Raw genomic sequence first — 54913 nt, 5'->3', positions numbered from 1 at the left:
GGGGCGGTCATGGCGCGGCGCCGCGACGCCATCTAGTCTCAGGCGTGTCCCACACAGCGGAGGACCTGCCATGGGCATCATCGGTACCATTCTGATCGGGCTGATCGTCGGCCTGATCGCACGCTTCATCAAACCCGGCGACGACAGCATGGGCTGGATCATGACCATTCTGGTGGGGGTCGGTGGTTCCCTCGCCGCCACATATGGCGGCCAGGCACTGGGGATCTACCAGGCCGGTCAGGCCGCCGGGTTCATCGGCGCGGTGGTGGGCGCGGTGATCCTGCTGGTGGTGCTGTCATTCCTGAAGAAGGGCTGAGCGCGGTACTTCGTCGCCAGCGCTGGGCACGGTCGGACGCGGGCGCTAGTCTTGGCGCCTGTTGTCCACCCCATATCCCGAGTGCCCCATGCGCCGCTTCGCCTGCCTGCTCCTGCTGTTCTGCTGCACCCTGGCCCGCGCCGAACTTCCTGAAACCGACTGGCTGGAGCTGATGCCTCCCGAGGACCGCAAGGCCCTGGAGGAGATGCCCGACATCAGCCACGACACCCCGGAGGCGGAGGGCAACTTCGGCCAGCAGGGTGGCCTCAAGCAGCAGGACAGGAACCTGCCGGCGGTGATGTATTCGGCGAAGACCGTCGCCGCCCTGGATGGCAAGACGATCCATATCGGCGGCTATCCGGTGCCCCTGGAAACCGATGCCAAGGGCCGCAGCACGCTGTTCTTCCTGGTGCCTTACCCGGGCGCCTGCATCCATGTGCCGCCGCCGCCGCCGAATCAGATCGTGCTGGTGCGTTACCCCAGGGGCATCCCGCTCGACGACATCTACGCCCCGCTCTGGGTGGACGGCACCCTCAGGGTGGAGCAGGTCAGCAACGACCTGGCCGATGCGGCCTACGCCCTGGATGCCGCCAGCGTGCGGCTGGTGGAGGAGGGCGACCTCTGATTCGCCAGTGCCCCGGCTAGAGGGGCGCGCTGGCGATCCGCACCGTCATCCGCTGCTCTTCGCCGGCGCCGAGGCGCAGCACGTCGTCCATCACCCGCGCCGTCTCGATGCAGAGCATCCCTGTCCAGGCGTCCTCGGCGAACTGCGACAGGCGCCTGGCCTTGTCGATCCAGGGGTTCCACACCACGGCGGAGGACGAACCCTCCACGTCCAGCTGGATCCGGCGCTTCCAGGCGCGGTCGAGGATGCTCATGCGCGGCGGCGTTCCCAGGTAGATACGGTCGGTTTCGCCGCTGAAGGTGATAGTTCCCTGCTGCTGGCGCTGCTGCCAGTCGTCCAGGGTCTCGATGTAGCGGCAGCCGTCCAGGCCTTCCACCTCCACCTCGCGAATGTCGCCGACGGCGAAGTAGCTGTGCAGCGCCTGGCTGATGGCCAGCGGGGTGTCGCCGATGTTGTGGCTGGTGAGGCTCAGCTGCAGGGCGTCGTCCAGGCGGATGTCCAGGCGCAGCCTGGCTGCGTGGGGCCAGTCCGCGTGCGGCGGATTGCGGCTGTCGAGGGCGAAGGCCAGGTGGACGGCGGCGCCGTCGGTGTCGATGTTCAGCAGCTCCCAGTCCAGTTCGCGCACCAGGCCGTGGGCCGGGGCGATGGGGCCGCCTTCGTGCATGGCCTGGACCGGCGCCGGGTTGCGTCGCAGGTCGCCGAACCAGGGCCAGCAGACGGGCACGCCGCCGCGCACCGCCTTGCCTTTCTGGTAGGCAGCCTGGTCGCTGAGCCAGATCAGCGGCGGCTCGCCGTCGCGCTGGTAGCCGAGGACCTGGGCCCCTTGCTGGGCCACCTGCAATTCGGCGCTGTCGGTGCGGACTCGCCAACAGGTGAGTTCGTCGAGTTCGATGCGTTCAACCTGGGGACTGGACATCTGGAATTCCTCCGTGGGGCATGGCGTCCATTGGAGCGCGCCAGGGCGGTTTTTCCAAGGGCTGGACGCGAGGCGCCCGTCAGGGACGGGCGCCTGGTGGGCGCATCAGCCGCCGTAGAGTTGCTCCGGCAGCCAGGTGATCAGCTGCGGGAACAGGTAGGCGATCACCAGCATCAGCACCTGGATGAGGATGAAGGGCACCACGCCCCGGTACATGGTGCTGGTGGGCACCGAGGAGGGCGTCACGCCGCGCAGGTAGAACAGCGAGAAGCCGAAGGGCGGGGTGAGGAAGGAGGTCTGCAGGTTGAGGGCGATCATCACCCCGAGCCAGACCGGGTCCAGGCCCATGGCCAGCAGCACCGGGCCGACGATGGGCACCACCACGAAGATGATCTCGATGAAGTCGAGGATGAAGCCCAGCAGGAAGATCACCAGCATCACCACGAAGAAGGCGCCGAGCGCCCCGCCGGGGAGCATCGCGAACATGTCCTCGATCAGCACCTCGCCGCCGAAGCCGCGGAACACCAGGGAGAACAGCGAGGCACCGATGAGGATCAGGAACACCATGGAGGTGATCTCGGTGGTGCCGAAGGCCACGTCGCGCAACTGGGTCAGGTTGAGTTGGCCCTTGGCCAGGGCCAGCAGCATGGCGCCCACGGCGCCCAGCGCGGCGGCCTCGGTGGGGGTGGCGATACCCGCGAGGATGGAGCCGAGCACTGCGGCAATCAGCACCAGCGGCGGGATCAGCGCCTTGGCCAGCTTGCCCCACTCGATGGGACCCAGTTCTTCCTGGGGCAGGGCCGGGAGCTTCTTCGGCTGCAGGATGGCCACGCCCACCAGGTAGAGGATGTACAGGCCCACCAGCACCAGGCCGGGGATCAGCGCGCCGACGAAGAGGTCGCCCACCGAGACGGTCTTCGGCGAGAAGATGCCCATCTTCAGCTGGGCCTGCTGGTAGGCGCTGGACATCACGTCGCCCAGCAGCACCAGGATGATGGAGGGCGGGATGATCTGCCCCAGGGTGCCGGTGGCGGCGAGGGTGCCGGTGGCGATGGCCGGGTCGTAGCCGCGACGCAGCATGGTGGGCAGCGCCAGCAGGCCCATGGTCACCACGGTGGCGCCGACGATGCCGGTGCTGGCGGCCAGCAGGGCGCCCACCACGCAGACGGAAATCGCCAGGCCGCCGCGCAGGGTGCCGAACAGGCGCGACATGGACTCCAGCAGGTCCTCCGCCACGCGACTCTTCTCCAGCATCACGCCCATGAACACGAACAGCGGCACGGCGAGCATGGTCTGGTTGTTCATGATGCCGAAGATGCGGTTCGGCAGGGCGTGGAGGAAGCTGGGGTCGAAGGTGCCGGTGAGCACGCCGATGCCGGCGAAGATCAGCGCCATGCCGCCCAGGGTGAAGGCCACCGGGTAGCCGGCCATCAGCGCCAGGCAGATGCTGATGAAGAGGAGGATCGCCATGACCTCAGCCATGCTTCACCTCCTCGGTTTCCTCGACGATCCGCCCGCTGGCCAGGTAGCCGCACTTGATCATGATCGACAGGCCCTGCAGCAGCAGCCCCACCACCAGCACCAGGATGATGGTCTTCTGCAGGTACACCAGCGGCAGGCCGCCGGACTCGCTGGAGCGCTCCAGGGTCGACCAGGCGGCGGTGACGTAGTCCCAGCTGTTCCAGCCAAGGAAGAGGCACACCGGGATAAGGAAGAGCAGGGTGCCCAGCAGGTCCACCAGGGCGCGACGGCGACCGGAGAACTTCTGGTAGAAGATGTCGACGCGGACATGGGCGTTGCGGTGCAGGGTCCAGGCGGCGGCGCCCATGAATACCAGGGCGTGGGCGTACATCACCGACTCCTGCAGGGCGATGGCGCCGATGCCGAAGCCGTAGCGCAGTATCACCACGATGGCGGTGCCGAGCACCAGGAAGAGGGTGAGCCAGGCGCAGGCCTGGCCGAATCGGGCGTTGAGCGCATCGATCAGATGCGCGACGCCCAGCAAGGCGGGTGTCTTTGCGGTCATTGCAGGTCCTTGTCGTTATTGGAGGAGGGACGAGACGTTGCCTTTCTAGCAGCTCGGCAAAAGCTTGCACAGGACGCTACAACTTTAGTCCAGCGGACTAGGCTGGAGGCTGCTCTGGCGCTTTTATTCAGGCAATCTGTGGGGCGTCATGCACGACCCGCAACGACCACAACAAGAACAAGGAGATTCCCATGAAACGTCGTGAAATCATCGCCGCTGCAGGGGTGGGGCTTGCAGCCGCGGCCCTGGCCGGTTGCGACAAGAAGGAGCAGGCCGCCGGCGGTCCCCAGGCCGAGGCGCAGACCTTCAGCTGGAAGATGGTCACGTCCTGGCCGAAGAACTTCCCGGGTGTCGGCGTGGGGGCCGAGCGCTTCGCCAAGCTGGTGGAGGAGATGAGCAACGGCCGGCTGAAGATCAAGGTCTACGCTGCCGGTGAACTGGTCCCGGCCCTGGAAGTGTTCGACGCCGTTTCCCGTGGCACCGCCGAGATGGGCCATGGCGCGCCCTACTACTGGAAGGGCAAGGTGCCCGCCGCCCAGTTCTTCTGCGCCTTGCCGTTCGGTCCCAATGCCCAGGAAATGAACGCCTGGCTGCACCGGGGCGGCGGCATCGAGCTCTGGGAAGAGGTGTACAAGCCCTTCGGCGTGCTGCCCATGGCCTGCGGCGCCACGGGCGTGCAGACCGCCGGCTGGTTCAACAAGGAGATCAACAGCGTCGAGGACTTCAATGGCCTGAAGATGCGCACGCCGGGCCTGGGCGGCGAAGTGCTGACGAAGATGGGCGGCACCGTGGTCAACCTGCCGGCGGGCGAGATCTTCACCGCCTTGCAGACCGGCGCCATCGATGCCACCGAGTGGATCGGCCCCTACAACGACCTGGCCCTGGGCCTGCACAAGGCCGCCAAGTACTACTACACGCCGGGCTGGCAGGAGCCCAACGTGACCTTCGAGCTGGACGTCAACCTCAAGGCCTGGGAGACCCTTCCGGCGGACCTCAAGGCCATCGTCCGGGCCGCCGCCCGCGATGTGAACGGCGACATGCTGGATGACTACAACGCGCGCAACATGGAGGCCATGGAGAAGCTCAAGGCCGAGGGCGTCGAGGTCCGTCGCCTGCCGGAGGCGGTGCTGACCCGGCTCAGGGAAGTGGCGTCCGAGGTGGTCGAGGCCAGTGCCGCGGCCGACCCGGCGGCGACCAAGGTCTGGCAACAGCAGAAGGCTTACCTGGAGCGCATGCGCACCTACGCCGAGGAAAACGAGAAGCTGATCTACAGCATCCGCAGCTGATGGCCCGGGCCGGCAGCCCGCGCTGCCGGCCCTGCCCGGAAGGGCCGCTGCCAATGAGCCGCCAGCTTTCCGCCATCACCCCCTTCCTTGGTACATCGGTGCCAGCTTCCTGCTGATCCAAAAGCATTTTTTCTGATTCGCGGCTTTGTCCACGGAGTCGTTTTCGCCCCATTTATCGGCTTTTTCCTGCCCGTGGTCGTGAGTCCAGCGACCCCTGCCGGGGCCTGCGCGATGCGCTCTCTCCTTGAATCGCCACGTTTTTTCGACCCACCGTCGGTGGGGGACGCTCCCCCATTCCTGGGGACACCCGAACGACCATCGATGCGACCCACCTAGACTCTGGATAGCCGCTCGCAAATGGAGCCGAAGCCATGCGCAAGCTATTGATAGTTATTCCCATTTTTATCTGCCTGGCCGCGCTCCTGGGGTTCTGGGTGCGCCCCGAACCCGTGCCGGTGGAACTGGTGGCGGTGGAGCGGGGCGAAGTGGAAACCCTGGTGGCCAATACCCGCGCCGGTACGGTGAAGGCCTGCCGTCGGGCGCATCTTTCGTTCAAGAGCGGCGGTCAGGTCAGCGAGCTGCTGATCCACGCCGGTCAGCGGGTGCAGGCGGGCGATGTGCTGATGCGCCTGCGCCAGGATGACCTCGAGGCGCGGGTGGCGGAGGCCCGGGCGCGGCTGGATGCCCAGCACAACCTGCGGGAGCAGAGCTGTCGCCAGGCCAGCCAGGACCGGCTCGACCAGGGGCGCCTGGAGCGGCTGGCCGAACGCAAGCTGGCCTCCCAGGACCAGCTGGAGCAGAGCGCCACCCGTGCGCGCCTGTCCCAGCTCCTGTGCAGCGGCGGCGAGGCGCGTATCCGCGAGGCCCAGGCCAGTCTCGACCTGCAGCTGGCGCAGCTCGACCAGGCCACCTTGCGGGCGCCCTTCGCCGGCATAGTCGCCGAGATCAACGGTGAGCTGGGCGAGGTGGTGACCCCTTCGCCGCCGGGCATTCCGACACCGCCGGCGGTGGACCTGATCGATGACCAGTGCCTGTTCGTCGAAGCCCCCATCGATGAGGTGGACGCCGGCCAGGTGCGCCCGGGCATGCCGGTGCGCATCAGCCTGGATGCCTTTCCCGGGCGGACCTTCGCAGGACGGGTCAGCCGCATCGCGCCCTTCGTCCGCGAGCTGGAAAAGCAGGCCCGAACCGTGGATGTGGAGGTGAAGTTCGAGCGGGTGCCGCCGGACCTGATGCTCCTCAGCGGCTACAGCGCCGACGTGGAGATCCTCCTCGACCAGCGGCAGACCCTGCGGGTGCCCACCGAAAGCCTGCTGGAGGGCGGCCGGGTGCTGCGCTACGACCCCGGTAGCGGCCATCTGCGCGAGCAGCGGGTGGAGCTGGGCCTGAGCAACTGGCGCTGGAGCGAGGTGCGCGGGGGCCTGGCCGTCGGCGACCGCATCCTGCCCGGCCTGCAGCACGAAAGCCTGGCCGATGGCAGCGTGGTGAGTCCCCGCGGGGCGCCGGAAGGGCGGCCATGATCCAGTTGCATGAGGTCAGCCGCAGTTTCCAGCTGGGCGAACACCGCGTGCTGGGCCTGGACCACCTCGACCTGGAGGTGGCCGATGGCGAATACCTGGCGATCACCGGCGCGTCCGGTTCGGGCAAGTCCACCCTGCTGAACATCCTCGGCCTGCTGGACGCCCCGGACAGCGGCGAGGTCTGGCTGGACGAGCGCGCCACCCGCTTGCTGGACGAGCCCGGGCGCGCCGCGCTGCGCAGCCGCCTGATCGGTTTCGTCTTCCAGTCCTTCCACCTGGTGCCGCGCCTTACCGCCCTGGAGAACATCGAACTGCCGATGCTGCTGGCGGGCATCGACCCGGCGGAGCGGCGGCGTCGCAGCCTGGCGCTGGCCGGCCGCCTCGGGCTGGAGGACCGGCTCGACCACCATCCCGGTGAGCTGTCCGGCGGCCAGCGCCAGCGGGTCGCCATCGCCCGGGCCATGGTGATGCGACCGCGCCTGCTGCTGGCGGACGAGCCCACGGGCAACCTCGACAGCCAGTCCGGCGAGGAGGTGGTGGCGCTGCTGGAGGAGCTGAACGCCGAGGGGCTGACCCTGGTGCTGGTGACCCATGACGACCGTCACGCGGCGCGCGCGGGACGGCGGATCGCGATGCGCGACGGCCGCATCCTCTGCGACCGGCGCCGGAGCGCCAGCTGATGGACGCGCGGGACGCCTGCCGATTCTGGCTTGGCGCCCTGCGTGGCCACGGTTCCCGCAGCGCGATGCTGCTGATGGCGATGGCCATCGGCGTGTTCTTCATCGCCCTGCTGGGTGGGCTGGGGCAGGGCGCCCGGGCCTATGTGCTGGGTGAGTTTTCCCTGCTGGGGCGGGACCTCCTCATCGTCCTGCCCGGACGCAACGAGACCACCGGCGGCCTGCCGCCCATCACCGGCATGGCGCCCCGCTCCCTGACCGAGGCCGACGCCGCCGCGCTGTCCCGCCTGGCGGCGGTGCGACGGGTGGCGCCCTTGCAGGCCGGGCAGGCCCAGGTCAGCCGCGACAACCGCAGTCGCGAGGCCCTGGTGCTGGGAACCACCCACGATTTTTTCGCCATCCGCCAGCTTCGTCTCGCCCAGGGGCGTCCGCTGCCCGAGCTGGAGCCCGGGCAACTGGGCCATGTCGCCGTGATCGGGGGGCGCCTGCGCCAGGCGCTGTTCGGCGAGGCGCCGGCCCTGGGCCGCTGGGTGCGGGCGGGCGACCGGCGCTTCCGGGTGATCGGCGTGCTGGAGGCGCGGGGCGAGTCCCTCGGCATGGACCTGTCCGAGGCGCTGATCGTGCCGGTGGCCAGCGCCGAGGCCCTGTTCAACCGCGAGGGGCTGCAACGGATCTTCGTCGAAGCCCGGGTTCCCGGTTACCTGGACGGCGCCAGGCGGCAAGTGCTGGCCCTGCTCACCGAGCGGCACCAGGGTGAGGAGGACGTGACCCTGCTCAGCCAGGACGCCATGCTCGCCGCCTTCGACGGCATCCTCGACGGACTGACCCTGGCGCTGGCCGGCGTCGCGGCGCTGAGCCTGCTGGTGGCGGGCATCCTGATCATGAACGTCACCTGGGTGGCGGTGCTCCAGCGCAGCGCCGAGATCGGCCTGCTCAAGGCGCTGGGTGCCACTGGCGGGCAGGTGCGCCTGCTGTTTCTCGGCGAGGCGGGCCTGCTGGCGCTGCTGGGGGCCGGCACGGGCCTGGCCCTGGCGGAGCTGCTGCTATGGGGCGGACGCCTGCTCAGCGAGTTGCCCCTGTACGCGCCCTGGTGGGCGCGACTGGGGGCGCCCCTGCTGGCGCTGCTGGCCGCCCTGCTGTTCGCCTGGTTGCCGGCCAGCCAGGCTGCGGCCCAGGCGCCGGTGCAGGCCCTGCGGCCCCAGGGGAGCCTCTGATGCGCTGGCGGGATGGCCTGGCGCTCTGCGGCTCGGCGCTGCTCAGCCAGCCTTTGCGCAGCCTGCTGACGCTGCTCGGCGTGGCCATCGGCATCGCCGCCGTGGGCCTGCTCACCGCCATGGGCGAGGGGCTGCGTGGGCGGGTGCTGGACAGCTTCGCGCAGTTCGGCACGCGGGTGGTCACGGTACGCCCCGGGACCCTGTCCAGTGGCGGCATGGGCGGCGTGCTGGCCAGCGCGCGGCCGCTGTCCATCGCCGATGCCGAGGCACTGGGACGGCTGCCCCGGGCGGAGGCGGTGGTGCCCATCATCCAGGGCAACGGCGATATCCAGGCGGGCGGACGCCAGCGGCGGGTGGACATCCTCGGCACCGGCTCCCAACTGGCCGCCGCCTGGCGGGTACGCATGGATCAGGGGCGCTTCCTGCCGCCCTCGCGGGACGGCCGCACGCCGGCCTACGTGGTGCTCGGGGCGAAGTTGGCGAGCGAGCTGTTCGGCGATTCCAGCCCGGTGGGCCGGCGGGTGCGGGTGGGGGGCGCGAGCTTCCGCGTGGCGGGGGTGATGGAGGCCAAGGGCAATCTGCTGGGGTTCGACCTGGACGATATCGCCTACATCCCGGTGGACCGGGCCGAGCAGTTGTTCAATCGGGAGGGGCTGGTGAAGGTCCATGTACTGTTCGAGGCGGGCGTCCCGGCACCGGCCTTCGCCGAGTCGGTGCGCCGGCTGCTGGTGGAGCGCCACGGCCGGGAGGATTTCCGCATGACGACCCAGGATGACCTCCTGGGCAGCCTGAACCGCATCCTCGCCTCCCTGACCCTGGGCGTCGCCGCCCTCGGCGGTATCTCGCTGCTGGTGGGGGCGGTGGGCATCTTCACCATCATGACCACCACCGTGGAGGAGCGAACCGCCGAGGTCGGCCTGCTGCGCGCCATCGGCGCCGGGCCACGTCAGGTGCTGGGGCTGTTCCTCACCGAAGCGACCCTGCTGTCGGTGTCGGGCGGCGTGCTGGGGCTGGCGCTGGCCCTGGTGCTGGTGGTGTCGTTGCGCGGGTGGATGCCCGGCCTGCCGCTGGAGCCGGACCTGTCCCTGGTGCTGATGGCGCTGGGACTTTCGATGCTGGTGGGCATGGGCGCGGGCCTGGCCCCGGCACGCCGGGCGGCGCGGCTGCACCCGGTGGAGGCGCTGCGCGCGGGGGGATCTTGAGTGAGTGCAGAGAAAGGGGCCGCTCGCCAGGTTTTCACACGACCTGTTGCCGGGCCCCTTCCATTCAACCCCGACGGGGCGGGACCGGGCGGGTGCGGCCGCTGCCGTCGATGGCGACGAAGACGAAGACCGCTTCGGTGACCTTGCGCCATTCGCTGGACAGGGGGTCGTCGCTCCAGACTTCCACCAGCATCTGGATGGAGCTGCGGCCGATCTCCAGGGTCTGGGTATAGAAGGAGAGCTGGGCACCGACGGCCACCGGCACGAGGAAGGCCATGCGATCGATCGCCACGGTGGCGACGCGGCCCGCCGCCACCTTGCTGGCCATGGCGGTGCCGGCCAGGTCCATCTGGGAAACCAGCCAGCCACCGTAGATGTCGCCGAAGCCGTTGGTTTCACGCGGGAGCGCGGTGATCTGCAGGGCGAGGTCGCCTTGCGGGGTGAGGTTTTCTTCTTCTTCGATCTCGATCATGCCGGAACTGCCTGTGTCGTCTGTAAATGGCGCAAATGCCTGGAAGGGCCGCGCCCTTCCTTCCCTGTGCGCCGCCGACTCACTGCATGCCGACCTGCGCTGAACAGCGCGCAGTATATAGGCAGGAGATCGCGCCAGACGACCGTTGTAGCGCGCTCCTGGCGGTTTTATGCCTCAGGCTGTGTACATCTGACGCTTTTTGATATGTTGCCTGGCGATTTTCCCGCCCATGCCGCGGGAGACGCCCCGCACCCCCAGACGAGAATCCCTCCATGTCTTCCGTGCTTGCCTCCGAGACGCCCTCCGCGCGCCCGCTGACCCGCAGCGATTACAAGACCCTGTCGCTCTCCGCCCTCGGCGGCGCCCTGGAGTTCTACGACTTCATCATCTTCGTGTTCTTCGCCGCGGTGGTGGGCAAGCTGTTCTTCCCCGCCGAGATGCCGGAGTGGCTGCGCCAGCTGCAGACCTTCGGCATCTTCGCCGCCGGCTACCTGGCGCGTCCGCTGGGGGGCATCGTCATGGCGCACTTCGGCGACCTGCTGGGGCGCAAGCGCATGTTCACCCTGAGCATCTTCCTGATGGCGGTGCCCACGCTGGTGATGGGCCTGCTGCCCACCTACGAGCAGATCGGCATCTGGGCGCCCCTGCTGCTGCTGATGATGCGGGTGGTACAGGGCGCGGCCATCGGCGGCGAGGTCCCCGGGGCCTGGGTATTCGTTTCCGAGCACGTGCCCGCCCGCCATGTGGGCTATGCCTGCGGCACCCTGACGTCGGGACTGACCGCCGGCATCCTGCTGGGCTCCTTGATGGCGACCCTGATCAACACCGTCTTCAGCGCCGCCGAGGTGCTGGACTGGGCCTGGCGCCTGCCGTTCCTGGTGGGGGGCGTGTTCGGCCTGCTGGCCATGTACCTGCGCCGCTGGCTGCACGAGACCCCGGTCTTCGCCGAGATGCAGCAGCGCAAGGCCCTGGCCGCGGAAGTGCCGCTGAAGACCGTGCTGCGTGAACACCGTGGCGCCGTGGCGCTGTCCATGCTGCTGACCTGGGTGCTGTCCGCCGGCATCGTGGTGGTGATCCTGATGACGCCCACCCTGCTGCAGACCGTGTATGGCTTCGAGGCGGCCACCGCCCTCAAGGCCAACAGCCTGGCCATCGTGTTCCTGTCCATCGGTTGCGTGCTGTCGGGGGTGATCGCCGACCGTATCGGCGCGGGGCGTACCTTCCTGGTGGGCGGTCTGCTGCTGGCCGCCAGCTCCTGGACCTTCTACACCAGCCTCAGGCTCCATCCGGAGTGGCTGTTCCCGCTCTACGCGGTCACCGGCCTGTTCGTCGGCACCATCGGCGCCGTGCCCTATGTGATGGTGAAGGCCTTCCCGCCGGTGGTGCGCTTCTCCGGCCTGTCCTTCTCCTACAACCTGGCCTACGCCATCTTCGGCGGCCTGACGCCCATGGTGGTGTCGCTGCTGATGAAGTGGGACAGCCTGGGACCGGCCTACTACGTCGCCAGCCTGTGCGGCGTGGCGATGCTGATCGGGGCGTTCCTGATCGCCACGAAGCGTTGATCCCATCCGGGCCCGCACTGGCCGGGCCCGGCCTTGTTCCCAGGGCTGGGAAAGGGGCGCCTGAACGCAACCCGCCGTGCCGATGATGGCCATTCATCCAATTGTCACAATCGGTTCATAGAGTGGTCATACGGCCTGCCGATACTGGCCCCCGTTGCATTCAACCCCTCGTCCTGCTTAGGAGCAAGGCATGAAACTGAAGCGTTTGATGGCGGCCCTCACCTTCGTCGCCGCCGGTGTCGCTACCGCCAGCGCGGTGGCTGCCGTCGACCCGGCCCTGCCGGCTTATTCCAAGACCACTGGCGTCTCCGGCAACCTCTCCAGCGTGGGTTCCGATACCCTGGCGAACCTGATGACCCTGTGGGCCGAGGCGTACAAGCGCGAATACCCGAACGTGAACATCCAGATTCAGGCTGCCGGTTCCTCCACCGCGCCGCCGGCCCTGACCGAAGGCACCGCCAACCTGGGCCCGATGAGCCGCAAGATGAAGGACGTCGAGCTGCAGGCCTTCGAGCAGAAGTACGGCTACAAGCCCACCGCCATTCCGGTGGCCATCGACGCCCTGGCGATCTTCGTGCACAAGGACAACCCCATCAAGGGCCTGACCATGCAGCAGGTGGACGCCATCTTCTCCGCCAACCGCCTCTGCGGCGGCAAGAGCGACGTGAAGACCTGGGGTGACCTGGGCGTGACCGGCGACCTGGCCTCCAAGCCGGTCCAGCTGTTCGGCCGCAACTCCGTGTCCGGCACCTACGGCTACTTCAAGGAAGAAGCCCTGTGCAAAGGCGACTTCAAGCCGAACGTGAACGAGCAGCCCGGCTCCGCCTCCGTGGTGCAGTCCATCAGCCAGTCCATCAACGGCATCGGCTACTCCGGCATCGGCTACAAGACGTCCAGCGTGAAGACCGTGGCCCTGGCCAAGAAGGAAGGTGGCGAGTTCGTCGAGGACAGCGAGCAGAACGCGCTGAACGGCAGCTACCCGCTGTCCCGCTTCCTCTACGTTTATGTGAACAAGGCGCCGAACAAGCCCCTGGCTCCCCTGGAGGCCGAGTTCGTCAAGCTGGTCCTGTCCAAGCAAGGCCAGGAAGTAGTGGTCAAGGACGGTTACATCCCGGTTCCGTCCAAGGTCGCGGAAAAGACCCTGAAGGATCTGGGCCTGTAATCCAGGCCGGATAAGGAGGCGGCGGCTCCACGCGCGCCGCCTCGCAAGGACGCAAGGGCGACGGGAGACCCCTGTCGCGGAAGCCCGCCCGAGGTTGCCTCAGGGTGGGCTTCGCCACGTCAACTCGCTGTAATTTTTCTGTCACAGGAAAGCCGTAGGCTGTGCTCCCATCGTAAAAGCCTGCGTACGCCGCCTGTGGCAAGAGCCCGAATCCATGACTGACCTGGCCAACTCCCTGACCGCCTCGAAGAATCCTCCCGAGCGCATCGACTTCAATACGCCCGCGCTGCAGCGCAAGCGCAAGCTGCGGGCCCTGAAGGATCGCCTGACCCACTGGTACGTGCTGGTGGGCGGTCTCGCCGTGCTCGGCGCCATCACCCTGATCTTCTTCTACCTGGCCTATGTGGTACTGCCGCTGTTCAAGGGCGCCGAGCTCACCGCCAGAAAGGTGCAGAGTCCGGCCTGGCTGCAGCAGGACGCCGGCAAGCCGCTGCTGCTGGCCCTGGAAGAGCAGAACATGGTGGGCCTGCGCGTGGCCGCCAGCGGTGACGTGCAGTTCTTCTCCACCCGGGACGGTGGCCTGATCAAGCGCCAGCAACTGCCGTTGCCCGCAGGCGCCAGCGTCGTCTCCTTCGGCCAGGACCAGCCCGGCAGCCCGCTGGTGGTGCTGGGCCTGTCCAACGGCCAGGCGCTGATCTTCAAGCACAGCTACAACGTCACCTACCCGGACAACCAGAAGACCATCACGCCCCAGGTCAGCTTCCCCTACGGCGAGGCGCCCATGGTGCTGGACGCCCAGGGTCGCGCGCTGGAGCACGTCGCCCTCAGCGTCGACGACGAGACCCTGGTGGTGGCCGCCTCCACCGGCAGCCAGTTGCTGGTCCAGCAACTAGTCAGCGAAGAGAACATGCTCACCGGGGAGATCACCCAGGAGCAGACCGGCATCGAGCTGCCGCAGATCGCCGAACCCATCAAGGCCATCTACATCGATCCGCGCCAGCAGTGGCTCTACGTCCTCAACGGTCGCGCCCATGCGGATGTGTTCAGCCTGCGCGAGAAGGCCCTGAACGGCCGCTACAAGCTGCTGGAGGACGGTGAGCGCGAGGTCACCGCCAGCGCCATGCTGCTGGGCGGCATTTCCCTGATGGTGGGCGACTCCAAGGGCGGCATCGCCCAATGGTTCATGGCCCGCGACCCCGACGGCTCCTCGCGCCTCAAGCACATCCGCGCCTTCCAGCTGGAGCAGTCCCCGGTGGTGCAGATCACTGCGGAAGAGCGCCGCAAGGGCTTCCTCGCCCTGGACGCCGCCGGCCACCTGGGCGTGTTCCACAGCACCGCCAACCGCACCCTGCTGGTGGAGAGTGTGACCGATGGCAGCGGCCTGCTGGCCCTGTCGCCCCGCGCCAACCGCGTGCTGGTGGAGGAGGGCGGCCAGTTCATGCCCTTCCGCCTGAGCAACCCGCACCCGGAGATTTCCTTCAGCGCGCTCTGGGGCAAGGTCTGGTACGAGAGCTATGACGAGCCCAAGTACGTCTGGCAGTCCACCGCCGCCAACACCGACTTCGAGCCCAAGCTGAGCCTGGCGCCGCTGACCTTCGGTACCTTGAAGGCCGCGTTCTACGCCATGCTGCTGGCCGCCCCGCTGGCCATCGCCGCCGCCATCTACACCGCCTACTTCATGGCCCCGTCCATGCGCCGCAAGGTGAAGCCGGTGATCGAGCTGATGGAGGCGCTGCCGACGGTGATCCTCGGCTTCTTCGCCGGCCTGTTCCTGGCGCCCTACGTGGAAGGCCACCTGCCGGGCATCTTCAGCCTGCTGCTGCTGACCCCCATCGGCATCCTGCTGGCCGGCTTCATCTGGAGCCGCCTGCCGGAGTCCATCCGTCTGCGGGTGCCGGACGGCTGGGAAGCGGCCATCCTGATTCCCGTGGTGGGCCTCACCGCCTGGTTCGCCCTGGGCATGAGCCCGCTGATGGAAAACTGGTTCTTCGGCGGCGACATGCGCCTGTGGATCAGCAATGACCTGGGCATCACCTACGACCAGCGCAACGCCCTGATCGTCGGCCTGGCCATGGGCTTCGCGGTGATCCCGAACATCTTCTCCATCGCCGAGGACGCCGTGTTCAGCGTGCCGCGCAGCCTCACCTACGGCTCCCTGGCCCTGGGCGCGACGCCCTGGCAGACCATGACCCGTGTCGTCCTGCTGACCGCCAGCCCGGGTATCTTCTCGGCGCTGATGATCGGCCTGGGCCGGGCGGTGGGCGAGACCATGATCGTGCTGATGGCCACCGGCAACACCCCGCTGATGGAGGCGAACATCTTCGAAGGCATGCGCACCCTGGCCGCCAACGTGGCGGTGGAGATGCCGGAGTCCGAGGTCGGTGGTACCCACTACCGGGTGCTGTTCCTTTCCGCCCTGGTGTTGCTGACCTTCACCTTCGTGATGAACACCCTGGCCGAACTGATCCGCCAGCGGCTGCGGAAGAAGTACGCCTCGTTATAAGCACGCCTCCTGGAGGCGCTTCTGATCCCCCTCTCCCTCCGGGAGAGGGTGGTCCGAAGGACCGGGAGAGGGATCCAGGCACAGAGCCGACCTCTCTCCCCAACCCTCTCCCCGGAGGGGCGAGGGAGCGGTTGGTTCGACCCTCCCCGGACGGGCGAGAACGCAGATAACACGAATCCTCCGGCCCCAGGGCGGGAGGAACTGGAAGACTCAAGCGGTGGAGAAATCCGTGAAAAAGGTTTCCCTGAAAGACTGGTTCAAGAGCGGCGCACCGGGCGTCTGGATCAGCGGTGGCGCGGTATCCATCGCGGTCATCATGACCCTCGGCCTGTTGTCGGTGATCGCCGTGCGCGGCCTGGCCCACTTCTGGCCGGCGGACCTGGTGGAGGCGCAGTACGTGGTGCCCGGCCAGGAAGCCCGCCTGGTGGTCGGCGAGGCGGTCCAGGTGGAGGAAGTGCCCCGCGCCCGCCTCAAGGGCGCTGGCCTGCCGGTACCGGAGGAAGGCCCGGAGTTCATGACCCGCGAGCTGCTCAAGGTGGGCAACCGCGATGTCTACGGTGCCGACTTCACCTGGGTGGTGGGTGATTGGCTCAAGGAGCAGAAGTACCCCGTCGAACTGCTGGCGCTGGAGCGCCGCGAGTGGGGCAACTTCTACGGCCGCCTGGTGGCGGTGAAGGAGAGTGGCCAGGTGGTGGCCGAGGGCGAGGCCGCCATGGGCGAGCTGCAGAAACGCCTGGCCCGGGTCAACGCGCTCTACGACCAGCTCTACAAGCTGGAGAAGAAGGACATCGGCTCGATCAACCACGGCCTCGAGCGGCTGCGCCTGAAGACGCGCAAGCTGGAGCTCGCCGACGCCCTGACGCCCGAAGCCCAGGCCGACATCGCCGCCGAGCGCGCCGAGCTGGAAAGCCGCTACAAGGGGCTGGAAGAGCAGTTGCTGGCCCTGCACCAGCAGTTCAACCGCGACAGCGTGGTGGTGCGCGAGGCCGGTGGCCGCGAGCAGGAGATCAGCCTGGGCCAGGTGGTCCACGCCTACCAGCCGAACGCCATGGGCACCTTCGCCAAGCTGGGCTTCTACTTCGCCAAGCTCTGGGAGTTCCTCTCCGACGATCCGCGTGAGGCCAACACCGAGGGCGGCATCTTCCCGGCCATCTTCGGCACCGTGATGATGACCCTGATCATGGCCGTGATCGTCACCCCCTTCGGCGTGATCGCCGCCATCTACCTGCGCGAGTACGCCAGGCAGGGGCCGCTGACCCGGGTGATCCGCATCGCGGTGAACAACCTGGCGGGCGTCCCGGCCATCGTCTACGGCGTGTTCGGCCTGGGCTTCTTCGTCTACGTGCTGGGTGGCTCGCTGGACCGCCTGTTCTTCCCCGAGTCCGCGCCGGCGCCGACCTTCGGCACCCCGGGCCTGCTCTGGGCGTCCCTGACCCTGGCGATCCTCGCCGTGCCGGTGGTGATCGTGGCCACCGAGGAAGGCCTGGCGCGCATCCCCCGCGCCGTGCGCGAGGGCTCCCTGGCCCTGGGCGCCACCAAGGCCGAGACCCTGTGGAAAGTGGTCCTGCCCATGGCCAGCCCGGCGATGATGACCGGCCTGATCCTCGCCGTGGCCCGTGCCGCCGGTGAAGTGGCGCCGCTGATGCTGGTGGGCGTGGTGAAACTGGCCCCGAGCCTGCCGGTGGACGGCAACTACCCCTACCTGCACCTGGACCAGAAGATCATGCACCTGGGCTTCCACATCTACGACGTCGGCTTCCAGAGCCCCAACGTCGAGGCCGCCCGCCCGCTGGTCTACGCCACCGCACTGCTGCTGGTACTGGTGATCGCCCTGCTGAACTTCTCGGCCGTCGCCATCCGTAACCACCTGCGCGAGAAATACAAGGCGCTGGACAGCTGATCGTCCCGCGCCGCCCGAATTGCCTGAGGCTTACAGCTTGTAGCGTGACGCTACGAACGGAGTGAACACATGCAACACGAAACCCACAGCCACGGCGTCAATATCTCCGCCCTGGGCCGCGACAAGCAGAACCTGCGCCTGGCAGAGGAAACCGTTGCCCTCGAAGTGCCCGGCCTGTCCCTGTTCTATGGCGACAAGCAGGCCCTTTACAACGTCAGCATGAACATCCCGAAACAGCGCGTGACCGCCTTCATCGGGCCGTCCGGTTGCGGCAAGTCGACCCTGCTGCGCTGCTTCAACCGCATGAACGACCTGGTGGACGGTTGCCGCGTGGACGGCGAGATCCGCCTGGACGGCCACAACATCTACCGCAAGGGCGAGGACGTGGCCGAGCTGCGCCGCCGCGTGGGCATGGTGTTCCAGAAGCCGAACCCCTTCCCCAAGAGCATCTACGAGAACGTGGTGTACGGCCTGCGCATCCAGGGCATCAACAAGAAGCGCGTGCTGGACGAAGCCGTGGAATGGGCGCTGAAGGGCGCCGCCCTGTGGGATGAAGTGAAGGACCGCCTGCACGAGTCGGCCCTGGGCCTCTCCGGCGGCCAGCAGCAGCGCCTGGTGATCGCCCGCACCATCGCGGTGGAGCCGGAAGTGCTGCTGCTGGACGAACCCTGCTCGGCCCTGGACCCCATCTCCACCCTGAAGGTGGAAGAGCTGATCTACGAGCTGAAGAGCAAGTACACCATCGTCATCGTGACCCACAACATGCAGCAGGCGGCTCGGGTTTCCGACTACACCGCCTTCATGTACATGGGCAAGCTGATCGAGTTCGGCGACACCGACACCCTGTTCACCAACCCGGCCAAGAAGCAGACCGAAGACTACATCACCGGCCGTTACGGCTAGTGGCCATGGTTCAAAGGCCACGGCAACCTGGAAACGTATCCGGCTCATTAAGGGTTAGAAAATGATCGACAAAGACAGCCTCACCCATCACATCTCCCAGCAGTTCAACGCCGAGCTGGAGGAAGTGCGCAGCCACCTCCTGGCGATGGGTGGCCTGGTCGAGAAACAGGTCAATGACGCCGTCACCGCGCTGATCGACGCCGACTCGGGCCTCGCCCAGCAGGTGCGCGAGATCGACGACCAGATCAACCAGATGGAGCGCAACATCGACGAGGAGTGCGTGCGCATCCTCGCCCGTCGCCAGCCGGCGGCCTCCGACCTGCGCCTGATCATCAGCATCTCCAAGTCGGTGATCGACCTGGAGCGCATCGGCGACGAGGCCTCGAAGATCGCCCGCCGCGCCATCCAGCTCTGCGAGGAGGGCGTGGCCCCGCGCGGCTACGTGGAGGTGCGCCACATCGGCGACCAGGTGCGCCGCATGGTGCAGGAGGCCCTCGACGCCTTCGCCCGCTTCGACGCCGACCTGGCCCTGTCGGTGGCCCAGTACGACAAGAACATCGACCGCGAGTACAAGACCGCCCTGCGCGAGCTGGTCACCTACATGATGGAAGACCCCCGCGCCATCAGCCGCGTGCTCAACGTGATCTGGGCCCTGCGTTCCCTGGAGCGCATCGGCGACCACGCGCGGAACATTTCCGAGCTGGTGATCTACCTGGTGCGCGGCACCGATGTCCGTCACATGGGCCTTGCGCGCATGGCCGAGGAAGTGAAGGGCACCAGCGAAGGCTGAACCTGATCCGCGGCATGAACGCCCGACCTCGTGTCGGGCGTTCCTGTTTCTGCCGGGCAATCAGGTTTGGCAATTCGCTATCGCCCGGGGCTATCCTTAGGCCGGTTTTCCAAGGAGCAGCCGATGGGCAAGGTCAACGTACTGGTGGTGGACGACGCGTCTTTCATTCGCGATCTGGTGAAGAAGGGGCTGCGGGACAATTTCCCCGGAATCCAGATCGAGGAAGCCATCAATGGGCGCAAGGCCCAGGTGATGCTGTCCCGCACCGCCATGGACCTGATCCTCTGCGACTGGGAAATGCCCGAGATGTCCGGGCTGGAACTGCTCACCTGGTGCCGCGAACAGGACCACCTGAAGACCACGCCGTTCATCATGGTCACCAGTCGCGGCGACAAGGAGAACGTCATCCAGGCCATCCAGGCCGGCGTCTCCGACTACATCGGCAAGCCCTTCTCCAACGATCAGCTGGTCACCAAGGTGAAGAAGGCCCTGGCCCGTTCGGGCCGCCTGGAAGCGCTGATGAGCAGCGCGCCGGTCCGCCTGCCCAATGCCGGAGGTTTCGCCAACGACTCGCTGGCGGCGCTGACCGGCGGCAAGGCCGAGGTGGTTCGTCCCAGCGCTCCGGCGGCGCCCGCACCCGCCGCCCCGGCGCCGAGGCAGGCGCCCACGCCCTCGGCCAAGTCCGCCGCCCAGGCTCCGGGCGGCCGTGGCCAGGCCCAGTTGCGCCTGCCGGCCGGCGTGCTGGCCTGCGTGATCAAGGGCCTGAGCCTGAAGGACGCGCAGCTGGTGGTGCGTCGCGGCGAGCCGCTGCCCCAGGTGCTGGAGAGCGCGGTGCTCGACCTGGAGCAGGGCGAGGGCGGCGAGGTGGCGCGCCTCAACGGTTACCTGCACGCGGTGGCGGCCCTGGAGCCCAAGCCCGATAGCGAGTGGCTGCAACTGACCTTCCGCTTCGTCGACCGCGACCCGGCCAAGATGGATTACCTCTCCCGCCTGATCGCCCGGGGTACCGCGCAGAAGCATTTCGTCCCCGGCGCCTGACCGTCCAGCCAACCGCGTCACAGCCTGGGCGCCCGGCCTCTCGCCGGGCGCGGGGTGCGCTGCTAGTCTTCGGCCACACGGAGCACAGAAGAACAACGGGCCGACATGCTGGGACGACTCCTTTCTCTGCTGCTGCTGGCCGGCCTGAGCCTGCCGGCGGCGGCGCTGACCATCTACAAGTACACCGACGCCAACGGTGTGGTGACCTACACCGACAAGGCGGTGGCGGGTGCCCAGGTATTCGTCTTCCGCGATCGCATGGTGGAGCGCCTGGACCTCTCGGTGAAGCTGGAGACGAAGAAGCATGCGGCCGGCGAGACCCTGGTGCTGCACAACGAACTCTTCGCACCGGTGGAGGTGGAGCTGAGCCTGCGCGACGCCGAGAACGTTTCCGGTGCGCCCGACCAGCCCTTGCGCTGGGTGATGGCGCCCCGCAGCACCCTGCGCATGGCGACACTGGCGCCTGCGGATGCCAGCCGGCCCATGCGCTACACGCCGAAGCTGCGTTATGCGCTGGGGGACCCGCGCCAGCGGGCGGTCTCCTATCGCTACCCCTTGCCCTGGGTGGGCGGGCCCTTCCGCCTGACCCAGGGGGCCAACGGCCGCTACAGCCACTTCACGCCCAAGGGTCGCTACGCCCTGGATATCGCCATGCCCGAGGGCACGCCCATCGTCGCCGCGCGGCCGGGGGTGGTGGTGAAGACCGAGAACGACCAGAGCGGGCGGGGCAACAATCCGTCCGGCAACTTCGTGCGCATCCTCCACGACGACGGCACCATGGGCGTCTACCTGCACCTGATGCGGGGATCGGTGCAGGTGCGTGAAGGGCAGTACGTGAACGGCGGCGAACGCATCGCCCGCTCGGGCAATACCGGCAACAGCACGGGGCCGCACCTGCATTTCGTCATACAGCGCAACGTCGGCCTGGCGCTGGAGTCCATCCCCTTCGATTTCGCCCAACCTGTGGATTCGCTGCCGAACTTCGCCGTGGGCGGCGAGTAGAGCCTGGGTAGGCGGTGCGCATGGCGCACCCTGCGACCGTGCCCGCAACGAGGCGCGTGCGGTTCGCATGGCATGCAGGGTGCGCTGGGATGCTCAATCGAGCTTCAGCACCTTGGCCAGGACGATCTTCGGTCCTTTCATCTTCTTGACGATGATGCGCAGGCCTTCCGCCTCCAGCGCTTCCTCTTCTTCCGGCACGCGGTTGAGGGTGTCGTAGATCAGGCCGGCCAGGGTGTCGGCTTCGACATGGTCCAGGTCGATGCCCAGCAGGCGCTCCACCTTGAACAGCGGGGTGTCGCCGCGCACCAGCAGCTTGCCCGGCTGGTAGGCGAGGACGCCGCGCTCGGTCTTGCGGTGTTCGTCCTGGATGTCGCCCACCAGCACTTCCAGCACGTCTTCCATGGTGAGAAAGCCCACCACCTTGCCATCGGCTTCCTCCACCAGGGCGAAGTGCGCGCCGCCCTGGCGGAACTGCTCCAGCAGGCGAGGCAGCGGCATGTGCTTGGTGACCCGCTCGAGCGGGTGGGTGAGTTCGGCCAGGTCGAAGCTCTCCGGCAGGCTGTCCAGGGCGGACAGGGCCAGCAGCAGGTCCTTGATGTGCAGGACGCCGATGAACTCGCCCTTCTGCTCGTCGAACACCGGGTAGCGGCTGTACTTGTGGCGGCGGATCACGCTGAGGATGTCCGTCAGCGGGGCGTCGTGGTCGAGGTAGATCAGGTCTTCCCGGGAGTTGGCCCAGTCCACCACTTCCAGCTCGCCCATCTCCACCGCCGAGGCCAGTACGCGCATGTCCTGGTCACTGGGGTCGCGCGCGCGGCTGGAGTGGAGGATCAGCTTGAGCTCGTCGCGGCTGTAGTGGTGCTCGTGGTGCGGGCCCGGCTCGCCTTGCCCGGCGATGCGCAGGATGGTGTTGGCGCTGGCGTTGAGCAGCCAGATGGCCGGGTACATGAGCCAGTAGAAGGCGTACAGCGGCGCGGCGGTCCACAGCGAGAGCAGCTCGGGCTTGCGGATCGCCCAGGACTTGGGCGCCAGTTCGCCGACCACGATGTGCAGGTAGGAAATGATGAAGAAGGCGGTGAAGAAGGCGATGCCGTGGATCAGCTTCTCCGACTCGATGCCCACCGACTCCAGCACCGGTTGCAGCAGGTGGGCGAAGGCCGGTTCGCCGACCCAGCCCAGGCCCAGGGACGCGAGGGTGATGCCCAGCTGGCAGGCGGAGAGGTAGGCGTCCAGCTGGTTGTGCACGGTGCGCAGGATGCGGCCGCGCCAGCCGTGCTTGTCGGCGATGGACTCGACGCGGGTGGAACGCAGCTTGACCATGGCGAACTCGGCGGCCACGAAGAAGCCGTTGAGCAGCACGAGGAAAAGGGCGAAGAGAATCAGGCCGAAATCGGCGAAATAGGTAAGAAAACCGGAACTGGGGGAAGGGTCCATGGGTGTCTTGCTGAGGGAATGACCGGCTAAGGGTGAAGGCTGCACCCCGAGTTTGCAAGTCGGGGCACAGGTCGCATCAAGCGCGCCGGACCACCTGGCTGGTGGGGAAGTGGCAGGTGAAGGTGCTGCCGTGGTTGAGCACCGAACTGATGTCCAGGCGTCCGCGATGGCGGATCAGCACGTGCTTGACGATGGCCAGTCCCAGGCCGGTGCCGCCGGTGTTGCTGTTGCGGCTGGAGTCCACGCGGTAGAAGCGCTCGGTGAGGCGCGGCAGGTGCCGGGTCTCGATGCCGATGCCGCTGTCCTGCACGGCGAGGTGGGCACCGGATTCGTCGCCCCACCAGCGGATGCGGATCTCGCCTTCGTCCGGGGTGTACTTCACCGCGTTGAACACCAGGTTGGAGAAGGCGCTGCGCAGCTCCGCCTCGCTGCCCTTGAGCTTGTAGTTGTGGTCCGCCTCCAGGCTGATGCGGTGGTGGCGGTTGCCGGACAGGGCGATGGCGTCGGCCTTGATCTGCAGCAGCAGCAGGTCCACCGCCACCGGCTGGTTGTCCGAGGGGTAGTCGGTGGCTTCCAGCTTGGCCAGCAGCAGCAGGTCGTTGAGCAGGTTCTGCATGCGCTTGCCCTGCTGGCTCATCTGCTGCAGCGCGCGGGTCCAGCGCGGGTTCACGTCCTCGACATTGTCCAGCAGGGTCTCCAGGTAGCCGGCGATCACCGTCAGCGGCGTGCGCAGTTCGTGGGAGACGTTGGCGACGAAGTCCTTGCGCATCTGTTCCAGCTGGTGGAGCCGGGTGACGTCGCGCACCAGCATCAGGTGCTCGCTGTTGCCGTACTGGGTGATGTGGAACTGCAGGCGCACGCGGTCGTTCACCGGTGAGGGCAGGTCCAGGGGTTCCTGGTAGTTGCCGTTCTCGAAATATTCCTTGAAGCGCGGATGGCGGATCAGGTTGGTCACCGGCTGGCCGCTGTCCTGGGGGGTCTTCAGGCCCAGGAGGGTTTCCGCGGCGCGGTTCCACCAGTCCAGGTTGCCCTCGCTGTCGAGCATCACCACGGCGTCCTTGAGGGCGGCAGTGGATTCCTGCACCCGGTCGATCACCGCCTGCAGGCGACCGCGCACCCGCTGATCGCGGCGCTGGAGGTGGTAGATGCTGTCGAACACCTCGCCCCAGAGGCCGTAGCCATCCGGTGGCGGTTCGTCCGGCTGGTGCTCCTTGAGCCAGGTGTACAGGCGCAGCAATTGCGCCAGGGTCCAGCCCAGGTAGGCGCCGAGGCCGATGACCAGGGCCCAGGCGTATTGGCCGGTGGCCAGGCCCGCCAGCAGGCAGGCACCGATCAGCAGCAGCAGGCGGCGGATGACTACGCCGCGCCAGTCTTGATTCACCTATCGCGTCCTTGTGCTCGTGGCGTTGGGGCCAGGGTCAGCTTTTGGTGGAGAAACGATAGCCGGTGCCGCGCACGGTCTGAACCAGATTTTCGTAGACCTCGCCGAGGGCCTTGCGCAGGCGGCGGATGTGGACGTCCACGGTGCGCTCCTCGACGTAGACGTTGCCGCCCCAGACCTGGTCCAGCAACTGGCCGCGGGTGTAGGCGCGTTCCTGGTGGGTCATGAAGAACTGCAGCAGGCGGTACTCGGTGGGGCCCATCTCGGCGGGCTTGCCGTCGATGGTCACGCGGTGGCTCACCGGGTCCAGCAGCAGGCCGCCGATGGCGATGGGCGCCTCGCTGTCGCTGGGGCCGGCGCGGCGCAGCACGGCCTTGAGGCGGGCGACCAGCTCGCGGGGGGAGAAGGGCTTGGTGATGTAGTCGTCGGCACCCACTTCCAGGCCCTGGATCTTGTTGTCCTCCTCACCCTTGGCGGTGAGCATGATGATCGGGATGTCGCTGGTGAGGTCGTCGCGCTTCAGGCGGCGAGCCAGCTCGATGCCGGAGGTGCCGGGCAGCATCCAGTCGAGCAGGATCAGGTCGGGTTTGCGGTCGACGATGATGGCGTGGGCCTGCTGGGTGTTTTCCGCTTCCAGGCAGTCGTACCCGGCCATCTCCAGCGCGACGGCGATCATCTCGCGGATCGGTGCTTCGTCGTCGACGATCAGGATGTTCTTGCCAACCATGTTCAAGCCTCGAATGGGTCGCGTTTGTGACTGATTGCGCCGCATTAGATAACGGAAATATTGCAGGCATGTGACATGCCTATTCTAGGGCCTGGCGGGGTTTCGTCACGATTCCGGAAGGGGCTCGTCTATGCTGAAGGAGGCCGCCGCCGGCGTGGGGCGGCCTGGAGCCTGGCACAGGATCCTGCCGGTGCGGTGGGTGTTCGTGGCTCCCTTCGTCCTGTGACGCTGAGACCTCAAGTCGTGCTCCAGCTGCCGCCAGGCTGTCGCTTTTCATTACGAGGAGAGGCAAGACCATGAGAACAATGTCCCTGCGGTGGGTGCCCCTGGTCGCCGGGGTCCTGCTGAGCGGGCCCCAGCTGGGCCTGGCCGCTGAGCCCGCGATGGAGAAGGACGGCATGCTGGTGGATCAGAACGGCATGACGCTCTACACCTACGACAAGGATGCCGACGGCAAGTCCGCCTGCAACGGCCAGTGTGCACAGAACTGGCCACCGCTGATGGCCGAGGCCGGGGCCAAGGCCGAAGGCGAGTGGAGCCTGGTTACCCGCGATGATGGCTCCATGCAGTGGGCCTATGACGGCAAGCCGCTGTACACCTTCGTCATGGACAAGAAGGCCGGCGACGTGACCGGTGACGGCAAGATGGGGGTGTGGCACGTCGCCAAGCCCGAAGCCTACTGACCGGCGACAGGAGACCGGCCTCGCCTGGGCTTCCAGGCTGTCCGTTGACTACGCGCTGCGCCCTAGCGCAGCGCGTAGTCGGCAACGATGCCGACCAGGATCGCCAGCCCGGCCCAGTGGTTGTGCAGGAAGGCCTTGAAGCAGGCCTGCGGGTCTCGGGTGCGGGTGCTGTGGTACTCCCAGGCGAAGCAGGCGGCGGCCACCGCCAGGCCCAGGTGGAAGTACAGGCCCAGTTCGAACCGGTTGCCCGCCAGCAGCAGGCAGAGCAGCGCCGAACCCTGGAGGATGGCGATGATCAGGCGGTCGGCGTCACCGAAGAGGATGGCCGTGGACTTCACGCCGATCTTCAGGTCGTCCTCGCGGTCGGTCATGGCGTAGTAGGTGTCGTAGGCCACGGTCCACAGCAGGTTGGCGATGTACAGCAGCCAGACCGCCGCCGACAGTTCGCCGGTCTCGGCGGTGAAGGCCATGGGCATGCCCCAGGAGAAGGCCGCCCCCAGCACCACCTGCGGGTAGTAGGTGTAGCGCTTCATGAAGGGGTAGCAGGCCGCCAGGGCGAGGCCGCCGAAGGACAGCCAGAGGGTGGTGGCGTTGGTGAAGAGCACCAGGACGAAGCTCAGGGCCACCAGCACGGCGAAGAACACCAGCGCCTCGCGGGGCGTCACCCGGCCGCTGGCCAGGGGCCGGGCGCGGGTGCGGCTGACGTGGCCGTCGAAGTTGCGGTCGGCGTAGTCGTTGATCACGCAGCCGGCGGCGCGCATCAGGTTCACGCCGAGGATGAAGATCACCAGGTTGGCCAGGCTGGGACTGCCTTCGCCGGCGATCACCAGGGCCCAGAGGGTGGGCCAGAGCAGCAGGTAGATGCCGATGGGCTTGTCCAGCCGGGTCAGTTGGATGAAGTCCATGGCACGTGGATGCAGTCGGTTCAGTGACTGCAGCAGGGTCAGGTACATCGGTGTCGCTCCGGCTCGCCCGTCGAAGCGGCGGATTATACGGCCTCGACGCCGGCCGCGTGCCACAGCGCCGGGAGGAAGATCTCCGCCACCAGGACGCCCAGCTCGCCCCGTGAGAAGCAGGAGCGACGCCCCCAGAGGCGTTCGGCGCGCACTTCAGCCGGCAGCCAGGCGGCCGGGTAGCGGGTCACCTCGATGGCGCCACGGTCGAAGGCGCGGTCGCTGAACAGCAGCTCGCCCAGGGAGCGGCTGCCCAACTGGTGCAGATCCAGCCCGGAGCCTTCCAGGGCGGCGCGGGCGGCCACGCTGCGGGCGAAGACCCAGATGTCGCCGTGACCGCGGAGGAACACCTCGCGCACCCAGCCCAGGCTCCCGGCGGGAATGCCGAGGGCGTAACACTCGTCAGTGCGCAGGGTCTGCCAGCCTTCCACCAGCGGGGTGACGCTGAAGGCGTTGTCCGAAAGGGCGGTGAGGCGGCGGGTCAGGGAGCCCTGGTCGAACAGCCAGTCGCGGATGCCGGCGGCGGGAGCGGGATGGAGCTGGGCGGCGGTCAGCCAGCGGGGCGGATGGGCGAGGGCGGCGTAGGGCACGGACGGGGGCTTGGGCGGTGGAAGACGGCGCAGATTAGCACGGCCCGGGATCCTCGGCTGCCTCTTGCCCGGAGGCGGGTCAAACCAGTACAAAGCGCCCCTGGAGTGCGCCGAACGCCCATCGGAGGCGCCGGTTCGATAACGCCTGATCGACGAGGTAAGCGATGAAGAAGTGGCAATGCGTGGTATGCGGCCTGGTCTATGACGAGGCCCAGGGCTGGCCGGACGAGGGCATCGCCGCGGGTACTCGTTGGGAAGATGTCCCGGAAGACTGGCTGTGCCCCGACTGCGGCGTGGGCAAGCTGGATTTCGAGATGATCGAGATCAACTGATTCCGCACGCTCGAACGAGCCGGCCGCGTGCCGGCTTTTTCGTCTCCGCGCCAGGGCCTATCCTCTGTCTGGATCAACCTGGCGGCCCTTGGCGCGCGTGGGTGGATTGGAGTAGGTTCAGCTCGGTTTTCCGCGCCGGCGGAGGTGGTCATGCGCAAGTGGCAATGCATCGTGTGCGGTTTCATCTACGACGAAGCCCTTGGGCTCCCCGAGGAAGGCATTCCCCCCGGTACGCGCTGGGAGGACATCCCGCCCGACTGGGTCTGCCCCGACTGCGGCGTGGGCAAGATCGACTTCGAGATGATCGCGGTCGACTGATCCGCGCGGCGGCCAACCCCATTCAAGCGACGGCCCCCGGGCCGTCGCGTCGTTTCATGAGAAGGAGTGAGCAATGAGTGCGCCCGTGGTGATCGTCGGCACCGGCCTGGCCGGCTACAACCTGGCCAAGGAGTTTCGCAAGCTGGACAGCGAGACGCCGCTGCTGCTGATCAGCGCCGACGACGGCCGTTCCTACTCCAAGCCGATGCTTTCCACCGGGTTCGGCAAGAACAAGGATGCCGACGGCCTGGCCATGGCCGAGGCGGGGGCCATGGCCGAGCAGCTCAAGGCGGAAATCCGCACCCACACGCGCGTCACCGGCATCGATCCGGACCAGCGCCGCCTGTGGATCGGCGAGGAGGCCGTGCCCTACCGCGACCTGGTGCTGGCCTGGGGAGCGGACACCATCCGCGTGCCGGTGGAGGGAGACGCCCAGGATGCGATCTTCCCCATCAATGACCTCGAGGACTACGCCCGCTTCCGCGCCGCCGCCGCCGGCAAGCGCAAGGTACTGATCCTCGGCGCCGGCCTGATCGGCTGCGAATTCGCCAATGACCTCAGCCTGGGCGGCCTTGAAGTGGAGCTGGTGGCGCCTTGCGAGCAGGTGATGCCGGGGTTGCTGCATCCGGCGGCAGCTGCGGCCGTGCAGGCCGGGCTGGAAGGGCTCGGCGCGCGTTTCCACCTGGGGCCGGTGCTGGCCCGGCTGGATCGCGGCGAGGATGGCCTGGAGGCGTTGCTGTCCGACGGAACGCGCATCCGCTGCGACCTGGTGGTGTCCGCCGTGGGACTGCGTCCACGTACCGCGCTGGCGGCCGCCGCGGGCCTGGCCGTCAACCGTGGCGTGGTGGTGGACCGCCGGTTGCGCACCTCCCACGCCAATATCCATGCCTTGGGCGATTGCGCCGAAGTCGACGGCCTCAACCTGCTCTACGTGATGCCGCTGATGGCCTGCGCCCGTGCCCTGGCGCAGACCCTGGCGGGCAACCCCACGGCGGTCAGCTACGGCCCCATGCCGGTGACGGTGAAGACCCCGGCCTGCCCGCTGGTGGTGTCGCCGCCTCCCCGTGGTCTCGACGGTGAGTGGGTCGTGGAGGGCGCTGGCAGCGACATCAAGGCGCTTTGCCGGGATGCCGGCGGACGCCTGCTGGGCTATGCCCTGACCGGCGCCGCCGTGCAGGAGAAGCTGGCCCTGAACCGTGAACTGCCGCCGCTTTTGGCATAAATGACAGCCCTTCTGTCGGATTAGGCTTCGGGTTCTTCCGGATTTCCCCTGGCGACTACTGGCGCAGTGCCAAATGGCGTGCCATCCTCCCCGTGGTCTGCCGCAGCGCAGAGCCGTTGCGGCGCCTTGGGCGCTGTTCTGGAAGGACAGCACGGACACAAAAACAACAAACCGTCAAAGAGGCATTTATGCGTAAACCGGAACTCGCCGCCGCCATCGCCGAGAAGGCCGATCTCACCAAGGACCAGGCCAATCGCGTACTCAATGCGGTGCTCGAAGAAATCACCAATGCGCTGAACCGCAAGGACAGCGTGACCCTGGTGGGCTTCGGCACCTTCCTGCAACGCCACCGTGGTGCTCGCACCGGCAAGAACCCCCAGACCGGCCAGCCCGTGAAGATCAAGGCGAGCAATACCGTCGCCTTCAAACCCGGAAAATCCCTGAAAGATGCCGTGAACTGAGCGTCTTCTGCCCGGAGCCGGGGAGGCTCCGGGCAGCTCATCCCCGCGAAGATCCCCGTCCGAAGCCTGGCTGTAGTCCGGCTGGCAAACCGCTACAATGCGCCGCATTTTTCATCTTCCGAGGCTGTGCGCGCATGAAATTCCGCTTTCTTCTCTGGATGCTGGGCCGTCTGATGGCCAAGGCCAGCCGTGAGAACCCCGAGTTCCAGCAGCAGCTGGCGGGCAAGGACCTGGTGTTCCAACTGCATACCCTGGACGGCAGGATCGCTCGTCATTTCATCGTTCGCGACCAGCGCGTCGTGAGCAAGCGGGGTACCACGAGCGCGCCGGCCTTCGCCATCGGCTTCAAGGATGGTGCCTATGGCTTCGCCACCATGAGCGCGAAGAACAAGCAGTTGGCGTTCATGCAGGGCATCCAGAGCAAGGACATCCAGATCCAGGGCAACCCGGCGCTGGTCATCTGGTTCCAGGGCCTGACCAAGCACCTGATGCCGAAGAAGAAGTCGCCGGAGAAAAAGGCCGCCTGAAGGCGAAGTTCCGACGAGTCAAACAGGAAGGGGCGCCGATGGCGCCCCTTTTTCGTTCCCTGTGGTCAGTGCGGCGGATTGAACTGGGAAGCCAGTTCCCGCAGCGCCGCTTCAGCCTGGAGCACCTTGCTCACGGCGTCTTCGGCCTTGTCCCGGGTCAGGCCGAGGGCGTCGAACAGGTCATCGGGGATGGCCGCCTCCGGCCCGGAGCCGATGCCGCGATTGCGCAGCAGGCTCACGGCCAGGCAGACCAGGTTGGGGTAGGCGGCGTTTTCGCCCTGGTAGTCCGGGTCGTGCTGGAAGCGCAGGGCGGTGGAGAGTTCTTCCGGCATGTCCCAGTAGCGCATCAGCCAGCTGCCGATCTGTTCCCGGGTGATGCCCAGCAGGTGCTGCTCGATGTGGCTGTGGGGCAGGTGCGGGTTGACTTCCAGGTGCCGGCAGAGCAGGGAGAAATGCGGCGGGAAGACGTGGGCCAGCACCAGGTAGCCGAAGTTGTGCAGCAGGCCGGCGAGGTAGGTGAGGCCGGTCTCGGGGCGCTGGGCGCGGGGCATGGCGCGGGTCAGGCCCTCGATCACCGCCGCGGTGTAGATCGCCTGTTGCCAATAGGGGGTGGCTTGCTGCGGCTGGTCCTTGGGCAGGCTGAGGGACTTGCCCAGGGCCAGGCCCAGGGCCAGGTTGATCACCAGGTCGAAGCCGAGCACACGGACGATGGCGTCCTCCACCGAGCGGATCTTGCCCGGCGCGGCGTAGTAGGGCGAGGCCGCCCAGCTGACCACCTGGGCGGCGAGGGCCGGGTCGGTTTCCACCACGCCGGTGATGTCTTCCACGGTGGCGTTGGGGTCCACCCGCAGCTTGATGATCTTCTGCGCCGACTCCGCCAGGGGCGGGATCTCGATGGTTTCCTCCAGGCGCTGCTGGATGCGCCGCGCGGTGAAGGCCTGGACCGCCTGGGTGATTTCGGCGCGGTCATCGGCCGGGCGATCCAGGTTGGGACGAATGGCGCTGACGGGCTCGCCGAAGCGGGCGGCGCTGGCCTTGCCCAGCAGGCCTCGGAAGTCGTCGCTGGCCACCTCCAGCAGCACGCCGGGCTGGCCTGACTCCAGCAGCAGCCGCGATTCCTGCAGCAGGCGCTCGTCGTAGAGGCAGGGGGAGCTGGTGAGCGGGGGCAGGCCGGGCAGGGTTCCCAGTTCATGCTTGCCCAGCATGCGCTCCAGGCGTTCCGGTTTTACCGCCACCAGCTTGCGGCCGGTGAGTTCGGCCAGGCGATTGAGGTCCAGCAGCTGGTTACGCGAGAAGAGCACCAGCAGGGCGCCCACGGCGTCCTCCAGCAACACGGCCTGCACCCGTTGCGCGGCGGACAGCCCCGGGTGCTCCAGGCGAACCTGGTAGGCGAGGCCGAGCCTCTCGAGCATCTGGACGATCACGGCTGGCGGTTGTGGCGAGGAATCCGGGGCGAGGGCGACTTCGGTCATGGCAGCATCCAGCTTTGATTTTTTTCTGCCCGGAGTATAACGAGCAGGTCGGAATCAGGCCGGCCGAGGCGACGGCCTGTGTGTGATCTGCATCACACTTGGCCGTACTGCTGGCCGTGACGCAGCCAGCGCTCCAGCAAGGGGCTGACATGCTGGGGCCAGTGGGCCAGCAGGGCCTGGGCGGCATCACGCACCGCCGGCAGGAGGTCGGCGTCGCGCATCAGGTCGGCCACCTTGAACTGCAGCAGGCCGGTCTGGCGGGTGCCGAGCATTTCGCCCGGGCCGCGCAGTTCAAGGTCCTTCTCGGCGATGACGAAGCCATCGCAGGTCTCGCGCATGATGGCCAGGCGCTCCCGGCCCAGCTGGGACAGCGGCGCGTGGTAGAGCAGCACGCAGTGGCTGGCGGCGCTGCCCCGGCCGACCCGGCCACGCAACTGGTGGAGCTGGGCGAGGCCGAGCCGCTCGGGGTTCTCGATGATCATGAGGCTGGCGTTGGGGACGTCCACGCCTACCTCGATCACGGTGGTTGCCACCAGCAGCTGCAGCTGGCCCGCCTTGAACTCGGCCATCACTTCGGCTTTCTCGGCGGCCTTCATGCGACCGTGGATCAGGCCCACGCGCAGTTCGCCGAGGGCGGCGGAAAGCTCTTCGAAGGTGGTTTCGGCCGCCTGGCAGGTGAGCTCCTCGGATTCCTCGATCAGGGTGCAGACCCAGTAGGCCTGGCGCCCTTCCTGGCAGGCGGCGCGGACCCGCTCGATCACTTCGAGGCGGCGGCTGTCGGCCACCAGCACGGTATTCACCGGTGTGCGGCCGGGCGGCAGCTCGTCGAGTATGGAGGTGTCCAGGTCGGCATAGGCGCTCATGGCCAGGGTGCGCGGGATGGGGGTGGCGGTCATGATCAGCTGGTGCGGGCAGAGACGGCCGTCTACACCCTTCTGGCGTAGGGCCAGGCGCTGCTGGACACCGAAACGGTGCTGCTCGTCGATGATCACCAGGGCCAGGCGCTTGAACTTCACTTCATCCTGGAACAACGCGTGGGTGCCCACCACCATGGGCACGCCGCCGGCGATCCGTTCCAGCGCCGCCGCGCGGGCCTTGCCCTTGAGCTTGCCGGCCAGCCAGGCCACTTCGAGGCCGAGGGGCTGCAGCCACTTGCTGAAGTTGAGGTAGTGCTGCTCGGCGAGGATCTCGGTGGGCGCCATCAGCGCCACCTGGTAGCCGGCTTCCAGGGCTTGCAGCGCGGCCAGCGCGGCCACCACGGTCTTGCCGGCGCCGACGTCGCCCTGCACCAGGCGCAGCATGGGTTCGTCCTGGGCCAGGTCGTAGGCGATCTCGGCGCCCACGCGCTGCTGGGCACCGGTGGGCTGGAAGCCGAGGTTGGCGATGAATTGCGCGGGCAGGCGCCTGGCCGGTGGCAGGCGCGGTGCGTGCTGGGCCCGCAGGCTTTCCCGCAGGCGTTGCAGGGACAACTGGTGGGTCAGCAGCTCCTCGAAGGCGAGTCGTTGCTGGGCCCAGTGCTGGCCCTCGGCGAGCTCTTCCAGGTCGGCGTCCGGTGGCGGGCGGTGCAGGTAGCGGATGGCGTCGTCGAGGGAGCCCAGGTGGTAATCCCGGGCCAGTTCCTTTGGCAGCCAGTCCGGCAGGCTCCGCGGGCCGAGCCGGGCCAGGGCGAGCTGGCTGAGGCTGCGCAGGCGCTGCTGGGTGAGGCCTTCGGTGGTGGGGTAGATGGGGGTCAGGGTCTGCTCCACCGGCGGCGACTCTTCGCCGGACAGGGCACGGTACTCGGGGTGGTAGATCTCCAGGCCGGTGGCGCCGGGGCGGATTTCGCCGTAGCAGCGTAGCTGGGTGCCGCGCTTCAGGCCGTCCTTCTGTGCCTGGCTGAAATGGAAGAAGCGCAGCGACAGGGTGCCGCTGCCGTCCTGCAGGCGCACCAGCAGGCTGCGTCGCCGCCCCATAACCACGTCGGCGCCGGCCACCGTGCCCTCCACCACGGCATCCTGGCCCGGACGCAGTTCACCGATGGGGGTGATGCGGGTCCGGTCCTGGTAGCGGTTGGGCAGGTGGAAGAGGATGTCCTGGAGGTTTTCCAGCCCCACCTTGGCGAGCTTTTCCGCCAGGGCGGCGCCCACGCCCTTGAGCTCGGTGACCGGGACTTGGGACAGCTCGGTCATGCCGGTTCGGGTTCGTCCTGGGTCTGCGGCCGGGCCACGGAGCAGAGGCGGATGGAGTCGGCCAACACCTCGATGGCGCGGGGCCGGGGGAAGCTGGCGCGCCAGGCGATGGCGACGGTACGGAAGGGCACCGGTGGCGTCAGCGGGCGGATCTCGATCACGCCGGGGGCGTAGTGGTGGCTGTCCACCGCCGAGAACGGCAGGATCGACACGCCGAGGCCCGAGGCCACCATATGGCGGATGGTTTCCAGGGAGCTGGATTCAACCGTGGTGTGCTTGGCGCTGTCCTCGCCGCCCTTGCGCAGACTCGGGCAGGCTTCCAGCACCTGGTCGCGGAAGCAGTGGCCCTCGCCCAGCAGCAGCAGGCTCTTGTCGTTGAGCATTTCGCTGTCGATGGACTCGCGGGCGGTCCAGGGATGGCCGGTGGGCAGCAGCACGTAGAAGGGTTCGTCGTAGAGCGGCTTGGTCAGCACGTCGGCCTCGGCGAAGGGCAGGGCGATGATGATCGCGTCCAGCTCGCCGGTGCGCAGCTTGTCGCGCAGGACGTGGGTGAAGTTCTCTTCGATGTACAGCGGCATCTGCGGGGCGACCCGGTGCAGCTGCGGGATCAGGTGCGGAAAGAGATAGGGGCCTACGGTGTAGATGGCGCCCACCTTGAGCGGTGCGGCCAGCTGGTTCTTGCCGGCCTGGGCCATCTCGCGGATGCCCTGGGCCTGTTCCAGCACCTTCTGCGCCTGGGTGACGATGCCCTCGCCGACCGGGGTCAGACGGACCGCGCTCTTGCTGCGCTCGAAGATGAGCACGCCGAGCTCGTCTTCCAGCTTCTTCACCCCGACCGAAAGGGTCGGTTGGCTCACGTGGCAGCGCTCGGCGGCGCGGCCGAAATGCTGTTCCTGGGCGAGGGTGACGATGTAGCGCAGTTCGGTGAGGGTCATAGCATTTTTCCATTGAAGTCCGGCAAGCATAGCGGCTGGAGTCAATGGAACCAAGCACCCGGACCGGGCGGTCCGGGTGCTTGGGGTCAGCGGCGGTCGAGGGAGTAGACGAAGGGCGCGACCACTTCCAGGGAGCCGTTGTTGAGCAGTTCCGGCGGCGGTGGCGGCAGGGGTTGGGCGCGGCGGATCATTTCCAGCGTGGCGCGGTCCAGGGAGGCGCTGCCGGACTTGCCGACGAGGGAGTAGGACAGCACCTTGCCGTTGGCGTCGACCACGAAACGCAGGCGGTTGACCCCCTCGAAGCCACGGCGGCGGGCATCCTCGGGGTAACGCTTGTAGCGTGCCAGGTGGCTGAGGAGCTTGCTCTGCCAGGTGGGCCTGGCATCCGACGGCGTACTGGCGGCAGCCTGCTGCCGGGCGGCGGGCTTTTCATTGCTCGGTGCCGTGGCGGGTGCGGCTACGCTCTCCTTCACGCTTTCCGTTTCCTGCGGCTTCACCGGCTTGGGCTCGGGGGGCTTGGGCTTCGGTGGCTGGGGCTTGGGTTTCGGCTTGGGTGCGATGGCGATCTTCGGCTTCGGCGCTTCCGCCAGCTTGGGCAGCGGTTCCGGCTCGGGCTCCACCTGGGGCGGCGGTGGCGGCGCGGGTTTCGGCGCCGGTGCCGGGATCGGTTCCAGCTCCACCATCATGGCGGCCGGCGGCAGCTCCAGCACTTCGGCGTGGGGGCGCCAGTAGAGCGCCCAGAGGCCGAGGCCGATGTGCAGACCGAGCACGACGACCAGGCTGACGCCCCATTGCGACAGCTTGCGTTTGCCCTGGCTCATCGATTGCCGACCGTCTCGAGTCCGACCAGGCCGATCTTCAGGTAGCCGGCGCCACGCAGGGCGTCCATGACTTCCATCAGGCGACCGTACTCCACCACCTTGTCACCGCGGACGAAAATGGTCTTGTCCTTGTCGGCGTTGGTCAGCTTGTCCAGGGTCGCGGCCAGCTGTTCCTCGGTGACCGGGTCGTTGTCCAGGTACAGGCTCTTGTCTTCCTTGATGCTGAGGTAGATCGGCTTGTCCGGCCGGGGCGCGGGCTTGGCGGTGGACGCGGGCAGGTCGACCTTGATATCCACGGTGGCCAGCGGTGCCGCCACCATGAAGATGATCAGCAGCACCAGCATCACGTCGATGAAGGGGGTGACGTTGATCTCGTGGGTTTCCTGGAGGTCGTCGTCGCCTTCTTTCAGATGGATTCCCATGGATATCAGCCCACTTTGACCATGTGCGGGGATTGCGCGCGATCGGCCGGCTGGTGGTCCAGGTCACGGCTGACCAGCAGCAGGACCTGGGCGGACGCATCGGCGACCTGGGCCTTGTAGCCGGCGATGGAGCGGGCGAAGACGTTGTAGATGACCACGGCCGGGATCGCCGCGACGAGGCCCAGGGCGGTGGCCAGCAGGGCTTCGGCGATACCGGGGGCGACCACGGCGAGGTTGGTGGTCTGGGATTTGGCGATGCCGATGAAGCTGTTCATGATGCCCCAGACGGTGCCGAAGAGGCCGACGAAGGGGGCGGTGGAGCCGATGGTGGCGAGCACGCCGGTGCCCTGGCTCATCTGTCGGCCGCTGGCGGCCACCAGGCGCTCCAGGCGGAAGCTGACGCGCTCCTTGATGCCCTCCTTTTCGCGGCTGCTGGCGGACAGCTTCACCTCTTCCTGGGCGTCCTGCACCAGATGATGGGAGATGCAGTTGCCGTCGCCGACCTTGTCGGCGGCTTCATTCAGGGTGCGGGCGCCCTTCAGGGTGACCAGCTCGCGACGCAGGCGACGCTTGGCGCCGATCAGCTCGAGGCCCTTGGCGATCCACACGGTCCAGGTCAGCACCGAGGCCAGGGCCAGGCCGATCATCACGGCCTTCACCACGATGTCGGCGTTCTGGTACATGCCCCAGGGGGAGAGGTCGTGGGCCAGGGTCTCTTCAGCCGGCTGCTCGGCGGCCAGCGGGTCGGCGGGCGGGGCATTGGGGTCCAGGGCGGCGCCTTCTGCCGGCGCCGCGCTACCCTCGATAGCCGGAGCGACAGTGCCATTGGCCGCATCCACCGGGGCGACGGCCTGGGTGGCGGTCGGCACGGCCTGGGCGCTGGGCTCCTCGGCGAAGGCGCCGCCGGGGGTCAGCATCAGGCTGATCATCAGGGCGGCCAACAGGCGTGGCGGACGGGAAGCGAGTGTGGGCTTTGCGTTGCGAGCGTTGGAATTCATGCTGGCCGGACCTGATGGTGTGGAAGCGATTTGTCCATGGGCTCTGGACTGAAGGGCGAATATTATTGCAAGTAATTCTTGTTTGTAAAAGTGACAATGTAACAATGGGGCTCCGCGTGTCGGACATTCGGCCCCGCCACTGGAGCGATTTGGCGACAATCGATCCGGCCCTTATCCTGAGTTCTTTTCCGGAGCCTTCCTGATGTCCGATCCCACTTCCCTGTTGATCGCCGGGTGCGGCGATGTCGGCGGCCGCCTGGCGCGTCTGATGCTGGAGGACGGTTGGACCGTCCATGGCCTGCGTCGCCATGTCGCGGCATTGCCGGCGGGCGTTCATCCGGTGGCCGGCGACCTGGAACGGCCCGAACGGCCCCGGGACTGGCCCACTGGACGGTTGGACTACCTGGTGTACAGCGCGGCGGCCAGCCAGCATGACGAGGCGGGTTACCGCTCCGCCTATGTCGAAGGCTTGCGCCACGTACTGACCTGGCTGGAGGCGACGGGGCAGACGCCGCGTCGCCTGTTGTTCGTGTCCAGCAGCGGGGTCTACGGCCAGCGCGACGGCGAATGGATCGACGAGGATGCCCCTGCCGAAGCCGACACCTATTCGGGCCGGGTGATGCTCGAAGCGGAGCGACTGGCCCTGTCCAGTGGCATCCCGGCCACTCGGGTGCGGCTTTCCGGTATCTACGGCCCAGGGCGCGAATGGCTGCTGAAGCAGGTGCGCATGGGCTATCGCGTGGTCAGCGCGCCGCCGCTCTACGCCAACCGCATCCATGTCGACGACTGCGCCGGCCTGCTGGCCCACCTGCTGCGGGCCGACGCTTCGGGAGAGTCGTTGGCGGACTGCTACCTCGGTGTCGACGATGCGCCGGCGCCCCTGCATGAGGTGGTGGGTTGGCTGCGGGAGCGCCTGGGCGTCACCGATTGGGCCGAAGAGTCCACGGTGCGCCGCTCCGGCAGCAAGCGTTGCAGCAATGCCCGCGCCCGTGCGTTGGGCTGGGCGCCGCGCTACCCGAGCTACCGCGAGGGCTACGCGGCGATCCTGGACGAGTCCTGAAGGTGGACGCCAACAGGATGCTGGCCCGCCCCTGGTTGCCGGGGGTGGAGTTGTTCCATGCGGACTTTTCCGGGCAGCCCTTCGGTCGCCACAGCCATGACGCCTTCGCCGTCGGCGCCATCCTGCAAGGCGTAGGTGGCTACCAGTGCCGGGGCGTGCGACATGCGCTGCCAGCCGGAACCCTGTCGCTGATGAATCCGGAGGAGCCCCACACCGGCCATGCCGAGTCCGAGCGGCTGGTCTATCGCATGCTCTATGTCGAGGAGTCGCGCTTGCCCGCGCTGCTCGGGCGCAAGCGTCTGCCGACCGGCTTCCGCGAATTGAATCCGACCGATGACGGCGCTGTAGCCGCCGGCCTGGCACGCCTGGCCGAGGCGTTCGAGCGAGCCGACGCGCTGACCCTTGAAAGCGAGTTGCTGGACGTGCTGGAGCGGGTGTTCGTGCGCCACGGCGGGTTGCGGCCGGCCGCCCCAGCGCCTCGCGACGGTGGGGTGACGCGCATCCTGCGGGACTACCTGGAAAACCATCACGCCGAAGCGGTGAGCCTGGAGTGCCTGGCGGGCCTGGTGCAGCGCCATCCCCGTCACCTGATCGAGGCGTTTCGCCGCGCCTACGGCGTGCCGCCCCATACCTACCTGCTGCAGCGGCGCGTTCGGGAGGCGAAGCGGCTGCTGCTGGACGGCCAGCCGCCCCTGGAGGTCGCCCTGGCCCTGGGGTTCTACGACCAGGCGCACTTCTCCGGCACCTTCAAGCGTTTCACGGGCGTCACGCCCGGGCAGTTCCGTCACGCGGCGCGCGCCTGAGTTTTCTCCAAGACCTGCAGGAGTCGCGCACCGACACTGGCCGTCGTGTTCCACGGAGGTCGGAGGTCGGATGTCGATGTTGCCCTTGTTCCTGCTGGTTGCCAGCACCCATTTCGCCGCCCTGCTGTCGCCGGGCCCGGATTTTTTCCTTCTGCTGCGGGCGGGCCTGGTGAAAGGCCGGCGGCATGGCGACGGCTGCGCTGCCGGAATCGCCACCGCCAACCTGCTGTCCATGGTGCTGGTACTGCTGGTGCTTGGGCTGCTCCCGGATTCGGGGGGCGGATTCTGGTCGGCGCTGCAACTGGTGGGCGGAGCCTACTTCATCTGGATCGGCGGCCGGGCCCTGCTGGCCCGCCGTGAGTTGGCGCTGCCGCAGGTCGCGCCGCTGGCGCAGGGGCGCTGGCGTAGCGGTTTCGTCGAAGGGCTGCTGGCCAGCAGCCTGAACCCCAAGCTGCCGATCTTCTACGCGGGGTTGTTCGGCGTCCTGCGGGGTGCGGCCATGCCCGACTGGGGGCTGGCCCTGTGCATGGGCTGGATGACGGCGGTGGTGCTGTGCTGGGACATGGCCCTGGTGCGCCTGCTCGGAAGTGCTCATTGGCGCGGCTGGCTGCAGGCGCGGGTGAGGGGGCTGGACCGGTTGTGCGGCGTTCTGCTGCTGGCCCTGGGGGCGTGGTTGGCCGCAGGGGCGTAAGCGGGGCGCCCGGGGCTCAGTCGCGCTCCAGCAGCCAGGTGCGCTTGCCGGGGGCATAGTCCGGCATCTCGTCGATCTCCGCGCGGTTGCGGGCTTCGAGGATTTCCAGCTGGTCGCCGTCGTGGACGAACAGCCAGGGCGCGCCCTGATTGCCCTGCTGCAGCCAGATGCTGTCGCTCTCGCCACTCATCGCCGCGCAATCGCCGGCAAGGCAGAGGGCGTAGCGGTCGGCGCCAGGCAGGCCTTCGAGGCTGCCGTCCGGATTGAAGCGAACCAGGCCGCCCTGGCCCTGGCCTTCGATGATCTTCCAGTTGCCGCCCAGGTAGGCGGTGTAGAGAGCGTGCTCGAAGGCGCTGCCCATCGGGGCGCCCTCTGCCGGTGGGTTGGCCGGGTGGACGAAACGCTGCTCGGGAAGGTTTTCACTGGCCTGCTGGACCAGTTCCTGGCCTTCCAGGCTGAGCACCTCGTGGAAGTCGCCGTAGAAGTCCACACGCCAGTTGCCGTCCTGCTGGGCTGCCAGCTTGCCTTCACCCAGTTCGAAACCATTGCTGTAGAGCGCTTCGCCGGTCTTTGGATCGATCCGCCACTCCAGATTGGGCCCGTAGGCGAGCAGCGATTCGCGGAGCTTGCCTTCCCTGGCGGCGGCGTCGATGGCCGCCTGGTTGATCCAGGTCCCACCGGGGTCGGAAGGCGCGCTGGAGCAGCCGCCGAGGATGGCCGCGGAAAGCAGCAGGGGCAGGGTGAAGCGCATGGCGGGTTCCTTCCGGAGGTGCCACGGGCCGAGCGGCCCGTGGCGGGGGCGACTTACTCGAGGACCAGGATGGCGTCCATTTCCACCTGCGAGCCGCGCGGCAGGGCGGCGACACCGATGGCGGCGCGGGCGGGGTAGGGCTGCTCGAAGTAGCGGCCCATGACTTCGTTCACCTTGGCGAAGTGGGACAGGTCGGTGAGGAAGATGTTCAGCTTGACGATGTCCTTGAAGGAGCCACCAGCGGCTTCGGCCACGGCCTTCAGGTTCTCGAACACCTGGACGGTCTGGGCTTCGAAGCCTTCCACCAGTTCCATGGTCTTCGGGTCCAGCGGGATCTGCCCGGACAGGTAGACGGTGTTGCCGGCTTTGATGGCCTGGGAGTAGGTGCCGATGGCGGCCGGGGCCTTGTCGCTGCTGATGACGGTCTTGGTCATGGGAACTCCTTGGTTTACAGGGGATGGCTACGCGCGCACGCGGGTGATGCGGATCACCCCCTTCAGGGCGCGCAGCTTCTTGATCACTCGGGCCAGGTGCACGCGGTCATGCACGCTGACCACCAGTTGGACCACGCTGATGCGGCCATCGCGTTCGTCCATGCTGATCTTTTCGATGTTGCCGTCGGCGGCGTTGACGCTGCTGGCCAGCAGGGCGATCAGGCCGCGCTGGTGCTCCAGTTCGACGCGGAGTTCGACGTTGAACTCGCCGGTGACGTCCTTGGCCCAGGAAAGCTGGATGCATTTTTCCGGGTTGTGGCGGATCTCGCTGATGTTCCGGCAGTTCTCCAGGTGCACCACCATGCCCTTGCCCGCCGACAGGTGGCCGACGATGGGGTCGCCCGGGATCGGCGTGCAGCACTTGGCGTAGCTGAGCACCAGGCCTTCGGTGCCGCGGATCGCCAGGGGGCCTTCGGGGCTGGGCAACTGCTCGCCGTCGCTGGCCAGGAGGCGGCGGGCCACCACATAGGCCATGCGGTTGCCGAGGCCGATGTCTTCCAGCAGGTCTTCGATCACGTCCTGGCGGTATTCGGCCAGGACCGCCTGGATGCGCTCGGGGCTGATCTTGTCCAGGTGGCTTTCGAAGCCGGCCAGGGCCTTGTTCAGCAGGCGCTCGCCCAGGCTGATGGACTCGGATCGGCGTTGCTGCTTGAGGGCGTGGCGGATGTGGGTGCGGGCCTTGCCGGTGACCACGAAGTTGAGCCAGGCCGGGTTAGGCCGGGCGCCCGGCGCAGTGACGATCTCCACGGTCTCGCCGCTCTGCAGCGGTTCGGACAGCGGTGCCAGGCGGCGGTTGATGCGGCAGGCGATGCAGCTGTTGCCGACGTCGGTGTGCACCGCGTAGGCGAAGTCGACGGCCGTGGAGCCTTTGGGCAGCTCCATGATCCGGCCCTTGGGCGTGAAGATGTAGACCTCGTCCGGGAAGAGGTCGATCTTCACGCTCTCGATGAATTCAAGGGAATTGCCGGCGCGCTGCTGCAACTCCAGTACGCCCTTGACCCATTGGCGGGCGCGGGCGTGGTTGCCCTTGGGCTGGTCGTCTTCGGAGGACTTGTACAGCCAGTGTGCGGCGATGCCGTTGTTGGCCATCTCTTCCATCTCGCGGGTGCGGATCTGGATTTCGATGGGCACGCCGTGCATGCCGAACAGCGTGGTGTGCAAGGACTGGTAGCCGTTGGCCTTGGGAATCGCGATGTAGTCCTTGAAGCGGCCGGGCAGCGGCTTGTACAGGTTGTGTACGGCGCCGAGCACGCGGTAGCAGGTGTCCACCTTGTCGACGATGATGCGGAAGGCGTAGACGTCCATGATCTCGTTGAACGCCCGGCGCTTGCCGCGCATCTTCTTGTAGATGCTGAAGAGGTGCTTCTCGCGGCCGATGACCTCGCCTTCCATGCCTTCCCGGCGCAGGCAGTTGGTCAGCGATTCCTCGATCTTGGCGACGATTTCCTTGCGGTTGCCCCGTGCGCGCCGGACCGCGGCGCGGATGCGCTCGGAGCGCATGGGGTGCATGGCCTTGAAGCCCAGGTCCTCGAACTCCACGCGCATGCTGTGCATGCCCAGCCGATTGGCGATGGGGGCGTAGATTTCCAGGGTTTCCTTGGCGATGCGTCGGCGTTTTTCGCCGGAAAGCACTTCCAGGGTGCGCATGTTGTGCAGGCGGTCGGCCAGCTTGACCAGGATCACGCGGATGTCGCGGGCCATGGCCATGGCCATCTTCTGGAAGTTTTCCGCCTGGGCCTCGGCCTTGGACTCGAAGTTCATCTGGGTCAGCTTGCTGACCCCGTCCACCAGTTCGGCGACGGTCTCGCCGAACTGGGCGCTCAAGGCTTCCTTGGCGATGCCGGTGTCCTCGATCACGTCGTGCAGCATGGCGGCCATCAGGCTCTGATGGTCCATGTGCATGTCGGCGAGGATGTTGGCGACGGCGAGCGGGTGGGTGACGTAGGCTTCGCCACTGCGGCGGCGCTGCCCGTCATGGGCCTGCTCGGCGTAGAAATAGGCTCGGCGCACCAGGTTGACCTGGTCGGCGCTGAGGTAGGACGAAAGTCGATCGGCGAGGACGTCTATGCTCGGCAAGATCTGTCTCCTTGCCGGCCTTGGTTACCCTGCGCCGTTCGACGTCGACCAGGCATGGACTCAGAGGGCCTCGTTGGCCTCTTCCTCGAATGCGGCGAACAGCGGCTCTTCTTCAACGATGTCTTCCTGGGCGACCACATCGTAGTCGACCAGACCGGCAGCGATTTCGCGCAGGGCGACTACGGTCGGCTTGTCGTTTTCCCAGGCTACCTTCGGCTCCTTGCCGCCGGTGGCCAGCTGACGGGAACGCTTGGTGGCGAGCATGACCAGCTCGAAGCGGTTATCGACGTTGTCCAGGCAGTCTTCAACGGTAACGCGGGCCATGGTGTTCCTCGTAGCACGAAATGTAATGACGGATGCTGTGCCCGATCGGGCGAGCGGACTGGATAGTCTAAAAAATCGCCACCAATTAGGGAAGCGCCGATTGCTCGACGCTTCCCTTGACGAAGTCTGGGCCAAGGTGGCCCCGATCGCCAGCGATGGCGGTGATGGAAGCGGTCCTTATCAGGCCAGCAGCTGAGCCAGCAGGATGCCATGACGAACCTGCTGGGCGTCGTGGCGCAGCTGGTTGGCGCGGAAGATGGCCTTGAGGTCGTCCAGGGCGGTGGCGAAGTCGTCGTTGATCACCAGGTAGTCGTACTCGACGTAGTGGCTCATCTCGCTGACGGCTTCGCGCATGCGCTGCTCGATGACGTCCGCGCTGTCCTGGCCCCGGTTGTCCAGGCGCTGGCGCAACGCATCCTGGCTCGGCGGCAGGATGAAGATGGACCTGGCCTGGGGCATCAGGTGACGGACCTGTTGGGCGCCCTGCCAGTCGATCTCGAGGATCAGGTCATGGCCTTCGGCGAGGGTCTGCAGCACCCAGCTCTGGGAGGTGCCGTAGAGGTTGCCGAAGACTTCGGCGTGCTCCAGGAAGTCGCCGTGCTCGAGCATCTGGACGAACTTCTCGCGGCTCACGAAGTGGTAGTTGACGCTGTCCACCTCGCCCGGGCGCATGCCACGGGTGGTGTGGGAAACGGAGACGCGGATGTTCGGCTCGGCGTCGATCAGCGCCTTGACCAGGCTGGTCTTGCCGGCGCCGGAGGGGGCGGAAACGATGTACAGGGTGCCGGGGGTGGCGGTCATGGAGGTGATCTCTTACTCGATGTTCTGGACCTGCTCGCGCATCTGCTCGATCAGGACCTTTAGATTGACGGCGGCCTGGGTGCTGCGCGGGTCGAAGGCCTTGGAGCCCAGGGTGTTGGCCTCGCGATTCAGCTCCTGCATCAGGAAGTCCAGGCGGCGACCAGCGGCGCCGCCCGCCTTGAGCACGCGGCGCACTTCACCGATGTGGGTGCCGAGACGGTCCAGTTCTTCCGCCACGTCGCTCTTCTGCGCCAGCAGGACCATTTCCTGTTCCAGGCGTTGGGGGTCCAGTTCGGTCTTCATCTCGCCAAAGCGGTCGAGGACCTTCTGGCGCTGGGCGGCGAGCATCTGCGGGACCAGCGCGCGCAGGGCGGTGACTTCTTCCTGCATGGCGTCCAGGCGCTCGTTGAGGAGGCGCGCCAACTCGGTGCCTTCACGCCCGCGGCCCTTCTTGAGCTCTTCCAGGGCTTCGGTGAAGGCTCCCAGTGCCGCGGCGTTGAGGGCCTGGGGATCGGCGGCGTCGGCCACCAGCACGCCCGGCCATGCGAGCACTTCCAGGGGATTGAGCGGTGCCGGCTGGCGGATCAGGGCGGCGACGGCTTCGGCGGCCTCGATCAGTTGCGCGGCTCGTTCGCGATCCACCTGCAAGGGTTTGCCGGCGGTTTCCTCGGCCAGGCGCAGGGTGATCTCCACCTTGCCTCGGGACAGGCCCTGGCGCAGGGCGTCGCGCACCGGGCCTTCGAGATCGCGGAAGGCGTCAGGCAGGCGCAGGTGCGGTTCCAGGTAGCGGTGGTTGACCGAGCGCAGTTCCCAACTCAGGGTGCCGTAGGGGCCGGCCCGCTCCACGCGGGCGAAGGCGGTCATGCTGTGCACCATGGGTTTTCCTCTCGGTTTCGGCGATCAAAGGAGGCGATTGTAGCCCAGCCGACCCGAGGCTCCCAACGCGGCGATGTCGCCCTTGGCCGGTGGCCTCTATAATGGCCGGCAGATTTCTCCCGAACAGGTAAGCCCCATGAAACGTCCCAGTGGCCGCGCGGCCGATCAGCTGCGTCCGATCCGCATCACCCGCAATTACACCAAGCACGCCGAAGGCTCCGTGCTGGTCGAGTTCGGGGATACCAAGGTGATCTGTACGGCCAGCGTCGAGGCGGGCGTCCCGCGCTTCCTCAAGGGTCAGGGCCAGGGTTGGCTGACCGCCGAATACGGCATGCTGCCCCGCGCCACCGGCGAGCGTAACCAGCGCGAGGCCAGCCGTGGCAAACAGGGTGGTCGCACCCTGGAGATCCAGCGCCTGATCGGTCGCTCCCTGCGCGCTGCGCTGGACATGAGCAAGCTGGGCGAGAACACCGTCTACCTGGATTGCGACGTGATCCAGGCCGACGGTGGTACCCGTACGGCGTCCATCACCGGTGCCATGGTGGCCCTGGTGGATGCGCTGAAGGTGCTGAAGAAGCGTGGTGCGCTCAAGGGCGAGCCGCTGAAGCAGATGGTGGCCGCGGTGTCCGTGGGTATCTATCAGGGCGTGCCGGTGCTGGATCTGGACTACCTGGAGGACTCCGCCGCCGAGACGGACCTGAACGTGGTCATGACCGAGGCCGGCGGCTTCATCGAAGTCCAGGGCACCGCCGAGGGCGAGCCCTTCCAGCCGGAAGAACTGACGGCCATGCTGGAGCTGGCGCGCCAGGGACTGAACGAGCTGTTTGAGCTGCAGCGCGCCGCCCTGGCGGACTGACCCCACGAATCGAGCGGAGGTGGAAATGGACGAACCTGTCGAATACCGCGAGCCGAGCCGGGAAGCGCGGCAATGGGCGATGTTCTGCCACTTCGCCGCCTTCCTCGGACTGGTATTTCCCTTCGGCAACCTGCTCGGGCCCCTGATCGTCTGGCAGATCAAGAAGGACATGGACCCCTTCGTCGATGCCCAGGGCAAGGAAGCGCTGAACTTCCAGATCAGCGTGGCGCTGGCGGTGGTGCTCTGCTTCCTGCTGATGCTGGTGGTGATCGGCTTCCCCTTGCTGGGGCTCGTGAGTATCGGTGCGCTGGTGCTCACCATCATCGCCGGGATCAAGGCCAACGAAGGGCAGGCCTATCGCTATCCCTTCTGCTGGCGGCTGGTGAAGTAGCGCGAGACGAAGGCAAGAAAAAGCCGGCTATGACGCCGGCTTTTTTCCGCCTGAAGGACAGGCTCAGCTATCAAACGCTCAGCAACCAGTCGTAGTCCACGATCAGCGGCGCATGCTGGGAGAAGCGCGGCTGGCGCGGCAGGCGTGCGCTGCGCACGAAGCGGCGCAGGCCGGGCGTGAGTACCTGGTAGTCGAAGCGCCAGCCGAGGTTGAGCATCTCGGCCTGCTCGCTGTCCGGCCACCAGCTGAACTGGTCGCCTTCGCGGCTGACTTCGCGCAATGCATCCACATAGCCCATGTTGCCGAACACTTCGTCCATCCAGGCACGCTCCGGCGCCAGGAATCCGGGGAGTTGCTGGCAGTCGCGCCAGTTCTTCACATCCAGCTTCTGATGGGCGACGTAGAGCGAGCCGCAGTAGATGTACTCGCGGCGCTTGCGGCGCTGCTTGTTCAGATAATGGGCGAGATCGTCCATGAACTTGAACTTGTGGTTCAGGTTCTCGTCCCCGCCTTGCCCGGAAGGCAGCAGCAGGGTGGCGATGCTCACTTTGTCGAAATCCGCCTGCAGGTAACGTCCGTACCTATCGCAGGACTCGAAGCCGAGTCCCCAGATCACCGCCTTGGGCTGCAACCGCGAATAGAGCGCCACTCCACCTTGGGAGGGTACTTCGGCATCGCCGGCGTAGAGGAAATAACCATCCAGTTGGAAGGCAGGGTCGTCCAGTTCGAAGGCTGAGGCACGTGTGTCTTGCAGGCAGATCACGTCGGCATTCTGAGCCTGCAGCCAACTGAGGAGACCTCGTTCGGCGGCGGCTTGAATACCATTCACGTTCACACTGATGATCCGCATAAATGGCCCCCAAAAACACGTGCGTGTATGATACCCGAGCTCTCTCTAATTAGCTAAATCCGTGCCGTCCGAGGCTATTCATGCAGGCGTACCAGCGCGATTTCATTCGTTTTGCCATCGAGCGCGGGGTTCTCCGCTTCGGTGAATTCACTCTCAAGTCCGGGCGCACCAGCCCCTATTTCTTCAACGCCGGCCTGTTCAACAGCGGTCTGGCGCTCGCCCAGCTGGGGCGGTTCTATGCGGCCGCCGTGGTCGATAGCGGCATTGCTTTCGATGTGCTGTTCGGCCCGGCCTACAAGGGCATTCCGCTGGCCGCCGCCACTGCAGTGGCTCTGGCCGAACATCACCAGATCGACATTCCCTGGTGCTTCAACCGCAAGGAAGCCAAGGACCACGGCGAGGGCGGCACCCTGGTGGGCGCGCCGCTGGCCGGGCGCGTGCTGATCATCGATGACGTGATCACCGCCGGTACCGCGATTCGCGAGGTGATGCAGATCATCCAGGCGCAGAATGCCCAGGCGGCCGGCGTGCTCATCGCCCTGAACCGCCAGGAGCGGGGCCAGGGCGAGCTGTCGGCGATCCAGGAGGTGGAGCGCGATTTCGGCATGCCCGTGGTCAGCATCGTGTCCCTGGAGCAGGTGCTGGAGTACCTGGCGGGCGATGCCGAGCTGAAGAAGCACCTGCCCGCTGTCGAAACCTATCGCGCCAACTTCGGCATCTGAACCGACGGCGCCGGGGAACGCTCATGCTGAAGTCCTCCGCACTCCGCCTCGGCCTTTCACTGGGGCTGCTGCTGCCCGCGCTGGCGGGTGCGGCGGAGCTGTACCGCTATGTCGATGACAAGGGCGTGACCGTGCTGGATCGGCAGGGCGTGCCGCCCGAGTACATCGGCAAGGGCTACGAGGTGCTCAACGAGCAGGGGCGCGTCGTCCGCGTGGTGCCGCCGGCGCCCAGCCGCGAGGAGATGCAGCGGCAGCTGGACGCCAAGGCTCGCGCCAGCTCCGATGCCAAGCTGTTGCGGCTCTACACCAGCGTCAGCGATGTGGATCGGGCCCTCGAGCGCAAGCTGGCGGAGCTGGACAGCCTCATCGGCGTGGCCAGGGGCAACCAGCAGTCCCTGCGTGCGCAGCAGGCGAACCTGCAGAGCCAGGCCGCGGAAAGCGAGCGGGCGGGGCGCGAAGTGCCGGCCCACCTGGTGGAGCAGATCAACAACCTGCGGGACCAGCAGAAAGGGCTGGAGGCGGACATCGCCCGCTACGAGCAGGATCGCGAAGCCGTCAGGGCCAGCTACGCCGCTGACCGCGCACGCATCACCGAGCTGCTGGGCGGCTCCTCACGCTAGCGCCGCGTCAGTCCGCCGGAGCGCATCGTTCGAAGCTCCGGACCCTTTCCCGCAGCCAGTCCGGCAGGCGCAGGCTCCGGCGCTCCTCGGCATCGGCATGGACATAGACCACCTCGCCCGAGGTGAGCTGTTCGCCGTTGCGCCAGATGCCCAGCTCGAAGCCCATGCTCGCGCCACCCAGGCGGGCGACCCGCACGCCAATCTCCAACTCGTCGTCGAAGCGCGCCGGCGCCAGGTATTCCAGCAGTGTCCGCACGGCGAAGAAGTCGCCGCCGTCCCTCAGCAGGTCGGCGGGATAACTCACCTCGAGGGCGCGGAAGTATTCGGTGATGGCGACATCGGCGTAGGTCAGGTAGTTGCCGTTGAAGACGATCCCCTGGGGATCCACCTCCGCCCAGCGCACCCGCAGCGGATGGAAGAAACGGAAGTCGTCGCGGGACAGCTTGGCCATGTTTCCGGCTCCTTGAAATGAAACAGGCCGGATCGCTCCGGCCTGCCTGGGGTGACGCTTCGCTCAGGGGCGTTTGCGATTGGTGATCAGGGTGCCGACGCCGGTGTCGGTGAAGATCTCCAGCAGCACGGCGTGCGGCACGCGACCGTCGATGATGTGCGCGGCGTTGACGCCACCCTGCACGGCATCCAGGGCGCAGCGGATCTTCGGCAGCATGCCGCCGTAGATGGTGCCGTCGGCGATCAGCTCGTTCACCTGTTCGGTGGACAGGCCGGTGAGCACCTTGCCCTGCTTGTCCATCAGGCCGGCGATGTTGGTGAGCAGCATCAGCTTCTCGGCCTTCAGCGCCTCGGCCACCTTGCCGGCCACCAGGTCGGCGTTGATGTTGTAGGACTCGCCATTGGCGCCGACGCCGATGGGGGCGATCACCGGGATGAAGTCGCCCTTGACCAGCATGTTCAACAGGTCGGTGTTGACGCTGGCGACTTCGCCCACATGGCCGATGTCGATGATCTCCGGCTGGGTCATCTCCGGGGTCTGGCGGGTGACGGTGAGCTTCTTGGCGCGGATCAGCTCGGCGTCCTTGCCGGTCAGACCGATGGCGCTGCCGCCGTGGCGGTTGATCAGGTTGACGATGTCCTTGTTCACCTGGCCGCCAAGGACCATCTCCACCACGTCCATGGTCTGGGCGTCGGTGACGCGCATGCCGTCGACGAAGTGGCTTTCGATGGACAGGCGCTTGAGCAGGTCGCCGATCTGCGGGCCGCCGCCGTGGACCACCACGGGATTGATGCCGACGGCCTTCATCAGCACCACGTCGCGGGCGAAGCTGGCCTTCAGCTCATCGCTTTCCATGGCGTTGCCGCCGTACTTGACCACCAGGGTCTTGCCGACGAAGCGGCGGATGTAGGGCAGCGCTTCGGACAGGACCTGGGCGACTTGGGAAGCAGCGTCGAGGCTGAGGGTCATGCTGGGCTCCAGTGAATCGGATCAGAACGGCAGGTTGAGTTCGGGGGCGACGAGGGTCAGCTGGCTGCGGAACACTTCCTTGATGCGCTCCAGCTCGTCCTCGGTGTCGGCCTCGAAGCGCAGCACCAGCACGGGGGTCGTGTTGGAGGCGCGGACCAGGCCCCAGCCCTTCGGGTAATCCACACGCACGCCATCGAGGGTGGTGAGATTGGCTTCGCCCCAGTTGGCCTGGCGTTGCAGGGCCTCGATCAGGCGGAACTTGCTCTCGTCGGTGACGGTGATGTTGATCTCCGGAGTGGAGACGTCCTTGGGGAAGGTCGAGAACACATGTTCGGCGTCGCGCTTGTCCTGGCTGAGGATTTCCAGGAGGCGGGCGGCGCTGTAGATGCCGTCGTCGAAGCCGTACCAGCGCTCCTTGAAGAAGATGTGGCCGCTCATCTCGCCAGCCAGCAGCGCACCGGTTTCCTTCATCTTCTTCTTGATCAGGGAGTGGCCGGTCTTCCACATTACCGGGCGGCCGCCGTAGCCGCTGATGAGGGAGGTCAGGCGGCGGGTGCATTTCACGTCGAAGATGATGTCGGCGCCAGGGTTGCGGGACACGACGTCCTTGGCGAACAGCATCAGCAGGCGGTCGGGATAGATGATGGTGCCTTCGTTGGTCACCACGCCGACGCGGTCGCCATCGCCGTCGAAGGCCAGGCCCAGGTCGGCCTTCTCTTCCTTCACCTTGGCGATGAGGTCCTCCAGGTTCTCCGGTTTGCCCGGGTCCGGGTGGTGGTTGGGGAAGGTGCCGTCCACGTCGCAGAAGAGCGGAATCACGGTGCAGCCGAGGGCTTCGATCAGTTGCGGGGCGATCACGCCGGCCACGCCATTGCCGCAGTCCACCACCACCTTCATGGGCCTGGCCATGGCGATGTCGTCGCGGATTTCGCGGAAGTAGCGCTCCAGTACGTCCACCGCTTCGACGCTGCCGACGCCGCTGGCCAGGTCGTTGTTCTGGATGCGGGTGAGCAGGGCCGTGATCTGTTCGTTGGCCAGGGTCTCGCCGGCCACCATGATCTTGAAGCCGTTGTAGTCCGGCGGGTTGTGGCTGCCGGTGAGCATCACGCCGGACTTGCCGGCCAGCACGTTGGCGGCGTAGTAGAGGGCCGGGGTGGGCACCATGCCGACGTCCGTGACCTGGCAGCCGCAGTCCATCAGGCCCTGGATCAGGGATTGCACCAGCTCGGGGCCGGAGAGGCGGCCGTCGCGGCCGACGGACACGCAGGACTCGCCGCGGGCCAGGCTCTCGGAGCCGATGGCGCGACCCACCCAGTAGGCGGTTTCGGCGGTGAGGGTGTCGCCGACCACGCCACGGATGTCGTAGGCACGGAAGATGCTGGCGGGCAGGGCGGGCGGGGTGATCTGTTCGATGCTGGTCATGGCGGGGGCTTGCTCCAATCCCAGGAGGTCCTGGTCTTCGTCGAGGATGTCGATATCGAGAATGTCGGTATCTTGGAAAAGCGGGTCGGCCAGTTCGCTCTGGCGTTTGGGGGCTTCGGCAACCGGGTTGCCGTTCGCCACCTGGGCCAGGCCGAGGTCAGGCGCCGGCTCGGGTTTGCGTCGGCCCTGGCGCGTCAGCGCCTGGGCCAGGCTGTCCAGCGCCGGCAGGCGCAGACTGAAGGCTTTGACGCTCCTGCCGTTCGAGAGTTCTTGCAACAGTTGGTTGAGCTGCTCGGCGTCGTCCCGCAGCTTGCGTTGCAGGGCGCCCTGGCTGAGCTTCAGGCCGAGCACCGCGCCGGCGAGGGCGAGCAGGGCGGCCAGGGCCAGCAGCAGGGGCTGAAAGGCTGGACGGGTCAAGGCCGGGCCGGGTGTGAAACTGAGCGTCCAGTTCGGGTTGCCGCTGTCCAGGGACAGGGGCGCGGCGCTACCGGCCTGGCCACGTTGGGCCAGGACCTGGACCGGGGCGTTGGTGAATTGCTGGTTCAACTGCAGCAGGCCGATATCCGCGGAAGCGGGCGGCAGGCTGCGCAGCAGGCGCTCCAGGTCGAACACCAGCAGCAGTGTGCCCCGGGTGGGGCTCTGGTCGTTCGGGCGCAAGGGCGCCGCGCTGTAGATCAGCCAGCGCTGGCCGACCTTGTAGGCTTCCGGAGCCGGCTGCTGGCCGCCTTCCAGGCGCTGTAACAGGTCCAGTGCGGCGAAGTTCATCGGGGCCGTGCGCTGGGTGTTCTGCTGGGCCTGGCCGACCAGGTTGAGGTGGGCATCCACCACGCCGTCGCGATAGACCAGACCGCGCTCGGCGGTGGCGATGCGTGTGGCGTCGCCAGTGTCCAGCGCTTCGATCAGGGCGGGGTCGTGGGCGGCGGCGACGGTGTCGGCCTGGATCAGGGCAAGGCTCTGGCGCAGGGCGGCGGCCTGGCTGCTGCCCCACGCCTGGCCGAGTTGTTCCACGCGGGCCTGCTCGGCGGGGCCGAGCAGGCCGAACCAGAGCAGTGCGCCGGCGGCGGCGATGCCGGCCAGGGCGGCCAGGGCGCCGGGAAGCAGGTCATCCGAACCCTTGCGGGTCGGCTGGGCCTCGCCATTGGGTCGGGGCGATCCTGATGGGGCGGCGTCCTTGCTGCGGCGCTTGAAGAGTTTCACTGAACGTCTCCTCGGCGTGTTCGTCCTGATACTAGGCGGTCACTGGCTGCCGGTGTGGCCGAATCCGCCGGCGCCGCGCTGGCTTTCGTGGAATTCGTCGACCAGTTCGAAATGCGCCTGGACCACGGGCACCAGCACCAGTTGGGCGATGCGCTCGCCGACCGTGATGCGGAAGGCGGTCTGGCCACGGTTCCAGCAGGACACCATGAGTTCGCCCTGGTAGTCGGAGTCGATCAGGCCGACCAGGTTGCCCAGCACCACGCCATGCTTGTGGCCCAGGCCCGAGCGCGGCAGCACCAGGGCGGCCAGGCCCGGGTCGGCGATGTGGATCGAGAGGCCGGTGGGGATGAGCAGGGTCTGGCCTGGCTCGAGGACGACTTCCTCCTTGAGCATGGCGCGCAGGTCGAGGCCGGCGGAGCCCGGAGTGGCGTATTGCGGCAGCGGGAATTCGCTGCCGATGCGGGGATCGAGGATCTTGGCTTGCAGTGAGTGCATGAGGTCTCAGGCCTGGTTGAGGCGGTCGGCGATGAAGGCAACCAGCTGGCGGGCGATCTTGCCTTTGCTGGTCTGAGCGAAGCTGGTCTGGGCCAGGTCGCGGTCGATGACGGTGATGGCATTCTCTTCGCTGTTGAAGCCGATCGTGGGGTTGGCCACGTCATTGGCGACGATCAGGTCGAGGTTCTTGTCGCGGAGTTTGCGCGAGGCGTACTCGAGGAGATTCTCCGTCTCCGCGGCGAAGCCCACGCTGAAGGGGCGGTCGGGCCGGCCGGCGAGGGTCGCGAGGATATCGGGGTTGCGCACCAACTGCAGCAGCAGGCCTTCGCCGCTGGTCGGGTCTTTCTTCATCTTGTGCTGGGCCACCACCTCCGGACGGTAGTCGGCCACGGCGGCGGCGGCGATCAGGAGGTCGCAGGGCATCGCCACTTCACAGGCGGCGAGCATGTCGCGGGCGCTGACCACGTCGATGCGGTTGACCCGGTCCGGGGTGGGCAGGTGCACCGGGCCGGTGATCAGGGTGACCTTGGCGCCGGCTTCCACAGCGGCTTCGGCCAGGGCGAAGCCCATCTTTCCGGAGCTGTGGTTGGTGATGTAGCGCACCGGGTCGATGTTTTCCTGGGTCGGGCCGGCGGTGATCAGCACGTGACGGCCCGTGAGTGCGCGGTGTTCGAAGCAGTCGGCGGCGCGCTGGGCGAGTTCCTCGGCTTCCAGCATGCGGCCGAGGCCGACATCGCCGCAGGCCTGGCTGCCGGCGGCGGGACCGAAGAGGCGCAGCCCGCGACGGACCAGCAGGTCCAGGTTGGCCTGGGTGGCGGGGTCGCGCCACATGGCCTGGTTCATCGCCGGGGCGAGCGCCACGGGGGCGTCGGTGGCCAGCACCAGGGTGGTCAGCAGGTCATCGGCGACGCCTTGGGCGAGGCGGGCCATCAGGTCGGCGGTGGCCGGCGCGATCAGCACCAGGTCGGCCCAGCGGGCCAGTTCGATATGCCCCATGGCCGCTTCGGCGGCCGTGTCCAGCAGGTCGAGGTGGACGGGGTGCCCGGAAAGGGCCTGGAGCGTCAGCGGGGTGATGAACTCACGGCCGCCCTGGGTCATCACCACGCGGACCTCGGCGCCCTGGTCGCGCAGCCGGCGAACCAGTTCAGCGCTCTTGTAGGCAGCGATGCCGCCGCCCACGCCCAGGAGGATGCGTTTCCGATAGAGCCGCTGCATAGGCCTGCCTTTTATGAGGTTGAGGATGCGCTGCGGCGAAGGCGCCTCCCCAGGCCGATCGCCGCGCAAAAAAGGTGGGTTAAGATAGCACAGCGACCGCACTGGAACAGCGGCGCCGCTCAACCACGGAGGTGTCATGAGCATTCGCGATTGGCCTGCGGCGGAACGGCCGCGGGAGAAACTCCTCGAACTGGGTGCGACGGCCCTTTCAGACGCCGAGCTCCTCGCCATTTTTCTGCGCACCGGGGTGGCTGGCCGCAGTGCGGTCGACCTGGCGCGCCATCTGCTGGCCGATTTCGGCGGCCTTCGGGCCCTGCTCGGGGCTGAGTTCCATGAGTTCTGCCGGCACCTGGGGTTGGGGCCTGCCAAGTACGCCCAGCTGCAGGCGGTGCTGGAGATGGGACGGCGCCACCTGGCGGAGGACCTGCGCCGCGAGTCGGCGCTGGAGAGTCCGCAGGCGGTGCGGGATTACCTCAAGGCCCAGCTGCGCCATGCGCCCCACGAACAGTTCGCCTGTCTGTTCCTCGACGCCCGGCATCGGGTCCTGGCCTTCGAGGTGCTCTTCCAGGGCACCATCGACGGCGCCAGCGTGTATCCCCGGCAGGTGGTCAAGCGCGCGCTGGCCCACAATGCCGCCGCCCTCATCCTCAGCCACAACCACCCTTCGGGGGTGGCCGAGCCCAGTGCCGCTGACCGCCAGCTGACCCAGCGCCTCAAGGAGGCGCTGGCGCTGATCGACGTGCGCGTGCTGGACCACTTCATCGTCGGCGATGGCGAGCCGCTGTCCATGGCCGAGTACGGCTGGGTCTAGTCGAGCCTGACCCTGGAGAAGTCCTGGCGACCGAAGGGGTTGGCCTGGTAACCCTCGACATTGGCCCGGGTCAGGGCGAAGGCGGTGGGATGGGCCAGCGGCAGCCAGAGGGCCTGTTCGCGGATGATGCGCTGGGCCTTCTCGTAGAGGGCCGTGCGCCGGGACAGGTCGGTATGGCTCTTGCCGTCGCTGATCAACCTGTCCAGGTCCGCATCGCAGTAGCGCGCGAAGTTGAGGCCGGACTGCACCGAGGCGCAGGAGAACTGCGGGGTGAGGAAGTTGTCCGGGTCGCCGTTGTCGCCGGCCCAGCCCATGAACAGCAGGTCGTGCTCGCCAGCCTTGGCGCGGCGGATCAGCTCGCCCCATTCGATCACGCGGATGTCCGCCTGGATGCCCACCCTGGCCAGGTCCGCCTGCAGCAGCTGCGCACCCAGGCTTGGGTTGGGGTTGAGCAGGCTGCCGGTGGGGCGGGTCCAGATC

57 protein-coding genes (1 of these 57 only partly in view) are annotated in these 54913 nt (G+C 67.3%); 29 read left to right on the top strand and 28 right to left on the bottom strand.

The features are described 5' to 3' along the window. Positions 1-70 precede the first annotated feature (70 nt). Positions 71-316, top strand: coding sequence for a GlsB/YeaQ/YmgE family stress response membrane protein (locus tag KF707C_RS28235; RefSeq protein ID WP_003457861.1), 246 nt, complete (start codon positions 71-73; stop codon positions 314-316). A gap of 88 nt (positions 317-404) precedes the next feature. Continuing rightward, positions 405-941 (top strand): DUF3299 domain-containing protein, encoded by a 537-nt coding sequence (locus KF707C_RS28230; protein WP_003457859.1) that lies wholly within the window; start codon positions 405-407, stop codon positions 939-941. Between the two features lie 16 nt (positions 942-957). Here the strand turns inward: KF707C_RS28230 and KF707C_RS28225 are convergent, their stop codons facing one another. The 3 genes from KF707C_RS28225 to KF707C_RS28215 form a co-directional block, all read right to left on the bottom strand. After that, complete coding sequence (locus KF707C_RS28225; protein WP_003457858.1) at positions 958-1857, bottom strand: D-hexose-6-phosphate mutarotase; 900 nt, start codon at positions 1855-1857, stop codon at positions 958-960. A gap of 105 nt (positions 1858-1962) precedes the next feature. After that, entirely contained in the window at positions 1963-3339 is a 1377-nt protein-coding gene (locus tag KF707C_RS28220) for a TRAP transporter large permease (RefSeq protein ID WP_003457855.1), read from the bottom strand. Continuing rightward, positions 3332-3883, bottom strand: coding sequence for a TRAP transporter small permease subunit (locus tag KF707C_RS28215; RefSeq protein ID WP_003457852.1), 552 nt, complete (start codon positions 3881-3883; stop codon positions 3332-3334). The genes KF707C_RS28220 and KF707C_RS28215 overlap by 8 nt, the downstream gene beginning before the upstream one ends. A gap of 191 nt (positions 3884-4074) precedes the next feature. Between KF707C_RS28215 and KF707C_RS28210 the strand changes: the two genes are divergently transcribed. The 5 genes from KF707C_RS28210 to KF707C_RS28190 all read left to right on the top strand — a co-directional run bounded on the left by KF707C_RS28210 (position 4075) and on the right by KF707C_RS28190 (position 9782). Further along, entirely contained in the window at positions 4075-5169 is a 1095-nt protein-coding gene (locus tag KF707C_RS28210) for a TRAP transporter substrate-binding protein (RefSeq protein WP_003457850.1), read from the top strand. A 371-nt stretch (positions 5170-5540) separates the two neighbouring features. Beyond that, a complete protein-coding gene (locus tag KF707C_RS28205; RefSeq protein ID WP_003457848.1) occupies positions 5541-6689 on the top strand; it encodes an efflux RND transporter periplasmic adaptor subunit in 1149 nt (382 codons plus the stop codon). Beyond that, positions 6686-7369 carry an ABC transporter ATP-binding protein gene (locus KF707C_RS28200; RefSeq protein ID WP_003457846.1) on the top strand — a complete coding sequence of 228 codons (684 nt, stop codon included), beginning with the start codon at positions 6686-6688 and terminating at the stop codon, positions 7367-7369. Before KF707C_RS28205 ends, KF707C_RS28200 begins: the two co-directional genes overlap by 4 nt. Beyond that, entirely contained in the window at positions 7369-8580 is a 1212-nt protein-coding gene (locus tag KF707C_RS28195; RefSeq protein WP_003457842.1) for an ABC transporter permease, read from the top strand. The genes KF707C_RS28200 and KF707C_RS28195 overlap by 1 nt, the downstream gene beginning before the upstream one ends. Beyond that, positions 8580-9782 (top strand): ABC transporter permease, encoded by a 1203-nt coding sequence (locus KF707C_RS28190; protein WP_003457839.1) that lies wholly within the window; start codon positions 8580-8582, stop codon positions 9780-9782. Before KF707C_RS28195 ends, KF707C_RS28190 begins: the two co-directional genes overlap by 1 nt. Before the next feature lie 64 nt (positions 9783-9846). Here KF707C_RS28190 and KF707C_RS28185 read toward each other — a convergent pair whose 3' ends face one another. Then, positions 9847-10254: an acyl-CoA thioesterase gene (locus tag KF707C_RS28185; RefSeq protein ID WP_003457836.1), complete on the bottom strand. Its 408-nt coding sequence runs from the start codon at positions 10252-10254 to the stop codon at positions 9847-9849. 272 nt (positions 10255-10526) lie between these two features. Here KF707C_RS28185 and KF707C_RS28180 point away from each other — a divergent pair, with 272 nt between their 5' ends. The 8 genes from KF707C_RS28180 to KF707C_RS28145 all read left to right on the top strand — a co-directional run bounded on the left by KF707C_RS28180 (position 10527) and on the right by KF707C_RS28145 (position 21114). Then, positions 10527-11816, top strand: coding sequence for an MFS transporter (locus tag KF707C_RS28180; protein ID WP_003457834.1), 1290 nt, complete (start codon positions 10527-10529; stop codon positions 11814-11816). Between the two features lie 190 nt (positions 11817-12006). Beyond that, positions 12007-12978 carry a phosphate ABC transporter substrate-binding protein PstS gene (locus KF707C_RS28175; RefSeq protein ID WP_003457831.1) on the top strand — a complete coding sequence of 324 codons (972 nt, stop codon included), beginning with the start codon at positions 12007-12009 and terminating at the stop codon, positions 12976-12978. A 214-nt stretch (positions 12979-13192) separates the two neighbouring features. After that, entirely contained in the window at positions 13193-15481 is a 2289-nt protein-coding gene (locus tag KF707C_RS28170) for an ABC transporter permease subunit (protein ID WP_003457829.1), read from the top strand. Between the two features lie 229 nt (positions 15482-15710). Beyond that, complete coding sequence (pstA, locus tag KF707C_RS28165; protein WP_036994718.1) at positions 15711-17381, top strand: phosphate ABC transporter permease PstA; 1671 nt, start codon at positions 15711-15713, stop codon at positions 17379-17381. Between the two features lie 69 nt (positions 17382-17450). After that, a complete protein-coding gene (pstB, locus tag KF707C_RS28160; protein ID WP_003457825.1) occupies positions 17451-18284 on the top strand; it encodes a phosphate ABC transporter ATP-binding protein PstB in 834 nt (277 codons plus the stop codon). Between the two features lie 61 nt (positions 18285-18345). Continuing rightward, positions 18346-19074 (top strand): phosphate signaling complex protein PhoU, encoded by a 729-nt coding sequence (gene phoU, locus KF707C_RS28155; RefSeq protein ID WP_003457824.1) that lies wholly within the window; start codon positions 18346-18348, stop codon positions 19072-19074. Between the two features lie 123 nt (positions 19075-19197). Further along, positions 19198-20112: a response regulator gene (locus tag KF707C_RS28150; RefSeq protein ID WP_003457822.1), complete on the top strand. Its 915-nt coding sequence runs from the start codon at positions 19198-19200 to the stop codon at positions 20110-20112. A gap of 105 nt (positions 20113-20217) precedes the next feature. Further along, positions 20218-21114: a peptidoglycan DD-metalloendopeptidase family protein gene (locus tag KF707C_RS28145; RefSeq protein ID WP_003457821.1), complete on the top strand. Its 897-nt coding sequence runs from the start codon at positions 20218-20220 to the stop codon at positions 21112-21114. 93 nt (positions 21115-21207) lie between these two features. Here KF707C_RS28145 and KF707C_RS28140 read toward each other — a convergent pair whose 3' ends face one another. From KF707C_RS28140 to phoB, 3 genes are all read right to left on the bottom strand, one after another. Continuing rightward, positions 21208-22548 carry a hemolysin family protein gene (locus tag KF707C_RS28140; protein ID WP_003457819.1) on the bottom strand — a complete coding sequence of 447 codons (1341 nt, stop codon included), beginning with the start codon at positions 22546-22548 and terminating at the stop codon, positions 21208-21210. 76 nt (positions 22549-22624) lie between these two features. After that, positions 22625-23929: a phosphate regulon sensor histidine kinase PhoR gene (phoR, locus tag KF707C_RS28135; protein ID WP_003457816.1), complete on the bottom strand. Its 1305-nt coding sequence runs from the start codon at positions 23927-23929 to the stop codon at positions 22625-22627. A gap of 37 nt (positions 23930-23966) precedes the next feature. Continuing rightward, positions 23967-24656, bottom strand: coding sequence for a phosphate regulon transcriptional regulator PhoB (phoB, locus tag KF707C_RS28130; protein WP_003457813.1), 690 nt, complete (start codon positions 24654-24656; stop codon positions 23967-23969). 305 nt (positions 24657-24961) lie between these two features. Here phoB and KF707C_RS28125 point away from each other — a divergent pair, with 305 nt between their 5' ends. Next, on the top strand, positions 24962-25339 hold the full coding sequence (locus KF707C_RS28125; RefSeq protein WP_394296145.1) for a COG4315 family predicted lipoprotein: 378 nt from the start codon (positions 24962-24964) through the stop codon (positions 25337-25339). A 62-nt stretch (positions 25340-25401) separates the two neighbouring features. Here KF707C_RS28125 and ubiA read toward each other — a convergent pair whose 3' ends face one another. Together ubiA and KF707C_RS28115 are read right to left on the bottom strand one after the other, a co-directional pair. Beyond that, entirely contained in the window at positions 25402-26292 is an 891-nt protein-coding gene (gene ubiA / locus KF707C_RS28120; protein WP_003457808.1) for a 4-hydroxybenzoate octaprenyltransferase, read from the bottom strand. A gap of 35 nt (positions 26293-26327) precedes the next feature. Further along, positions 26328-26882: a chorismate--pyruvate lyase family protein gene (locus tag KF707C_RS28115; RefSeq protein WP_003457806.1), complete on the bottom strand. Its 555-nt coding sequence runs from the start codon at positions 26880-26882 to the stop codon at positions 26328-26330. 164 nt (positions 26883-27046) lie between these two features. Between KF707C_RS28115 and KF707C_RS28110 the strand changes: the two genes are divergently transcribed. The 5 genes from KF707C_RS28110 (at position 27047) to KF707C_RS28090 (ending at position 29742) form a co-directional block, all read left to right on the top strand. Next, a complete protein-coding gene (locus KF707C_RS28110) occupies positions 27047-27214 on the top strand; it encodes a rubredoxin (RefSeq protein WP_003457803.1) in 168 nt (55 codons plus the stop codon). Between the two features lie 150 nt (positions 27215-27364). Next, positions 27365-27532 carry a rubredoxin gene (locus tag KF707C_RS28105; RefSeq protein WP_003457800.1) on the top strand — a complete coding sequence of 56 codons (168 nt, stop codon included), beginning with the start codon at positions 27365-27367 and terminating at the stop codon, positions 27530-27532. Positions 27533-27605: 73 nt separating this feature from the next. Continuing rightward, entirely contained in the window at positions 27606-28754 is a 1149-nt protein-coding gene (locus KF707C_RS28100) for an NAD(P)/FAD-dependent oxidoreductase (RefSeq protein WP_003457798.1), read from the top strand. A gap of 188 nt (positions 28755-28942) precedes the next feature. Next, positions 28943-29215 carry an HU family DNA-binding protein gene (locus tag KF707C_RS28095; protein WP_003457795.1) on the top strand — a complete coding sequence of 91 codons (273 nt, stop codon included), beginning with the start codon at positions 28943-28945 and terminating at the stop codon, positions 29213-29215. Positions 29216-29349: 134 nt separating this feature from the next. Then, positions 29350-29742 (top strand): hypothetical protein, encoded by a 393-nt coding sequence (locus tag KF707C_RS28090; protein ID WP_003457792.1) that lies wholly within the window; start codon positions 29350-29352, stop codon positions 29740-29742. Between the two features lie 65 nt (positions 29743-29807). Here the strand turns inward: KF707C_RS28090 and KF707C_RS28085 are convergent, their stop codons facing one another. From KF707C_RS28085 to exbB, 6 genes are all read right to left on the bottom strand, one after another. Further along, entirely contained in the window at positions 29808-31214 is a 1407-nt protein-coding gene (locus KF707C_RS28085; protein ID WP_003457790.1) for an aminoacyl-tRNA deacylase and HDOD domain-containing protein, read from the bottom strand. Positions 31215-31306: 92 nt separating this feature from the next. Next, a complete protein-coding gene (recG, locus tag KF707C_RS28080; RefSeq protein ID WP_003457788.1) occupies positions 31307-33382 on the bottom strand; it encodes an ATP-dependent DNA helicase RecG in 2076 nt (691 codons plus the stop codon). Then, entirely contained in the window at positions 33379-34317 is a 939-nt protein-coding gene (locus tag KF707C_RS28075; protein WP_003457786.1) for a hydrogen peroxide-inducible genes activator, read from the bottom strand. The genes recG and KF707C_RS28075 overlap by 4 nt, the downstream gene beginning before the upstream one ends. Before the next feature lie 86 nt (positions 34318-34403). Next, on the bottom strand, positions 34404-35138 hold the full coding sequence (locus tag KF707C_RS28070) for an energy transducer TonB (RefSeq protein WP_003457784.1): 735 nt from the start codon (positions 35136-35138) through the stop codon (positions 34404-34406). Next, positions 35135-35560: a TonB system transport protein ExbD gene (gene exbD, locus KF707C_RS28065; RefSeq protein WP_003457781.1), complete on the bottom strand. Its 426-nt coding sequence runs from the start codon at positions 35558-35560 to the stop codon at positions 35135-35137. The genes KF707C_RS28070 and exbD overlap by 4 nt, the downstream gene beginning before the upstream one ends. Positions 35561-35565: 5 nt before the next feature. Further along, a complete protein-coding gene (gene exbB / locus KF707C_RS28060) occupies positions 35566-36558 on the bottom strand; it encodes a tonB-system energizer ExbB (RefSeq protein ID WP_036994596.1) in 993 nt (330 codons plus the stop codon). 202 nt (positions 36559-36760) lie between these two features. Here exbB and KF707C_RS28055 point away from each other — a divergent pair, with 202 nt between their 5' ends. The 3 genes from KF707C_RS28055 to KF707C_RS28045 all read left to right on the top strand — a co-directional run bounded on the left by KF707C_RS28055 (position 36761) and on the right by KF707C_RS28045 (position 39112). Next, on the top strand, positions 36761-37618 hold the full coding sequence (locus tag KF707C_RS28055; RefSeq protein WP_003457776.1) for an SDR family oxidoreductase: 858 nt from the start codon (positions 36761-36763) through the stop codon (positions 37616-37618). Positions 37619-37620: 2 nt separating this feature from the next. After that, the gene (locus KF707C_RS28050; RefSeq protein ID WP_003457773.1) at positions 37621-38421 is read left to right on the top strand and encodes a helix-turn-helix transcriptional regulator; all 801 of its coding nucleotides are present in this window, start codon (positions 37621-37623) and stop codon (positions 38419-38421) included. Positions 38422-38497: 76 nt separating this feature from the next. Continuing rightward, the gene (locus KF707C_RS28045; RefSeq protein ID WP_036994714.1) at positions 38498-39112 is read left to right on the top strand and encodes a LysE family translocator; all 615 of its coding nucleotides are present in this window, start codon (positions 38498-38500) and stop codon (positions 39110-39112) included. 16 nt (positions 39113-39128) lie between these two features. On the opposite strand, the gene KF707C_RS28040 is transcribed toward KF707C_RS28045, so the two are convergent. The 6 genes from KF707C_RS28040 to KF707C_RS28015 all read right to left on the bottom strand — a co-directional run bounded on the left by KF707C_RS28040 (position 39129) and on the right by KF707C_RS28015 (position 44434). Further along, complete coding sequence (locus KF707C_RS28040; RefSeq protein ID WP_003457760.1) at positions 39129-39863, bottom strand: hypothetical protein; 735 nt, start codon at positions 39861-39863, stop codon at positions 39129-39131. Between the two features lie 53 nt (positions 39864-39916). Further along, complete coding sequence (locus tag KF707C_RS28035) at positions 39917-40297, bottom strand: RidA family protein (protein ID WP_003457757.1); 381 nt, start codon at positions 40295-40297, stop codon at positions 39917-39919. Positions 40298-40324: 27 nt separating this feature from the next. Then, complete coding sequence (gene spoT / locus KF707C_RS28030) at positions 40325-42433, bottom strand: bifunctional GTP diphosphokinase/guanosine-3',5'-bis pyrophosphate 3'-pyrophosphohydrolase (protein WP_003457755.1); 2109 nt, start codon at positions 42431-42433, stop codon at positions 40325-40327. Positions 42434-42493: 60 nt separating this feature from the next. Next, a complete protein-coding gene (rpoZ, locus tag KF707C_RS28025) occupies positions 42494-42757 on the bottom strand; it encodes a DNA-directed RNA polymerase subunit omega (protein WP_003457752.1) in 264 nt (87 codons plus the stop codon). Between the two features lie 180 nt (positions 42758-42937). Next, complete coding sequence (gene gmk / locus KF707C_RS28020; protein ID WP_003457749.1) at positions 42938-43558, bottom strand: guanylate kinase; 621 nt, start codon at positions 43556-43558, stop codon at positions 42938-42940. A 12-nt stretch (positions 43559-43570) separates the two neighbouring features. Beyond that, positions 43571-44434, bottom strand: coding sequence for a YicC/YloC family endoribonuclease (locus KF707C_RS28015; protein WP_003457747.1), 864 nt, complete (start codon positions 44432-44434; stop codon positions 43571-43573). Between the two features lie 136 nt (positions 44435-44570). On the opposite strand from KF707C_RS28015, the gene rph reads away from it, so the two are divergent. Beyond that, the gene (gene rph / locus KF707C_RS28010; protein WP_003457745.1) at positions 44571-45290 is read left to right on the top strand and encodes a ribonuclease PH; all 720 of its coding nucleotides are present in this window, start codon (positions 44571-44573) and stop codon (positions 45288-45290) included. A gap of 25 nt (positions 45291-45315) precedes the next feature. Next, complete coding sequence (locus KF707C_RS28005) at positions 45316-45681, top strand: DUF4870 domain-containing protein (RefSeq protein WP_036994591.1); 366 nt, start codon at positions 45316-45318, stop codon at positions 45679-45681. A gap of 70 nt (positions 45682-45751) precedes the next feature. Here the strand turns inward: KF707C_RS28005 and KF707C_RS28000 are convergent, their stop codons facing one another. Beyond that, positions 45752-46531, bottom strand: coding sequence for an exodeoxyribonuclease III (locus KF707C_RS28000; RefSeq protein ID WP_003457738.1), 780 nt, complete (start codon positions 46529-46531; stop codon positions 45752-45754). Between the two features lie 80 nt (positions 46532-46611). On the opposite strand from KF707C_RS28000, the gene pyrE reads away from it, so the two are divergent. Together pyrE and KF707C_RS27990 are read left to right on the top strand one after the other, a co-directional pair. Then, positions 46612-47253, top strand: a complete 642-nt coding sequence (gene pyrE, locus KF707C_RS27995; protein WP_003457736.1) for an orotate phosphoribosyltransferase — start codon at positions 46612-46614, stop codon at positions 47251-47253. Positions 47254-47276: 23 nt separating this feature from the next. Then, positions 47277-47873, top strand: coding sequence for a DUF4124 domain-containing protein (locus KF707C_RS27990; protein WP_003457733.1), 597 nt, complete (start codon positions 47277-47279; stop codon positions 47871-47873). A 7-nt stretch (positions 47874-47880) separates the two neighbouring features. Here KF707C_RS27990 and KF707C_RS27985 read toward each other — a convergent pair whose 3' ends face one another. From KF707C_RS27985 to coaBC, 5 genes are all read right to left on the bottom strand, one after another. Further along, entirely contained in the window at positions 47881-48324 is a 444-nt protein-coding gene (locus KF707C_RS27985; RefSeq protein ID WP_003457730.1) for an acyl-CoA thioesterase, read from the bottom strand. Between the two features lie 63 nt (positions 48325-48387). After that, positions 48388-49293, bottom strand: coding sequence for an acetylglutamate kinase (gene argB, locus KF707C_RS27980; RefSeq protein ID WP_003457727.1), 906 nt, complete (start codon positions 49291-49293; stop codon positions 48388-48390). Positions 49294-49314: 21 nt separating this feature from the next. Then, positions 49315-50715 carry a phosphomannomutase/phosphoglucomutase gene (gene algC / locus KF707C_RS29610; protein WP_197704993.1) on the bottom strand — a complete coding sequence of 467 codons (1401 nt, stop codon included), beginning with the start codon at positions 50713-50715 and terminating at the stop codon, positions 49315-49317. A gap of 1236 nt (positions 50716-51951) precedes the next feature. Further along, the gene (gene dut, locus KF707C_RS27970; RefSeq protein ID WP_003457723.1) at positions 51952-52407 is read right to left on the bottom strand and encodes a dUTP diphosphatase; all 456 of its coding nucleotides are present in this window, start codon (positions 52405-52407) and stop codon (positions 51952-51954) included. A 6-nt stretch (positions 52408-52413) separates the two neighbouring features. Next, a complete protein-coding gene (coaBC, locus tag KF707C_RS27965; RefSeq protein WP_003457721.1) occupies positions 52414-53622 on the bottom strand; it encodes a bifunctional phosphopantothenoylcysteine decarboxylase/phosphopantothenate--cysteine ligase CoaBC in 1209 nt (402 codons plus the stop codon). A 136-nt stretch (positions 53623-53758) separates the two neighbouring features. Between coaBC and radC the strand changes: the two genes are divergently transcribed. After that, the gene (gene radC / locus KF707C_RS27960; RefSeq protein ID WP_036994588.1) at positions 53759-54433 is read left to right on the top strand and encodes a RadC family protein; all 675 of its coding nucleotides are present in this window, start codon (positions 53759-53761) and stop codon (positions 54431-54433) included. Here radC and KF707C_RS27955 read toward each other — a convergent pair. Continuing rightward, positions 54430-54913, bottom strand: partial view of an ABC transporter substrate-binding protein gene (locus KF707C_RS27955; RefSeq protein WP_003457713.1) — the end only. It continues 1091 nt past the right edge of the window; only the last 484 of its 1575 coding nucleotides appear in the window; its start codon lies beyond the right edge, outside the window; its stop codon occupies positions 54430-54432. The two genes, radC and KF707C_RS27955, sit on opposite strands and share 4 nt — an antisense overlap.

This window comes from Pseudomonas furukawaii (assembly GCF_002355475.1).
GTDB lineage: Bacteria > Pseudomonadota > Gammaproteobacteria > Pseudomonadales > Pseudomonadaceae > Metapseudomonas > Metapseudomonas furukawaii.
Note: the sequence above shows the minus strand (reverse complement) of the source record. Positions and strands in the feature narration are given on the sequence as shown.

Bases quoted from the DNA above. Each gene is read 5' to 3' on its own strand.
- KF707C_RS28230 (WP_003457859.1), top strand. From the start codon at position 405: ATGCGCCGCTTCGCCTGCCTGCTCCTGCTGTTCTGCTGCACCCTGGCC.
- KF707C_RS28100 (WP_003457798.1), top strand. From the start codon at position 27,606: ATGAGTGCGCCCGTGGTGATCGTCGGCACCGGCCTGGCCGGCTACAAC.
- KF707C_RS28190 (WP_003457839.1), top strand. From the start codon at position 8,580: ATGCGCTGGCGGGATGGCCTGGCGCTCTGCGGCTCGGCGCTGCTCAGC.
- rph (WP_003457745.1), top strand. From the start codon at position 44,571: ATGAAACGTCCCAGTGGCCGCGCGGCCGATCAGCTGCGTCCGATCCGC.
- pyrE (WP_003457736.1), top strand. From the start codon at position 46,612: ATGCAGGCGTACCAGCGCGATTTCATTCGTTTTGCCATCGAGCGCGGG.
- KF707C_RS28235 (WP_003457861.1), top strand. From the start codon at position 71: ATGGGCATCATCGGTACCATTCTGATCGGGCTGATCGTCGGCCTGATC.
- radC (WP_036994588.1), top strand. From the start codon at position 53,759: ATGAGCATTCGCGATTGGCCTGCGGCGGAACGGCCGCGGGAGAAACTC.
- coaBC (WP_003457721.1), bottom strand. From the start codon at position 53,622: ATGCAGCGGCTCTATCGGAAACGCATCCTCCTGGGCGTGGGCGGCGGC.
- KF707C_RS28035 (WP_003457757.1), bottom strand. From the start codon at position 40,297: ATGACCAAGACCGTCATCAGCAGCGACAAGGCCCCGGCCGCCATCGGC.
- KF707C_RS28075 (WP_003457786.1), bottom strand. From the start codon at position 34,317: ATGACCCTCACCGAACTGCGCTACATCGTCACCCTCGCCCAGGAACAG.
- KF707C_RS28220 (WP_003457855.1), bottom strand. From the start codon at position 3,339: ATGGCTGAGGTCATGGCGATCCTCCTCTTCATCAGCATCTGCCTGGCG.
- KF707C_RS27985 (WP_003457730.1), bottom strand. From the start codon at position 48,324: ATGGCCAAGCTGTCCCGCGACGACTTCCGTTTCTTCCATCCGCTGCGG.
- dut (WP_003457723.1), bottom strand. From the start codon at position 52,407: ATGCACTCACTGCAAGCCAAGATCCTCGATCCCCGCATCGGCAGCGAA.
- KF707C_RS28090 (WP_003457792.1), top strand. From the start codon at position 29,350: ATGAAATTCCGCTTTCTTCTCTGGATGCTGGGCCGTCTGATGGCCAAG.
- phoU (WP_003457824.1), top strand. From the start codon at position 18,346: ATGATCGACAAAGACAGCCTCACCCATCACATCTCCCAGCAGTTCAAC.
- KF707C_RS28005 (WP_036994591.1), top strand. From the start codon at position 45,316: ATGGACGAACCTGTCGAATACCGCGAGCCGAGCCGGGAAGCGCGGCAA.
- KF707C_RS28000 (WP_003457738.1), bottom strand. From the start codon at position 46,531: ATGCGGATCATCAGTGTGAACGTGAATGGTATTCAAGCCGCCGCCGAA.
- argB (WP_003457727.1), bottom strand. From the start codon at position 49,293: ATGACCCTCAGCCTCGACGCTGCTTCCCAAGTCGCCCAGGTCCTGTCC.
- algC (WP_197704993.1), bottom strand. From the start codon at position 50,715: ATGACCAGCATCGAACAGATCACCCCGCCCGCCCTGCCCGCCAGCATC.
- KF707C_RS28105 (WP_003457800.1), top strand. From the start codon at position 27,365: ATGCGCAAGTGGCAATGCATCGTGTGCGGTTTCATCTACGACGAAGCC.
- KF707C_RS28205 (WP_003457848.1), top strand. From the start codon at position 5,541: ATGCGCAAGCTATTGATAGTTATTCCCATTTTTATCTGCCTGGCCGCG.
- KF707C_RS28145 (WP_003457821.1), top strand. From the start codon at position 20,218: ATGCTGGGACGACTCCTTTCTCTGCTGCTGCTGGCCGGCCTGAGCCTG.
- gmk (WP_003457749.1), bottom strand. From the start codon at position 43,558: ATGACCGCCACCCCCGGCACCCTGTACATCGTTTCCGCCCCCTCCGGC.
- KF707C_RS28070 (WP_003457784.1), bottom strand. From the start codon at position 35,138: ATGAGCCAGGGCAAACGCAAGCTGTCGCAATGGGGCGTCAGCCTGGTC.
- phoB (WP_003457813.1), bottom strand. From the start codon at position 24,656: ATGGTTGGCAAGAACATCCTGATCGTCGACGACGAAGCACCGATCCGC.
- KF707C_RS28215 (WP_003457852.1), bottom strand. From the start codon at position 3,883: ATGACCGCAAAGACACCCGCCTTGCTGGGCGTCGCGCATCTGATCGAT.
- KF707C_RS28055 (WP_003457776.1), top strand. From the start codon at position 36,761: ATGTCCGATCCCACTTCCCTGTTGATCGCCGGGTGCGGCGATGTCGGC.
- KF707C_RS28185 (WP_003457836.1), bottom strand. From the start codon at position 10,254: ATGATCGAGATCGAAGAAGAAGAAAACCTCACCCCGCAAGGCGACCTC.
- KF707C_RS28180 (WP_003457834.1), top strand. From the start codon at position 10,527: ATGTCTTCCGTGCTTGCCTCCGAGACGCCCTCCGCGCGCCCGCTGACC.
- KF707C_RS28125 (WP_394296145.1), top strand. From the start codon at position 24,962: ATGTCCCTGCGGTGGGTGCCCCTGGTCGCCGGGGTCCTGCTGAGCGGG.
- KF707C_RS28225 (WP_003457858.1), bottom strand. From the start codon at position 1,857: ATGTCCAGTCCCCAGGTTGAACGCATCGAACTCGACGAACTCACCTGT.
- KF707C_RS28210 (WP_003457850.1), top strand. From the start codon at position 4,075: ATGAAACGTCGTGAAATCATCGCCGCTGCAGGGGTGGGGCTTGCAGCC.
- KF707C_RS28040 (WP_003457760.1), bottom strand. From the start codon at position 39,863: ATGCGCTTCACCCTGCCCCTGCTGCTTTCCGCGGCCATCCTCGGCGGC.
- KF707C_RS28150 (WP_003457822.1), top strand. From the start codon at position 19,198: ATGGGCAAGGTCAACGTACTGGTGGTGGACGACGCGTCTTTCATTCGC.
- ubiA (WP_003457808.1), bottom strand. From the start codon at position 26,292: ATGTACCTGACCCTGCTGCAGTCACTGAACCGACTGCATCCACGTGCC.
- rpoZ (WP_003457752.1), bottom strand. From the start codon at position 42,757: ATGGCCCGCGTTACCGTTGAAGACTGCCTGGACAACGTCGATAACCGC.
- KF707C_RS28045 (WP_036994714.1), top strand. From the start codon at position 38,498: ATGTTGCCCTTGTTCCTGCTGGTTGCCAGCACCCATTTCGCCGCCCTG.
- KF707C_RS27990 (WP_003457733.1), top strand. From the start codon at position 47,277: ATGCTGAAGTCCTCCGCACTCCGCCTCGGCCTTTCACTGGGGCTGCTG.
- KF707C_RS28175 (WP_003457831.1), top strand. From the start codon at position 12,007: ATGAAACTGAAGCGTTTGATGGCGGCCCTCACCTTCGTCGCCGCCGGT.
- exbB (WP_036994596.1), bottom strand. From the start codon at position 36,558: ATGAATTCCAACGCTCGCAACGCAAAGCCCACACTCGCTTCCCGTCCG.
- KF707C_RS28110 (WP_003457803.1), top strand. From the start codon at position 27,047: ATGAAGAAGTGGCAATGCGTGGTATGCGGCCTGGTCTATGACGAGGCC.
- KF707C_RS28095 (WP_003457795.1), top strand. From the start codon at position 28,943: ATGCGTAAACCGGAACTCGCCGCCGCCATCGCCGAGAAGGCCGATCTC.
- KF707C_RS28195 (WP_003457842.1), top strand. From the start codon at position 7,369: ATGGACGCGCGGGACGCCTGCCGATTCTGGCTTGGCGCCCTGCGTGGC.
- exbD (WP_003457781.1), bottom strand. From the start codon at position 35,560: ATGGGAATCCATCTGAAAGAAGGCGACGACGACCTCCAGGAAACCCAC.
- recG (WP_003457788.1), bottom strand. From the start codon at position 33,382: ATGACCGAGCTGTCCCAAGTCCCGGTCACCGAGCTCAAGGGCGTGGGC.
- pstB (WP_003457825.1), top strand. From the start codon at position 17,451: ATGCAACACGAAACCCACAGCCACGGCGTCAATATCTCCGCCCTGGGC.
- KF707C_RS28140 (WP_003457819.1), bottom strand. From the start codon at position 22,548: ATGGACCCTTCCCCCAGTTCCGGTTTTCTTACCTATTTCGCCGATTTC.
- KF707C_RS28085 (WP_003457790.1), bottom strand. From the start codon at position 31,214: ATGACCGAAGTCGCCCTCGCCCCGGATTCCTCGCCACAACCGCCAGCC.
- KF707C_RS28015 (WP_003457747.1), bottom strand. From the start codon at position 44,434: ATGGTGCACAGCATGACCGCCTTCGCCCGCGTGGAGCGGGCCGGCCCC.
- KF707C_RS28200 (WP_003457846.1), top strand. From the start codon at position 6,686: ATGATCCAGTTGCATGAGGTCAGCCGCAGTTTCCAGCTGGGCGAACAC.
- KF707C_RS28170 (WP_003457829.1), top strand. From the start codon at position 13,193: ATGACTGACCTGGCCAACTCCCTGACCGCCTCGAAGAATCCTCCCGAG.